General features: G+C 68.5%; 40 protein-coding genes (1 of these 40 running past the window's edge). 19 read left to right on the forward strand and 21 right to left on the reverse strand.

The genetic code is table 11. The features are described from left to right. Positions 1-44 precede the first annotated feature (44 nt). Positions 45-581 (reverse strand): peptide-methionine (S)-S-oxide reductase MsrA, encoded by a 537-nt coding sequence (gene msrA / locus BW41_RS15770; RefSeq protein WP_037535506.1) that lies wholly within the window; start codon positions 579-581, stop codon positions 45-47. A gap of 62 nt (positions 582-643) precedes the next feature. Here msrA and galE point away from each other — a divergent pair, with 62 nt between their 5' ends. Then, on the forward strand, positions 644-1654 hold the full coding sequence (galE, locus tag BW41_RS15775) for a UDP-glucose 4-epimerase GalE (RefSeq protein ID WP_037535508.1): 1011 nt from the start codon (positions 644-646) through the stop codon (positions 1652-1654). Positions 1655-2440: 786 nt separating this feature from the next. Here the strand turns inward: galE and BW41_RS15780 are convergent. Genes BW41_RS15780 through BW41_RS15800 form a run of 5 tightly spaced genes read right to left on the reverse strand, consistent with a single transcriptional unit; the run spans position 2441 to position 7180 of the window. Continuing rightward, positions 2441-3112 (reverse strand): phosphatase PAP2 family protein, encoded by a 672-nt coding sequence (locus tag BW41_RS15780; protein ID WP_051583545.1) that lies wholly within the window; start codon positions 3110-3112, stop codon positions 2441-2443. Between the two features lie 37 nt (positions 3113-3149). After that, positions 3150-4556, reverse strand: a complete 1407-nt coding sequence (locus BW41_RS15785; RefSeq protein WP_037535509.1) for an amino acid permease — start codon at positions 4554-4556, stop codon at positions 3150-3152. A 31-nt stretch (positions 4557-4587) separates the two neighbouring features. Next, positions 4588-5235, reverse strand: coding sequence for a GntR family transcriptional regulator (locus tag BW41_RS15790; protein WP_037535511.1), 648 nt, complete (start codon positions 5233-5235; stop codon positions 4588-4590). A 22-nt stretch (positions 5236-5257) separates the two neighbouring features. After that, positions 5258-6256 carry a 4-hydroxyproline epimerase gene (locus tag BW41_RS15795; protein WP_037535513.1) on the reverse strand — a complete coding sequence of 333 codons (999 nt, stop codon included), beginning with the start codon at positions 6254-6256 and terminating at the stop codon, positions 5258-5260. Positions 6257-6265: 9 nt separating this feature from the next. Next, a complete protein-coding gene (locus BW41_RS15800) occupies positions 6266-7180 on the reverse strand; it encodes a dihydrodipicolinate synthase family protein (RefSeq protein WP_037535515.1) in 915 nt (304 codons plus the stop codon). Positions 7181-7249: 69 nt separating this feature from the next. On the opposite strand from BW41_RS15800, the gene BW41_RS15805 reads away from it, so the two are divergent. Together BW41_RS15805 and BW41_RS15810 are read left to right on the forward strand one after the other, a co-directional pair. Next, entirely contained in the window at positions 7250-8482 is a 1233-nt protein-coding gene (locus BW41_RS15805; RefSeq protein WP_037535711.1) for an NAD(P)/FAD-dependent oxidoreductase, read from the forward strand. Beyond that, on the forward strand, positions 8479-9657 hold the full coding sequence (locus BW41_RS15810) for a M24 family metallopeptidase (protein ID WP_037535517.1): 1179 nt from the start codon (positions 8479-8481) through the stop codon (positions 9655-9657). The genes BW41_RS15805 and BW41_RS15810 overlap by 4 nt, the downstream gene beginning before the upstream one ends. A gap of 56 nt (positions 9658-9713) precedes the next feature. On the opposite strand, the gene BW41_RS15815 is transcribed toward BW41_RS15810, so the two are convergent. From BW41_RS15815 to BW41_RS15825, 3 genes are read right to left on the reverse strand one after another with little or no spacing between them, the layout of a single operon-like run. Further along, complete coding sequence (locus tag BW41_RS15815) at positions 9714-11468, reverse strand: DUF885 domain-containing protein (RefSeq protein ID WP_037535519.1); 1755 nt, start codon at positions 11466-11468, stop codon at positions 9714-9716. Beyond that, positions 11465-12466, reverse strand: coding sequence for an Ldh family oxidoreductase (locus BW41_RS15820; RefSeq protein WP_037535713.1), 1002 nt, complete (start codon positions 12464-12466; stop codon positions 11465-11467). Before BW41_RS15820 ends, BW41_RS15815 begins: the two co-directional genes overlap by 4 nt. A gap of 17 nt (positions 12467-12483) precedes the next feature. After that, the gene (locus BW41_RS15825) at positions 12484-14844 is read right to left on the reverse strand and encodes a glycoside hydrolase family 127 protein (RefSeq protein WP_037535520.1); all 2361 of its coding nucleotides are present in this window, start codon (positions 14842-14844) and stop codon (positions 12484-12486) included. Between the two features lie 141 nt (positions 14845-14985). Between BW41_RS15825 and BW41_RS15830 the strand changes: the two genes are divergently transcribed. Both BW41_RS15830 and BW41_RS15835 read left to right on the forward strand, forming a co-directional pair. Continuing rightward, on the forward strand, positions 14986-17958 hold the full coding sequence (locus BW41_RS15830) for a TonB-dependent receptor domain-containing protein (protein WP_051583547.1): 2973 nt from the start codon (positions 14986-14988) through the stop codon (positions 17956-17958). 14 nt (positions 17959-17972) lie between these two features. Next, positions 17973-20666 (forward strand): DUF5695 domain-containing protein, encoded by a 2694-nt coding sequence (locus BW41_RS15835; RefSeq protein ID WP_235199799.1) that lies wholly within the window; start codon positions 17973-17975, stop codon positions 20664-20666. Here the strand turns inward: BW41_RS15835 and BW41_RS15840 are convergent, their stop codons facing one another. Both BW41_RS15840 and BW41_RS15845 read right to left on the reverse strand, forming a co-directional pair. Next, entirely contained in the window at positions 20667-21662 is a 996-nt protein-coding gene (locus tag BW41_RS15840) for a cupin-like domain-containing protein (protein WP_037535524.1), read from the reverse strand. Further along, positions 21659-22345: a SapC family protein gene (locus tag BW41_RS15845; RefSeq protein ID WP_037535716.1), complete on the reverse strand. Its 687-nt coding sequence runs from the start codon at positions 22343-22345 to the stop codon at positions 21659-21661. The genes BW41_RS15840 and BW41_RS15845 overlap by 4 nt, the downstream gene beginning before the upstream one ends. Positions 22346-22574: 229 nt before the next feature. Here BW41_RS15845 and BW41_RS15850 point away from each other — a divergent pair, with 229 nt between their 5' ends. The 6 genes from BW41_RS15850 to BW41_RS15875 are packed head-to-tail and all read left to right on the forward strand — an operon-like array spanning position 22575 to position 34623. Continuing rightward, the gene (locus BW41_RS15850; RefSeq protein WP_037535526.1) at positions 22575-25640 is read left to right on the forward strand and encodes a TonB-dependent receptor; all 3066 of its coding nucleotides are present in this window, start codon (positions 22575-22577) and stop codon (positions 25638-25640) included. A gap of 60 nt (positions 25641-25700) precedes the next feature. Continuing rightward, positions 25701-27242 (forward strand): tryptophan halogenase family protein, encoded by a 1542-nt coding sequence (locus tag BW41_RS15855; RefSeq protein WP_037535529.1) that lies wholly within the window; start codon positions 25701-25703, stop codon positions 27240-27242. Positions 27243-27259: 17 nt separating this feature from the next. Beyond that, positions 27260-29203, forward strand: coding sequence for a sialate O-acetylesterase (locus BW41_RS15860; protein WP_037535531.1), 1944 nt, complete (start codon positions 27260-27262; stop codon positions 29201-29203). Positions 29204-29245: 42 nt separating this feature from the next. Next, entirely contained in the window at positions 29246-31918 is a 2673-nt protein-coding gene (locus tag BW41_RS15865; protein ID WP_037535717.1) for a glycoside hydrolase family 3 C-terminal domain-containing protein, read from the forward strand. After that, a complete protein-coding gene (locus BW41_RS15870) occupies positions 31915-33795 on the forward strand; it encodes an NPCBM/NEW2 domain-containing protein (RefSeq protein WP_037535533.1) in 1881 nt (626 codons plus the stop codon). The genes BW41_RS15865 and BW41_RS15870 overlap by 4 nt, the downstream gene beginning before the upstream one ends. A gap of 60 nt (positions 33796-33855) precedes the next feature. Continuing rightward, entirely contained in the window at positions 33856-34623 is a 768-nt protein-coding gene (locus BW41_RS15875; protein ID WP_037535535.1) for a FadR/GntR family transcriptional regulator, read from the forward strand. 6 nt (positions 34624-34629) lie between these two features. Here the strand turns inward: BW41_RS15875 and BW41_RS15880 are convergent, their stop codons facing one another. Genes BW41_RS15880 through BW41_RS15895 form a run of 4 tightly spaced genes read right to left on the reverse strand, consistent with a single transcriptional unit; the run spans position 34630 to position 39422 of the window. Further along, positions 34630-36192: a glycoside hydrolase family 43 protein gene (locus tag BW41_RS15880; RefSeq protein ID WP_037535536.1), complete on the reverse strand. Its 1563-nt coding sequence runs from the start codon at positions 36190-36192 to the stop codon at positions 34630-34632. After that, positions 36189-37247 (reverse strand): alpha/beta hydrolase, encoded by a 1059-nt coding sequence (locus BW41_RS15885; RefSeq protein ID WP_051583558.1) that lies wholly within the window; start codon positions 37245-37247, stop codon positions 36189-36191. Before BW41_RS15885 ends, BW41_RS15880 begins: the two co-directional genes overlap by 4 nt. Positions 37248-37267: 20 nt before the next feature. Next, positions 37268-38704: an arabinan endo-1,5-alpha-L-arabinosidase gene (locus BW41_RS15890; protein ID WP_037535540.1), complete on the reverse strand. Its 1437-nt coding sequence runs from the start codon at positions 38702-38704 to the stop codon at positions 37268-37270. 16 nt (positions 38705-38720) lie between these two features. Then, positions 38721-39422 (reverse strand): acetylxylan esterase, encoded by a 702-nt coding sequence (locus BW41_RS15895; RefSeq protein WP_200870448.1) that lies wholly within the window; start codon positions 39420-39422, stop codon positions 38721-38723. Positions 39423-39754: 332 nt separating this feature from the next. Here BW41_RS15895 and BW41_RS15900 point away from each other — a divergent pair, with 332 nt between their 5' ends. Beyond that, on the forward strand, positions 39755-41383 hold the full coding sequence (locus BW41_RS15900; protein ID WP_235199800.1) for a glycoside hydrolase family 43 protein: 1629 nt from the start codon (positions 39755-39757) through the stop codon (positions 41381-41383). A gap of 57 nt (positions 41384-41440) precedes the next feature. Here BW41_RS15900 and BW41_RS15905 read toward each other — a convergent pair whose 3' ends face one another. Both BW41_RS15905 and BW41_RS15910 read right to left on the reverse strand, forming a co-directional pair. Continuing rightward, positions 41441-42865, reverse strand: coding sequence for a sugar porter family MFS transporter (locus BW41_RS15905; protein ID WP_373276437.1), 1425 nt, complete (start codon positions 42863-42865; stop codon positions 41441-41443). A gap of 41 nt (positions 42866-42906) precedes the next feature. Beyond that, complete coding sequence (locus BW41_RS15910; protein ID WP_037535545.1) at positions 42907-44685, reverse strand: IlvD/Edd family dehydratase; 1779 nt, start codon at positions 44683-44685, stop codon at positions 42907-42909. A 337-nt stretch (positions 44686-45022) separates the two neighbouring features. On the opposite strand from BW41_RS15910, the gene BW41_RS15915 reads away from it, so the two are divergent. The 7 genes from BW41_RS15915 to BW41_RS15945 all read left to right on the forward strand — a co-directional run bounded on the left by BW41_RS15915 (position 45023) and on the right by BW41_RS15945 (position 52469). Further along, complete coding sequence (locus tag BW41_RS15915) at positions 45023-46078, forward strand: glycoside hydrolase family 43 protein (protein ID WP_152542380.1); 1056 nt, start codon at positions 45023-45025, stop codon at positions 46076-46078. A gap of 7 nt (positions 46079-46085) precedes the next feature. After that, positions 46086-47528, forward strand: coding sequence for a xylulokinase (gene xylB / locus BW41_RS15920; RefSeq protein WP_037535549.1), 1443 nt, complete (start codon positions 46086-46088; stop codon positions 47526-47528). Next, entirely contained in the window at positions 47528-48835 is a 1308-nt protein-coding gene (xylA, locus tag BW41_RS15925) for a xylose isomerase (RefSeq protein ID WP_037535551.1), read from the forward strand. Before xylB ends, xylA begins: the two co-directional genes overlap by 1 nt. Positions 48836-49039: 204 nt before the next feature. Then, complete coding sequence (locus tag BW41_RS15930) at positions 49040-49918, forward strand: alpha/beta hydrolase (RefSeq protein ID WP_037535721.1); 879 nt, start codon at positions 49040-49042, stop codon at positions 49916-49918. A gap of 24 nt (positions 49919-49942) precedes the next feature. Beyond that, positions 49943-50905: an alpha/beta hydrolase gene (locus BW41_RS15935; protein ID WP_037535552.1), complete on the forward strand. Its 963-nt coding sequence runs from the start codon at positions 49943-49945 to the stop codon at positions 50903-50905. A gap of 108 nt (positions 50906-51013) precedes the next feature. Then, positions 51014-52015, forward strand: coding sequence for a glycosyltransferase family 2 protein (locus BW41_RS20175; RefSeq protein WP_152542353.1), 1002 nt, complete (start codon positions 51014-51016; stop codon positions 52013-52015). Positions 52016-52061: 46 nt separating this feature from the next. Continuing rightward, positions 52062-52469, forward strand: a complete 408-nt coding sequence (locus tag BW41_RS15945; protein ID WP_037535554.1) for a hypothetical protein — start codon at positions 52062-52064, stop codon at positions 52467-52469. 148 nt (positions 52470-52617) lie between these two features. On the opposite strand, the gene BW41_RS15950 is transcribed toward BW41_RS15945, so the two are convergent. The 4 genes in view from BW41_RS15950 to BW41_RS15965 are tightly spaced (each overlapping or abutting the next) and all read right to left on the reverse strand, a layout consistent with a single transcriptional unit that may run on beyond the window. After that, entirely contained in the window at positions 52618-54471 is a 1854-nt protein-coding gene (locus BW41_RS15950) for a hypothetical protein (RefSeq protein WP_037535555.1), read from the reverse strand. Next, entirely contained in the window at positions 54468-55463 is a 996-nt protein-coding gene (locus BW41_RS15955) for an ATP-binding protein (protein ID WP_037535556.1), read from the reverse strand. The genes BW41_RS15950 and BW41_RS15955 overlap by 4 nt, the downstream gene beginning before the upstream one ends. Next, positions 55460-57667: a hypothetical protein gene (locus BW41_RS15960; RefSeq protein WP_037535557.1), complete on the reverse strand. Its 2208-nt coding sequence runs from the start codon at positions 57665-57667 to the stop codon at positions 55460-55462. Before BW41_RS15960 ends, BW41_RS15955 begins: the two co-directional genes overlap by 4 nt. Further along, positions 57668-57671 carry the end of a hypothetical protein gene (locus BW41_RS15965; RefSeq protein WP_037535558.1) on the reverse strand. The gene runs 1334 nt beyond the window's last position, so the window shows 4 of its 1338 coding nt (coding positions 1335-1338); its start codon lies off the right edge, out of view — the gene reads right to left on this strand; the stop codon is at positions 57668-57670.

The raw sequence follows: 57671 nt of genomic DNA on the forward strand, positions 1-57671 counted from the left end.
CGTCACCGCTGCGCGGCGCCCCCTCCCCGCCCCGGGGAGGAGATTTACGCCGCCGCCTTCGCCCGCGCCGCGAAGCTCTTGCGCAGCTTCTGCAACTTCGGCGGGATCACCGCCATGCAATAGGGGTTCGACCGGCCCGAGGTCTCCCAATAATCCTGGTGGTAATCCTCCGCCGGATACCAGGTCGACATCGGCTCGATCGTGGTGACGATCGGCTTGGCCGAGTCCGCCTGCGCGCGCTCGATCGCGGCACGCATCTCGCTCTCCTGCGTCTCGTCCGCCGGGAACATCGCCGAACGATATTGCGTGCCGACGTCATTGCCCTGACGGTTGAGCTGCGTCGGATCGTGCGTCGCGAAGAAGATGTCGAGCAGGTCGCCGAGCTGCAATTGCGCCGGATCATAGCCGATGCGGATCGCCTCGGCATGGCCGGTGTCGCCGCCGCACACCTGGCGATAGGTCGGATCGGGCACCGACCCGCCGATATAGCCGCTCTCGACGCTCTCGACGCCGATCACGTCCTTGAACACCGCCTCGGTACACCAGAAGCAGCCGCCGGCCAGCGTCACATAGTCTGTCATCACAGTCTCCTTTGCGCCGATGTAGGAACGCGGTAGGGCGCGCGGAAGACGGGAGACAGACGATGGCGTTGCAGAACGGGTTGAACGGCAAGGTGATGGTGACCGGCGGCGCCGGCTATATCGGCAGCCACGCGGTGCTGGCGCTGCTCGACGCGGGCTATGAGGTCGTCGTCGTCGACAATCTCGTCACCGGCTTCGACTGGGCGGTCGATCCGCGCGCCACCCTGGTCACCGCGGCGATCGAGGACGAGGCGGTCGTCCGCGCCACGATCCGCGATCATCAAGTGCGCGCGATCATGCACTTCGCCGGATCGGTGGTGGTGCCCGAATCGGTCAGCGACCCGCTCAAATATTATCGCAACAACACCGCCGCGACGCGCAGCCTGCTCGAAAGCGCGGTGGTCGAGGGTGTGCCGCACTTCATCTTCTCCTCGACCGCGGCGACCTATGGCACGCCGGTCAAGGTGCCGGTGCAGGAGAACGACCCGACCGTGCCGATCAACCCCTATGGCATGTCGAAGCTGATGACCGAGGCGATGCTGCGCGACGTCGCCGCGGCGCATCCGATCAACTATTGCGCCTTGCGCTATTTCAACGTCGCCGGGGCCGATCCGCAGGGGCGTAGCGGCCAGTCGACGGTCGGCGCGACGCACCTCATCAAGATCGCGGTCGAGGCGGCGACCGGCAAGCGCGCCGCGGTGTCGGTGTTCGGCACCGATTTCGACACGCCCGACGGCACCGGCGTGCGCGACTATATCCATGTCAGCGATCTGGCCGCGGCGCATGTCTCGGCGCTCGAACTGCTCGTCGCCGAGCCGAGCAAGAGCCACACGCTCAACGCCGGCTATAACCGCGGCTTCTCGGTCAACGAGGTGCTCGATGCGGTCGACCGCGTCACCAACATGACGATCGAGCGCCGCTACGAAGGCCGCCGCGCCGGCGACCCCGCCGCGCTCGTCGCCGACAACGCCGCGATCCTTGCCGCGCTGCCGTGGCGGCCCGAGCGCGACGATCTGGAGACGATCGTCAAGGACGCATTGGCCTGGGAACGCAAGCTGGCCGAACGGGGGTAAGACGCCCGCTACGGCTCGGGGCGGTTGCGGGCGGCGAGTGGTTCGCGCGCAAATCGGCTCGGTCGGAGTTTGGTTCGCGCGGAGGCGCGGAGGACGCAGAGGCGCGGAGATGTCGCGCCTGCGTCCGCCGCGGCCCGTCCCGACAGGCAGCCCTTTACACAAGCCTCCTCACCGCCCCGGCGAAGGCCGGGGCCCAGTTGGGCAAGCCGGTAAGTTATCACGAAGCTTCACCCAACTAGACCCCGGCCTCCGCCGGGGTGGTTCGTGAGGAGGCAAGGTGCTGGCCACCCCGGACGTTTGAAGACAGATCCTTCGGAATAGTCACTCCGACCATCCAAAGCACCAGTATTCCCGCGAAGGCGGAAATCCAGTGGCCAAGCAGAACAACCGCTTGCGGCTCAGAAAATTGACTGCCTCCCGGCGTCGCTGGAGCCGTGATCATCTGCGACAAAGACCTAACAACCGCGTCGAGACAGCGCACCCAAACCCCCTCCCGCGCACCATCTCTGCGTCCTCCGCGCCTCCGCGCGACCCCAAACACCCGTTCCACCTGCCGCACCGGCAAAGACAGCACGATCCCGACCCCGAATAGGACCACCCCCACCACAAGCCCCGCACAACAAACCGGAACCACACCCCCCTGTCCTACCCCGCCGGTATCCGGTAGCGACACGGCCGCAACACCCGCTCTGTCTCATCGTCGAAGCCAAAGAAACGGAAACGATCACCCCGGATCGTTTCCATCGAGGTGTTCACCTTGTCCATGTTGCCCCAATCCGGCCACAGTCACCGCTCGCCGCCGATCGCCACCCGTGCCTTCGCCGTCGCGGTCCACCAGCCGAGCGCCCACAAGGTGCCAAAGCTCCACCCCGCGATCACGTCGCTCGGCCAGTGGACGCCGAGATAGACGCGGCTGCACCCGATCGCGCCGACCAGCAGCACCGCGACGGCGAGCAGATAGCGGCGCGCGGCGCGGTCCGGCGTCACCTGCCCGGCGAGCGACGCCAGCGTCAGATAGACCACCGCGCTCGACGTCGCATGGCCGCTCGGGAAGCTGTAGCCGCTCGCATCGACCAGATGCGGCACCAGATCGGGGCGCGCGCGCAGCACCACGCCCTTGACCGCGTCGACCACCCAGCCGCCGGTCAGGCTGGCGAGCGCGGTGGCGAGCGCGGTCAGCCACAGCCGCTGGATCAGCAGGAAGCCCGCGACGATCACGACGATCACCGTCAGCACCACGCCGCCGCCGAGCGCGGTGATGTCGCCCGCCACCTTGGGCAGCCAGGCCGGGCCATGCCAGGCGCGCGCGCCGACGATGATCGCGCGATCGAAGGCGAAGGGATAGCGGCTGGTGGCGAAGGCGCCGATCAGCAGGATCAGCAGCCCGACCGCGATCAGCGCAAGACCGGCGAGCAGCGGCGGCAGGCGGCGGCCGCCCGAAGGATGAGGATCGGTCATAGACCGACCCGAACGTGCGATCGCGCGCGCGGTGCCGTCAAGCGGTGGCGGCGGCAAGCCCGTGGCGGCGGCCGTAGCCGAGATAGACGAGCAGGCCGATCGCATTCCAGCCGAGGAAGCGGACCAGCGTCGCCTGCGGCAGGCTGACGAGCAGATAGACGCAGCCGAGCACCGCCAGACTGCCGACGACGAACGGCGCCGGGCAGCGGAACAGCCGCGGCTGCGCCGGCGCGGTCCGCCGCAGCACCATCATGCACGCCGCCACCGCGATGAAGGCGAGCAGGGTGCCGGCATTGGCGAGCTCGGCGATCTCGTCGAGGCGGAAGAACCCCGCGACCAGCGCGATCGACACGCCGGTCAGCAGCGTGATCCGCGCCGGCGCGCCGGTCCGCGGGCTGAGCGTCGCGAGACTGCGGGGCAGCAGGCCGTCACGCGCCATGACGAAGAAGATGCGGCTCTGCCCGTACATCATCACCAGGATCACCGACGGCAGCGCGATTACCGCGGCGAGCGCGATCAGATGGGCGGCGAACGGCCGGTCGAGCGAGCGCAGCACCAGCGCCAGCGGCTCGCTCGAATGGGCGAGCGCGGTGAACGGCAGCGCCCCGACCGCGGCGACCGCGACCGCCATATAGATCAGCGTGCACGCGAGCATCGACCCGACGATGCCGATCGTCAGGTCCCGCCCCGGGTTCTTCGCCTCCTCGGCGGAGGTCGCGACCGCGTCGAACCCGTAGAAGGCGAAGAAGACGATCGCGGCGGCCGCCATCACCCCGCGCTTGGGGCCGCCGCTCTCCACCGAGGCGAAGCCATAGGGCATGAACGGGTGGAGGTGATCGGCGTTGAACGCGGGCAGCGCGAAGCCGACGAACACCGCCAGCGCGACCAGCTTGATCACCACCAGCAGGATGTTGAGCGTCGCGCTCTCGCGCGTGCCGAGCAGCAGCAGCCCCATCACGCCGAGCGCGACCAGCACCGCGGGCAGGTTGATCAGCCCGCCGCCATGCGGCCCGGCGAGGAGGAGCGCGGGAAGGTGCACTCTCGCCGATTCGATCCAGCCGACCAGATAGCCCGCCCAGCCGACCGCGACGGTCGAACAGGCGAGCGAATATTCGAGGATCAGGCTCCATCCGACCACCCAGGCCACCGTCTCGCCGAGCGCGGCATAGCTGAACGTATAGGCGCTGCCCGCCGCGGGGATCATCGTCGCCAGCTCGGCATAAGCGAGCGCGGCGCAGGCGCAGACCGCACCGGCGATCGCAAAGGCGAGGATCACCGCGGGTCCCGCGCGCTCCGCCCCGACGCCGGTCAGCGTATAGATGCCGGTGCCGACGATCGCCCCCACCCCCAGTGCGATGAGATGCGGCCACGACAGCGTCTTGGCGAGCGCCTGCCCCGCCTGCTGGCGGACGACGGCGTCGAGGGATTTGCGCGGGCCGAGCATGAGCGATCCTCTCCTGTTATGATGATGGCACCTAGCTGGCGCCGAATTGCTCCCGCAGGTCGGCGAGCGTCGCGCCGATATGCGCGGCGAGCAGGGCTTCGAGCCGCGCGCCGTCGCGGGCCAGGAACGCATCGAGCAGCGCGCGATGCTCCTGATGCGCGCGCGCGTCGCGCCCGGCGGGGGCGAGATGCGCGACGACATAGCGTTCGGCGAGGATCGACAGCCGCTCGACCAGTTGCGTGGTGAGCAGCCGGTCGCCCGGTCGCACCAGCGCGACGTGGAACTCGCGGTTGCGGATCGCCACCGCGGCGAGGTTGCTGCCCGCGGCGCAATCGAGCCGCTCGAACGCCTGCACCGCCGCGTCGCGCCCCGGCGGTCCGGCGACCTGCGCGGCATAGGCCGCGGCGGCGGGTTCGATCGCGAGGCGCAGCGCGTAGATCTCCTCCGCCTGCCCGGCGCAGAGGGCGCGCACCATATAGCCGCGATTGGCCTGGCTGGTCAGCAGCCCTTCCTGCTGCAACCGGCCGAGCGCCTCGCGCAGCGGGATCTTGCTGACGCCCAGCTCGGCGGCGAGCGCGTCCTGACGCAGCGGCGTCTCGGTCGGCAGCTCGCCGGTGATGATCCGTTCGCGGATGATCTCGAACACGCGTTCGGACAGGGTGCGGATGACGATGCTCATCGCGGCGCCGGCGGCAGCGCGATCATGTCACCTGGAAACCTGCCCAGAAGGTGTCGGCGCGGTCGATCCAGATCGTGTTGAAGCCGGTGGCGATCGCCGACCCCTCGATCGACGGGATGATCGCCGGCGTGTCGCCGAGCCGCGTCTCTGCCTCGACCCGCCCGGTAAAGCGGCTGCCGATATAGCTTTCGTGGACGAACCGGTCCCCGACGGCGAGCCGGCCGCCGGCATGGAGATGCGCGAGCCGCGCCGAGGTGCCGGTGCCGCACGGCGACCGGTCGATCGCCTTGTCGCCGTAGAAGACCGCGTTGCGCCCGTCGGCGCCCGCGCCGCGCGGTGCGTCCGCCCACAGCACGTGGCTGACGCCGCGGATCGTCGGATCGAGCGGATGGACCGGCTCGAACGCCTCCCGCACCGCCGCGCGCACCCGCCGGCTGAGCGCGATGATCCGGTCGGCGCCGAGGTCATCGAGCCCGGCATAGCCCCCCTGCGGCTCGACGATCGCATAATAATTGCCGCCATAGGCGACGTCGATCGACAGCGGCCCGATCCCCTCGACATCGATCTTGATGCCCTGCGCCGCGACATAGGAGGGCACGTTGGTGATGCGCACCGCGGTCACCTTCTCGCCCGCCGTCTCATAGGCGATGTCGATCACCCCGGCGGGCACCTCGACGCGCAGTCGCCCCGGCGTCGCCGGCTGGATCAGCCCGTGTTCGAGCCCGAAGGTGACGATGCCGATCGTGCCGTGACCACACATCGGCAGGCAGCCGCTCGTCTCGATGAACAGGATGCCGATATCGGCGTCGGGCAGCGTCGGCGGATAGAGGAAGCCGCCCGACATCATGTCGTGCCCGCGCGGTTCGAAGCACAGGCCGGTGCGGATCCAGTCGAAGCGCGCCAGGAAATCCTGGCGCCGCTCCGACATCGACTGCCCGCGCAGCAGCGGTGCACCGCCGGCGACGAGGCGGACGGGATTGCCCGCGGTGTGGCCGTCGATGCAAAAGAAGGTGTGGCGCACCGCTCCGGCTCAGGCCGCCGCGGCGACGTCGAGCGACGGCCGCGTCGCCGCCGCCTGTTCGACCATCGCGATCACCTCGGCCCGGCGCGCGCCTTCCAGCACGTAACGCGGCGGCAGCACGCGCTCCGACCCGCGGCCCATCACCTGCTCGGCAAGCTTGATCGACTGGACCAGATCATGTTCGGCATCGAGGTGGAGCAGCGGCATGAACCAGCGATAGATTTCCATCGCCTTGGCATGATCGCCGCGCTCGAACGCGCGCACCAGCTCGACCGATTCGCGCGGAAAGGCGTTGGTCAGGCCGGACACCCAGCCCTGCGCACCGAGATACAAGCCTTCGAGCGCGACGTCGTCGAGCCCGGCGAACAGCACGTAGCGGTCGCCGAATGCGTTGCGGAAGTCGGTGAAACGCCGCGTGTCGGGCGCGCTTTCCTTGACCGCGACGATGTTCTTGACCGGCACGAGGGCGCTCAGCACCGCTTGGTCGATCACCGTCCGATAGGCGGGCGGATTGTTGTAGAGCATGATCGGCAGGCCGGTCTGGTCGGCGACGCCCTTGAAATGGTTCACCAGCTCATGCGGCTTGGGAACATAGACCATCGGCGGCAGCAGCATCAGCCCGTCCGCCCCCGCCTTCTCGGCGGCCTGCGCGTAACGGACGGCGCGGCGGGTGTCGTATTCCGACACGCCGGTGACCACCGGAACGCGCCCCGCCACCGCTTCGACGATCGCGCTCAGCGTCGTCACCTTCTCGTCGAAATCGAGCGAGTTATTCTCTCCGACGGTACCCAGCGCGATCACCCCGGTCACGCCGTCCTTGACGAGATCGTCGACGACGCGCTGCGTATCGGCCAGATCGATCGAAAGGTCCTCGCGCACCTGAGTCGTCACCGCGGGGAAGACCCCTTTCCACCCGATCGTCATCTAACAGCGTCCTTTATCATTCGTGGAATATCGTATACCAAAGTTGCGGAGCGCGGCAAGGACAAGATGATGCAACGACAAGTCGCGGTGATCGGCGGGGGCGTGGTGGGGCTGGCGAGCGCGGTGCGGCTCGCCCGCGACGGTCATCGCGTCACCGTGTTCGATCATGATGATTCGCGACAAGCGCCGTCGTGGAACAACGCCGGCCATATCGCGATCGAGCAGGTCGAGCCGCTCGCCTCGCCCGCCTCGGTGCGCAGCGCGTGGCGGCGGCGTTTCGCGGCGGGCGGCGCGCTCGACCTGCCGCCGGCGATGGCGCGCGACTGGGTCGCCTTCCTGCCGCGCTATCTCGCCGCGAGCCGCCCGTCGCGCTTCCGCCACGGCAGCGCGGCGCTCGGCAGCCTGCTCGCCACCGCGATGCCGGCATGGCGACGGCTCGCCGCCTCGCTCGACACGCACGGCCTGCTGCGCGAGGACGGGCATCTCGTCGCCTGGTGCGATGCGCGCGCGGCGCAGGCCGGCGCCGCGGCGTGGCGACGGGCCGAAACCGGAGCGGTGACGGTCGCCGACGCCGGTGCCGAAGACCGCACCCGCATCGCCGCGGTCTGCGCGGTGCCGATCGCAGGCGCGGTCCGCTTCACCGGCAGCGGCCAGATCGCCGACCTCTCCACGCTCGCCGATGCGCTCGAAGCCGCGCTCGAAAGCGCCGGCGGACGGATCGTCCGCGCCGCCGCGAACGTCGCCGTCCGTGATGGCCGGGCGACGATCGTCGGCCATGACGCCGACCTGGTGCTGGTCGCGGCGGGGATCGGCAGCGCGCCGCTGCTCGCCGCCGCCGGCGAGCCGGCACCGCTGATCGCCGAGCGCGGCTATCATATCCGTGCCGCCGCCGATCACTGGCCCGCCGATTGTCCGCCGATCGTCTTCGAGGAACGCTCGATGATCGTCACCCGCTACGCCGATCGCGTCCAGGCGTCGGGCTTCGTCGAATTCGGCAATGCCGCCGCGCCGCCCGATCCGCGCAAATGGCAGCGGCTCGAAGCGCAGGTCCGGGCGCTCGGGCTGGCGATGGCACCGCCGTTCAGCCGCTGGATGGGCGCCCGCCCGACCCTGCCCGATTATCTGCCGGCGATCGGCCGTTCGAAGCGCGTCGCCAATCTGGTCTACGCCTTCGGCCACCAGCATCTCGGCTTGACGCTCGCCGCGACGACGGGCGAGATCGTCGCCGCGCTGATCGCGGATCGCCCCGCGCCGGTCGATTGCGCGCCCTTTTCCCTCGAACGTTTCGGAGCAAGACGATGACCATCGGCGGATCGACCGCAGCGGCGGAGCTCGCCACCCTTTCTGTCTGGTCCGATCCCGCGCCGGTGATCGGGGCGGGCGAGCGCAGCGATCGACTTGCCCGCGCCCGCGCGCTGACCGCCGAACAGGGCGCCGATGCGCTGCTCGTCACCGCCGGCGCCTCGCTGCGCTACTTCACCGGCGTCGGCTGGTCGCCGACCGAGCGGCTGGTCGCGCTGCTGCTGCCGGTCGACGGCGAACCGATCGTGATCTGCCCGGCGTTCGAACGCGGCTCGCTGCTCGCCGAGCTCGAGATCGCCGCCGATCTGCGGCTGTGGGAAGAGGATGAGGATCCGCACGCGCTGGTCGTCCAGGCCTTGCCGGCGGGCGCGACGCTCGCGCTCGACCCGCTGTTGCCGTATGCGGCGGCGCGGCGGCTCGGCACCCGGCTCGTGCTTCAGGACGGGGCGACGATCATCGATGCGTTGCGGATGATCAAATCGCCCGCCGAGCTCGCGCTGATGGCCCAGGCCAAGGCGATGACGCTCGAAGTCCAGCGCCGCGCCGCGCGCATCCTCGCCCCCGGCATCCGGGCCAGCGAAGTGAAGCGCTTCATCGACGACGCGCATCGCGCGCTCGGCGCGCCGGGATCGACCTTCTGTGCGGTGCAATTCGGCACCGCCACCGCCTTTCCGCATGGCCTGCCCGGCGATCAGCTGCTCGCCGAAGACCAATTGGTGCTGGTCGACACCGGCTGCGCGATCCACGGCTATCAGTCGGACATCACCCGCACCTATGCCTTCGGCCGCGTCGACGACGATATCCGCGCGACCTGGGCGCTGGAGAAGGAGGCGCAGGCCGCGGCCTTCGCCGCCGTGCGGCCCGGCGTGCCATGCGAGGCGGTCGACGCGGCGGCGCGGCGCGTGCTGGAGGGAGCGGGGCTCGGACCCGACTATCGCCTGCCCGGGCTGCCGCATCGCACCGGCCACGGCATCGGCCTGTCGATCCACGAACCCGCCTATCTGGTCCGCGGCGATACCACGCCGCTGGCACCCGGCATGTGCTTCTCCAACGAGCCGATGATCGTCGTGCCCGACCGCTACGGCATCCGCCTGGAGGATCATTTCCACGTCACCGCCGACGGTGCGGCGTGGTTCACCGAACCGCAGCCGTCGATCGACCGCCCGTTCGATTGAGATGACGGCGTGATCCTGCAACGCCGGGCAGGATCACGCCAGCCGTTCGACGGCTCTTATTTCTCCTCGTCGGGATACGGCCCCTTGCCGCCGGCCGCGATGAACGCGTCGATCCGCCGGTCGAGTTCGGGCATCGGCACCGACCCGAGCGCCAGCACCGTGTCGTGGAAGGCCCGGATGTTGAAGCGCGGACCGAGCGCCGTCTCCGCCCGCCGCCGCGCCGCCTGGATCGCCAGTTCGCCGGTATAATAGCTCAGCGCCTGCCCCGGCCAGGCGATGTAGCGATCGACCTCGGTCTCGATCTCATGGTCGGCGAGTGCGGTATTGTCGCGCAGATAGGCCTGCGCCCGCTCGCGGCTCCAGCCCATCGCGTGGATACCGGTATCGACGACCAGCCGCGCGGCGCGCCACGACTGGTAGCTCAGCATGCCGAACAGGTCATAGGGGGTCTCATACATCCCCATCTCCTCGCCCAGCGCCTCGCAATAGAGCGCCCAGCCCTCGCCATAGACGGACAGATAGGTGTCGCGGCGGAAGGCGGGCAGGTCATGGTTCTCCGCCGCCAGCGGCATCTGGAAGGCATGGCCGGGCGCGCTTTCGTGCAGCGTCAGCGCCGGCAACGCGTAGAGCGCGCGCGACGGCAGGTCGTAGGTATTGACCAGATAGACACCCGGCCCGCCGCGACCGCTGGTATAGAAAGGCGCCAGATCGGCCGGCACCGGCTTGATCGCGAAGCGGGCGCGCGGCAGCCGCCCGAAATAGCGCGCCGCCTTGCCGTCGAACGTCTTGGCGATCCACGCGGCGCGATCGAGCAACGCTTGCGGCGTCTTGGCATAGAAGCGCGGATCATGGCGCAGCATCGCAAGGAAGGCCGGCAGATCACCGGTGAAGCCGACCGTCGTCATCACCTGCTGCATCCGCGCCCGGATGCGCGCCACCTCGGCAAGGCCGATCGCGTGGACCTGCTCGGGCGTCTGGCCGAGCGTCGTATATTCGGCGACCTTCGACTGATAATAGGCCTTGCCGTCCGGCAGGTCGTAGGCGGCGAGCCCGATGCGCGCACGGGGAATGTAATCGTCGCGCAGGAACGCGAGCAGGCGCTGGTGCGCCGGCACCACCGCGTCGCGGATCACCTTCAACGCCTCGGCCCGCAACGCCGCCTGCTGCGCCGCGGGCATGGTCGCCGGCATCGTCCGGAACGGCGTGAAGAAGGGCGATCCCTCGCCGGCGCCCGCCGTCACGACCTGCGCGACGCCGATGTCGCGGCCGGTCAGCGTCACCCGCGGCGGCGTGAAGCCGCGCGCCAGTCCGGCGCGCATATTGGCGATATTCTGGTCAAAGTAGCGCGGCACGTCGCGCAGCATCGCCAGATAGCGCGTGTAATCCGCCGGCCGCGAAAAAGGCTCACGCGCCTGATCGGCAAGATCGCTCCAGAAGCTCGAGTCGGAGGTGAGCGGCTTCTCATAGTCACGGAAGCGCTGCTCGGCGAGCAAGGCGCGGATCTGCGCGGCATAGACACCATAGTCGAGCCGCGCCGCCGGCGACAGATCGTCACGCCGGATCGCCGCGAGCGCCGCCGCCGTCTGCGTCCAGCGGGCGAGTTTGGCCGCCTGCGCCGCCGGGCCGACGTCGGGGAGGCCGCGAACGCTGTCCTTGTCATCGTCCTCGCTCGGCGGCTGTTGCAGTTTCCGCCAATTATATTCCCCGGTGTAGAGCGCGCGTAGCCGGGCATCTGCGTTCCCGGCGGGCGCTGCTGGGGCCGGGGCAGGCGCGATGAGCAGCGCCGCGGCGAGGATCAGCGCCACCGTCATGCCGCCCCCCCGATCGCCATGATCTCGGCATGAAGCGCCGCGGGCACCACCACCCCCTCGGCCAGGCTGCGCGCCCGGGCGGCATAGCGGCGCGCCGAGGGCAGACGCGCGCCCTGCGCCTCGATCGCGGCGAACATCGCCTCGGCCCGGGCGAGATGCGCCGCGGTCTCCTCGCCGAGGAAGCCGGCGGGATCGATCGCGACGATCAGCTCGCCGCCGATCGGCGAACCGCCGCGGCCGCCGTCGCGCGCCAGCGATTCGCGGCTGGTCATATCGCCGATCAGAGGTCCGGCGAGCAGCTCGACCATCGCCGCCAGCGCCGACCCCTTGTGGCCGCCGAAGGTGCGCATCGCGCCGTCCAGCACCGCCTTGGCATCGGTGGTCGGCGCACCCTCGGCGTCATAGCCCCAATCCTCCGGTACCGGCAGCCCGGCGCGGCGGTGCAATTCGATTTCGCCACGCGCGACGACGCTGGTCGCGAAGTCGAAGACGAACGGCGCCTGCCCCGGTCGCGGCCAGCCGAAGGCGATCGGGTTGGTGCCGAACACCGGCTTGGTGCCGCCCGCCGGCGCCACCCAGGCGTGCGACGGCGTGACCGCAAGCGCGACGAGCCCCTGTTCCGCCAGCGCCTCGACCTCCGGCCACAGCGCCGCGAAATGCACGACATGGTTGAGCGCCAGCGCGGCGATACCATGCGTGCGCGCCGCCTCGACCAGCACCGGCAGCCCGTGTGCGAAGGCGAGCTGCGCGAAACCGCCGCCACCGTCGACGCGGACCAGCGCCTTGCCCGGACGGCTGACCACCGGCCGCGCGTCGGGCACGACGACGCCGGCGCGCACGCTCGCCGCGGCGACGAGCAGGCGGTAGATGCCGTGGCTGGCACAGCCGTCGCGTTCGCCCGCGACCATCGTCTCCGCCACCGCGTCGGCATGATCCGCGGCGAGACCGACCGCCTTGAGCTTCGCCTGCGCCAGCGCGCGCAGCGCGGCGAGCGTCATCGTGATTCCGGAGTCGGTCACAGCGTCTCTCCCGGCTTGGCGGTGTAGATGCGCAGGCCGAATACCGGCCCCGCACTGCTGCCGTTATGCGGCACGACGCGGATGCGGACCTTGCTCTTGCCGCGGGTCAGCGGTTCGGGAAGCGGATAGACGACGTCGAAGAAGCGCCCCGGATGATCGTTGGCGAGATGCTGTGTCGCCACCCTGACATTGTCGACGAGCAGGTCGAAGTCGCGCGGCCGTTCGTCGCCCCAATAAGTCGCCTGGAGCAGCAGCGGCCCCGGCCGCACCGCCATCGTGCATTCGAACCAGCCGCCCGAGCGGGCATCGCGCCCCGCCCGGCCGCGGTAGGTGAGCGGATAGGAGAGTTCGCTGGTCAGGCCGTGGTCGCGCTCGGGCTGCATCTCGCCAAGGTGCATGACGTCGACCGACCGTGCGGCGATATCGCGCAGCCGCGCCTGTTCGGCGGTGAACGCCGCCTCCTCGCGCCGCCATTCGGCATCGTCGAAGCGCCGGAAATAGACGGCGCTGCGGCGACGATATTGGCGGTAGAAGGGGACGATGTCGCGGTCCCCCGGTCGCAAAATGCCGCGCGTCGCGTAGCGCGCCGCCGTAGCATCGGTGGCGACGATGCCGGCGAGCAGATCGCTGCCGACCAACGCCGGGTCCGCCTGCGCCCACGGCGTCGTCGCCGGGCCGAGGTCGGCGGCAAGCACAAGCGGCCCTCGCACCAGCGCGACGGTGCGCGGATCGCCCGGCGCCGGCTCGAGCCGCAGGGCGAGCGGGAGTTCGATCGCGATCCGGTCGCCCGCGCGCCAGTGCCGCGTCACGATCGCATAGCCGCGGGCGCGGACGGGCGTTACCGCGGCGCCGTTGACGGTGACGCGCGCGCCCTCCCCCGCCCAGGCCGGGATGCGCAGCGCCACCGGGAAGCGCCCGGCGCGCAGCTTGGCGAAGGTCAGCGTCGCTTCGCCCTCGAACGGATAGCGCGTCGCCAGCGACACGGTCGCGCCGCGCGCCGCCCAGTCGGCATCGGCGGCGGTGTAGAGGTTGACGTAGAAGGTGCCGTCCGTCCCCTCCCAGAAGACGGAATCGCCATGTTTCGCGTGGCTCTCCATCCCCGATCCGACGCAGCACCAGAAGGCATCGTCGGCGGTGGTCGAATAGTCACGCGCCACGCCGCTCATCAGCGGCGTCATATAGGTGAAGCCACCCGTCGCCGGGTCCTGCTGCGCAAGCACATGATTGAGGTGCGCACGCTCGTAATAATCGAACAGGGCGCCGTCCGGCTGCCACGACCATAGCTGCCGAGTCAGCTTGAGCATGTTGTACGTGTTGCAATGTTCGCACGTCTGTTCGGTGATGTGATCGGCGATGGTGTCCGGCGCGGTGAAATATTCGCGGTCGGCGTTGCCGCCGATGACATAGGAATGATGCGCGGTCACCGCGTTCCAGAAGGTGCGCGCCGCAGCCGCCGCGGCGGGATCGCCCGCCACCTCGTACAGCCGGGCGAGGCCGATCAGCTTGGGCACCTGCGTATTGGCATGGAGGTTGGCGAGCCGATCCTCTCCGCGCGCGAGCGGATCGAGCACCGTGTCGTCATGGATCAGCCGCGCCATGCGCAGCCAGCGGGCATCGCCGGTGCGCGCATGGAGCTCGGCATAGCTTTCGTTGAGGCCGCCATATTCGCAGCCGAGCACCGTCTGCACCTGCGCCGGGGTCAGTGCCGCGAAGACGCCGGCGATATAGCCGGCGAGCCCCTCCGCCACGCCGAGTGCGCGCGGATCCCCCCAGGTCTGATGGACGTCGAGCAGCCCGGCGAGCCACTTATGGACGGTGTACAGCGGTGACCAGGAGCCGTTGAGATCGAACCCGCCCGAGGTGATCTCGCCACGCCGGATCTCGGCGAAGATCACTTCGCCATCGACGATCGTGCCGTCCTTGGTCTTGCGGCCGAGCGCGCCGACATAGCCGGTGCCGCGCGTCGCCTGTGCCAGCGCCAGCTCGCCGACGATATAGTCGGCGCGGCGGTGCAGCTCGGCATCGTGCGTCTGCTGCCAGGTGAGCGCCAGCGCGCTGAGATAATGGCCGAGCGTATGGCCGGCGATCGTATCGCTCTCCCAGCCGCCGTAGATCGCCGCCTTCGGTGGCAGTCCCGCATAGAGCCGCACGTTGTGCAACAGCCGGTCGGGGTCGAGCCGCAGCAGATAGCGGTGATTGACCGCCACCGCCGTCGCCTGATCCGACGGATGCAGGCGGATCGCGGCCAGCGGCAAAGGGCGGGCCTGCGCCATGGGGGTCGGCATCGCCGCGGCGAACGTCCTGCCGGCGAACGACAGTGCCGCGGTCCCCATCATCACCTCACGCCGCGACACCATCGCCCGCTCCTTCCGACTTATCGTATACGATGGATATAGGAAATTTGCCAGCGACGCCAGACGGATATTGTATACCTTATTATTGACATGTATCGCTTGCTCGAATCAGCGACAGAAAGTTGCGATGAAAGGGGCGTCAGAATGACTAAATTGCCTACCGCATTACGTGTGTCCGCGGGTCTTGCCGCGCTCGCCTGCGCGCTCGTCAGCCACGCGGCGTCTGCGCAGATCGCCCCGGTACCGCAGGCCGATACCGGCGCCGCGACGCTGACCGACAAGCCCGATGCGGAGGCGAGCGAAGAGGTGGTGGTGACCGGCACCCGCATCCGCCGCCCCGATCTGATCAGCAACAGCCCGCTGACCACCGTCAACGCCCAGGAGCTCGCGCTGCAGGGCGCGACCAATGTCGAAAACGTCCTCAACCGGTTGCCGCAGTTCACCGCCGACGCCAACGAGAACGTCTCGAACGGGTCCGACGGCACTGCGAACGTCAACCTCCGCAATCTTGGCGCGAGCCGCGTGCTGACGCTGATCAACGGCCAGCGCATGCTGCCGACCCAGGCGATCGACATCAATTTCGTCCCCTCGGCGGTCGTCGAGCGCATCGACGTCGCGACCGGCGGCGCCTCCGCGGTCTACGGCTCCGACGCGCTGTCGGGCGTGGTCAATTTCATCCTGCGCGACAAACTCGACGGCGTCCGCCTCGACGTCCAGTCGAGCGTCGCCGATCACACCAACGACAACAGCTTCCTGCGCTCGATCATCGGCGCGCGCGGCTATAGCAACGCGCCCGAACATGTCCGCGACGGCGGCAAGCAGGACGTCAACGCCGCGGTCGGCAAGACCTTCCTCGACGGGCGGCTCAACATCACCGCTTATGCGGGCTATCGCCATACCGATCCGGTGCTGCAATCGACCCGCGACGTGTCGGCCTGTGCGCTCAACAGCGCATCCACCACCTTCACCTGCGGCGGGTCGAGCAACACGCCTTATGGCACCTTCACCCCGCTCGCCGGTCCGGCCGCGGGACAGAAGCTGACCAACAGCATCGACGGCAGCCGCACCTGGGTTCCCTATGTCAGCTCCGTCTATGCCTATAATTACGCGCCGCTGAACTATATCCAGCGCGCCGACGACCGCTACAATGCCGGCGCCTTCCTGCACCTCAAGATCGCCCCCGCCGCGGAAATCTACGGCAGCTTCATGTATATGAAGGACAAGAGCTTCTCGCAGGTCGCTCCCTCGGCGCTCTATTTCGGGCAGACCTATACGGTCACCTGCAACAACCCGCTGCTCAGCGCCAGCCAGGCGCAGACGCTGTGCGGCACTGCCGCCGGCACAGCGGCGACGCAGAACACGCTGATCGGCTACCGGCTCAGCGGCACCGGCGCGCTGCCACGGCGCGACAGCCTGCAACATGAGGATTTCCGGTCGATGGTCGGCGTCCGCGGCGATCTCGGCAGCGGGTTCCATTATGACGCCAGCGTACTGCGCTCGGTCGCGCATTACGACGAGACCTATCTGAACGACGTCAGCGTCGCCAAGGCGCAGCGCGCGCTGCTCGCCGTGCCCGACGGCAAGGGCGGTGCCGTCTGCCAGTCGGTGCTCGACGGAACGGATACGGCATGCGTTCCGGTCAACGTCTTCCAGGCCAATGCGATCACCAGCGCCGCGGCCAATTACCTCTACGCCCCCAAGTCGACGCAGGGCCGCTATGCGCTCAGCGTCATCTCGGGCAGCGTCACCGGCGATCTCGGCGAATTCGGTATCACCAGTCCGTTCGCGCATGACGGCGTCGGCATCGTCCTCGGCGGCGAGCACCGTCGCGAGACCTTGCTGTTCACCGGAGACGAACTGGCGTTGGCGGCCGGCACGCAGAATTCGGACGGCATCATCGCGGTCAACGAAGGCTTCGGCGAAATCGAATTGCCGCTGGTGCAGGACAAGCCGTTCATCCGCGGCCTGACGCTCAACGGCGGCTTCCGCTACTCGTCCTATAAGAACCGGCAGGATTCCACCGGCTTCCGGTCGAGCTACAACGCCTTCACCTACAAGGGCGAACTCAGCTGGCAGGTGGTCGAGCCGCTGCGCCTGCGCGCCAGCTACAACCGCGCGATCCGCGCCCCCAATATCACCGAATTGTTCTCCAACCTGTCGCTCGGCAATGCCAATGCCACCGATCCCTGCGCCGGCGCGGCCCCGACCGCCTCGCTCGCCGCGTGCCAGCTCACCGGCGTCACCGCGGCGCAGTACAACAATCGCCTCGTCATCGAATGTCCGGCCGATCAGTGCACCGGCCAGTTCGGCGGCAACCGCAACCTGAAGCCCGAAAAGGCCGACACCTATACCGCCGGCGCCGTCTTCGCGCCGAACGGCGGCCGGACCCTGTCGGTCTCGCTCGATTATTATCACATCAAGGTGGAGGACTATATCGGCAGCATCGATCTCAACACGACGATCGGCCAATGCTTCTCGACCGGCAATCCCTTCTATTGCGGGCTGTTCCATCGCGACCCGCTGACCGGCTCGATCTTCGGCACCGGCTATGTCGTGTCGACGACGCTCAACACCGGCTATCTGCAGACCTCGGGCCTCGACGTCACCGGGACGGTCGTCATCCGCCTCGGCAAGTTCGGCAAGATCGCCACCGATTTCGTCGGCACCTATCTGCTCCAGCAGATCACGCAGCCGCTGCCCGGCGGCGGCACCTATGACTGCAAGGGGCTGTTCGGCTATTCGTGCGGCCAGCCCAATCCGACCTGGCGGCACAATCTGCGCGTCACCTGGAGCCCCGACGACACGGTCAGCCTGTCGGCCAACTGGCGCTACCTCGACGCCACCCGCCTGTCGTCGACGTCGAGCAACAGCTTCCTGACCGGTGATGCCGACCCGATCGACGCGCGCATCCCCGCCTACAGCTATTTCGATCTTACCGCGGCGGTCGCGATCAACGACAATCTGTCGCTGCGGCTGGGCGCGAACAATCTGCTCGACAAGAGCCCGCCGGCGCTGGCGTCGGGCGTGCTCAATCTCTTCGGCAACGGCAATACCTATCCCGGCGTCTATGATGTGCTGGGTCGGCGGATCTTCGCCGGCGCGACCATACGGTTCTAGGACGAAGGGCCCGGATGTCGATCACCCGCCTGCCCGCGCTCGGCGCGCTGTTCCTCCTCGCCGGGGCGGCACCGGCGGTGCCGGTCACGCCATTCGCGATCGGCGCGCTGCACGGTACGCTGCGCGCCGACACGCAGACGCTGGCGCAGCTCTCCCCCGCCGGCGAGCCGGCCTTCAGCTTCGTGCCGACCGCGCGCGAGGCGGAGCGGTCGGGGGATGGCTATAATCACGTCGGGGATCTCGACCTGCGGCTGCGCGTCGCGGGCGGGACGTGGCGCGACTTCGGCTCGGCGCATCGCCGCCGGCCGATCGTCGCGCTGCCGACGCCGCGCGGCACGATCGCCGCGGCGGACATCACCGCGACGATGGGCGACGGCATGCCGCTCCTCGTCGAGCGCCGCTGGCAGATCGATCGCGGCGCGCTCGCCCTGCGCTTCCGGCTGACCAACCGCAGCGCGGCCGCGGTCGAGATCGGCGGGCTCGGCATGCCGATGGCCTTCGACAATATCATCACCGGACGCGACCTCGATCAGGCGCATGCGCAGGCGAGCTTCGCCGATCCCTATATCGGCCGCGACGCCGGTTATCTCCAGGTGACCCGGCTCAACGGCCAGGGTCCGGCGCTGCTCGTCCTGCCCGGCCGCGATACGCCGTTCGAGGCCTATGCCCCGCTCGCCGATGCCGCGCATGCGCCGGCGGACGCGGTGTTCACCGAAAAGACGCGCCGCGAACAGACGTTCGAGGGCTTTTACGACTGGCTCGTCCACTCGCGCGGGTTCGCCGAGCGCGAATGGCGCAACGCCGGTGGGCAATGGAATGCGCCGACCAGCCGCCTGCTCGCGCCGGGTGCGTCGCTGGAGGTCGGCGTCCGCTTCGTCGCCGCGCCGACGATCCGCGGCATCGAACCGACGCTGATCGCGCAGCGCCGCCCGGTCGCGATCGGCCTGCCCGGCTATGTCGTGCCGACCGAACAGAGCGCCAGCCTGTTCGTCCGCGCGCCGTCGCGCCTCACCGGCTTCGACAGCAGCCCGGCGGACGCGCTCGCCGTCCGGCGCGCGGGCAGCATCCACGGCTGGACGCGGCTGGCGATCCGCAGCCATGGCTATGGCCCGGCGCGGCTGACGCTCCATTATGCCGACGGGCAGCAGCAGACGGTCAGCTATTACGTCACCCGGCCGCTCGACACGACGATGGCGGCGCTCGGCCGGTTTGCGACGACGCGGCAATGGTATGAGGGCAAAGGCGATCCGTTCGGCCGCTCGCCCGCGATCCTCACCTATGACCACGAGGCGCAGCGGATCGTCGATGTCGAACCGCGCGTGTGGATCGCCGGGATGAGCGACGAGGGCGGCGCGGGCAGCTGGGTCGCGGCGATGATGAAGCAGCTCGATCATCCCGATGCGGCCGAGGTCGCCAAGCTCGAGCGGCTCGTCGACGAAACAGTGGTCGGCCGCTTGCAGGTCGCCGACGGGCCGCATCGCGGCGGCGTGCGCAAGAGCCTGTTCTATTACGATCCCGCCCGCTTCCCGACGCTGTATCGCGATCCGGCGGCGTGGAAGAGCTGGACGGCGTGGGATGCCAAACAGGCCGGCGATCTCGGCCGATCGTACAATTATCCGCATGTCGCGATCGGCCATTGGGTGCTCTACCGGCTGGCGCGCAACCATGTCGGCCTCGTCACGCGGCATGACTGGCGCTGGTATCTCGACTGGGCGCAGACGACGATCGTCGCGATGATGCGCGACGCGCCCTATTATACGCAATTCGGCCAGATGGAGGGCAACGTCTTCCTCGACATCCTCGCCGATCTGCGCCGCGAGGGGATGACCGCCGAAGCCGATCGGATCGAGGCGCTGATGCGCGCGCGAACCGACCATTGGGCAGGCCTGCGCTATCCGTTCGGCAGCGAGATGGCGTGGGATTCGACCGGCCAGCCCGAGGTTTACGACTGGCTGCGCCATTTCGGCTATGAGCGGCAGGCGGTGCAGACGCGTGAGGTGATCCTCGGCTATGATCCGACTCTGCCGAGCTGGGGCTATAACGGCAATGCGCGCCGCTATTGGGACTTCCTCTACGGCGGCAAGACGGCGCGGATCGAGCGGCAGATCCACCATTACGGTTCGACCAACAATGCGCTGCCGCTGTTCGATTCATTCCGCCGCGATCCCACCGATCTGCATCTGCTGCGCGTCGCCTACGGCGGGCTGATGGGTGGGGTCACCAACATCGATCGCGATGGTTTTGCCTCCGCCGCCTTCCATGCCTGGCCCGACCGGATGCAATGGGATGCGTATAGCGGCGACTATGGCATGGGCTATTTCGCGCATGCCTATGCGGTGGCGAGCTATCTGGTCGACGACCCGACCTTCGGCTGGCTCGGCTTCGGCGGCGAGGTGACACAGGCCGCCGGCAGCGTGACGATCCGGCCGCGCGACGGCGCCCGCACGCGGCTCTTCATCGCCCCCGCCGGCCAGTGGATCACGCTCGCCGCCGGTCGGATCGCCGCGGCGCGCTACGCGCCGAAGACGGGAGCGATCACGCTGACGCTCGATCCCGCCGATGCCGCCACGCCCGCCGCGCGGCTGTTCGTCGCGCGCACCACGCCGGCCGGGCGGGACTATGCCGTCGCCGGCGGCACGGCGGAACGCGGCGGCGTCACGCTGCCGCTCGCAACGACGCCGGTCGAGGTGACGCTGCGCCCGCGCTGATCAACCGCCACGCAGCAACCGCATCACCAGATCGCGGATGCGGCTGCGGCTGGCCGGCTGACCATCGAGGATGCCATGTTTGGCAGGGGGCAGGAAATGCAGCGGATGCCGCTCCGGCCGGAAGACATAATGGTCGAACCATGCCCGCCACGCCGCCCGCTCCGCCGCGGGGCGTTCGGCGATCGCGAGCATCGCCAGCAGCATCGTCGTATAAGGCGCTTCGGGACCATCGGCGAAACCGTCCCACCAGTAATTGACCAGCACGTTGACCGGATCGGTCGCCTCGACCTGATGCCACCACAATTTGGGGACATAGAGTGCATCCCCGGGTTCGAGATCGACCAGCTCGGCGCGATCCCGCCAGCGCTCGAAACGCGGGAAGCGGGTATTGCCGGGCGGGCTGCCGACCGCGAGGCCGACCGGCTGGCCGGCCATCGTATGGTCTATTGGTCCGACATATAGATCGCCGATCGCTTCCGGCGGATAGAGCGTGAAGCGGCGGCGGCCCGCTGCGACGCAGGCGACATTGTCCATCGCATCGTAATGACAGGCGACGCTGGAGGCATGCCCGATCCAAACCCGCGGCGAGACGTCGGCCGGTACGAACGGCAGCCGCACCGCCGCCGCGATCCCCGGCAGATAGGTCTCGGCCGGCAAGGATCCCATGTACAGGCTCGGCCGGTCGGCCGCCTCGGCGGTCGCGACGATGCGGGTCAGCGCGTCGCGGAACGGCACCATCTCGCGCGTGAAGTTGAACCCGGCGAGCGCCTCGTCATAGAAATAGCGCGCGCCGATCGCCGGGCGGCCGATGAACATTTCCGCCGACTGGCCGGCATCCGCCGCCGACAGTGCCGCGATCACCGCCTCTCGCCCGCCGGCGAGCATCGGCCAATGGCGTGCGACGCCGCGCAGCACGACCGGCGCCCCCGCCGCGACGACCTGCGACCGGAAGGCGGCGGGATCGGCGAGCGCCGCCGCCGGCGCCTCGGCGATCATCGCGCCGCCGCCGCGAGCCGATCGTTGTGGATCCGCCCGAGCGTGCGCAGATGCCGCACCGAAGTGGTCTGCGCATAAGCGAGTTGCAGGTCGCCCGCCCGGAACAGCGCCAGCGCCGCCTCGTCGGGCAGCGCGTGCAGCGCATCGAGGCTGATGGTGTAGAGGCCGTCGAGTTGCACGCTCTGGCCATTGTCGAACTGCATCGCGACGTCGATCGGTTCGAGCAGCCAGTGATCGAGCAGCCGCCGGATGAAGGCGTCGGTCGCGGCAAGACCCTGGTCGAGCGTGTGCAGCGCCTGCTGGACGCGCTTGAGCGCAGGCGTCGCCTCGCCGGTCGCTTCGAACAGCGCGGCGCCCTCGTCCTTTGCGAACGCGGCATGCTCGCGATCGATCACGACCTGCCCCTCGGCGATGAAGAACCCCTGTCGCTCGAGGTCCGCCGGCCGATAGTCGCGGAGCGCGCCATCCGCGCTCAGCAGATTGCGCCCAGGCTCCAGCCCCATCACCACACCGGCATAAAAGGCGCCGGTCTCGGGGTGTTTGGTGAACAGGATCGGATAATAAGGCGCCGCCTTGAGGAATTCGTCCGCGACGATCTGGGCGAAGTGGCGCGGGGTGTCGATCCGGCGCGACAGGCGCAGCGCGGCATGATCCGCGCGGTTCAACATCTGCCAGTCCGGCATCGGCCCCTCCATCACCTTGCTTTTGGTAGCGCTGCAATTCGCACGATCCGTCGCCGATGCAAAGCGACGATCACTCTTACAAATGCTTGCAAATCCACACCGGCCCATTATTGTGAGCGCTACCGTTCGAGATGGTTCCTGGCGTCGTGCCGGCGAATCGCGAAAGAAATGAACACGCGCCCACGCCCCCGCCAGAAGGGGTCATGCGCATCAGAAGAGGGGATGCCTAATGTCTACGTCTACGCGCGCCCGTTGTGGAGCCCGCGGGTTCCGCCGGCTTCACGTTCTTGCCTGCGCCACCAGCCTCGCCGGTTTCGGCTGGGCTTCGCCCGCGCTGGCGCAGGACGGCAATCTGCAGAACAGCACGACCAGCCAGCCCGCCGCGCCGCAGCCTGCGGTGCCGTCGACCGCCAACACGACCACCGCGTCGGAGGCGGGCCAGCCTCAGGATGCCGCCACCGCGCAGGACGTGTCGCAGGGCAATAGCGCGGAAGGTCCCGGCGAGGATATCGTCGTCGTCGGTCTGCGCGGGTCGCTCCAGCGCAACCTCGACCTCAAGCGTACCTCGTCGGGCGTCGTCGACGTCATCTCCGCCGAGGACATCGGCAAATTCCCCGATTCGAACGTCGCCGCCTCGCTTCAGCGCCTGCCCGGCGTGTCGATCCAGCGCAACGGATCGCGCGGCGAGCCGACCGGCATCACCGTCCGCGGCTTCGGCGGCGACTTCAACACCACGCTGTACGACGGCCGCCGCATCTCGACCGCGACCGGCGGTCGCCAGATCGACTTCTCGACCGTCGGCGTCGATTTCATCGGCCAGCTCAGTGTGCTTAAGACTCCCGACGTCTCGCTCGCATCGAGCTCGATCGGCGCGACCGTCGACATCGCCTTCCCCAAGCCGTTCGACCATCCCGGCTTCCGCGTCGCCGCGACCGGTTCGGGATCGATCCAGGATCGTTCGGGCAAGATCGTGCCGACCGGCGGCCTGCTGATCAGCAGCACCAACAAGGACGAGACGTTCGGCGTCCTCGCCGACGTCATCTACACCAAGCGTGATACCGATACCAATCGTGTCTATGTGTCGGGTTGGCCCGGCGGCAACTACGCGCCCTGCCAGCTCGCCGGCTTCACCGGCACCTGCACGCCGACCGCGGACACCAATTCGGCCGCCTACGCCACCGCGAGCAACCGACAGAATCTTCCGGGCTGGTTCCCGCAGCAATATGGCGCCGAGCAGCAGCGCGTGCAGGACGAGCGCGTCGATGCGCGCATCGCGCTGCAATATCATCCTTCCGATGATCTGATGCTGACGATCGACAACAACTTCTCGCGCCAGAAGATCACGCAGGAGAATTACGCGTTCGGCGTCTGGTTCAGCCAGGGCTCGCTGCGCAACGTCACGCTCGATTCGAACGGCACCGCGACCGATTTTACCCAGACCGGCACGCCGACCGATTTCACCGCCGCGCTCAACAAGCAGATCCTGCAGACCAACCAGACCGGCCTCAACGTCAAATATGACGCGACCAGCAACCTGACGCTGGAAGGCGACGTCGCTTACGCCAAGAGCTGGCTCAACCCCGGCAACGTCATCGGCAGCGCCAATGGCGACATCGGGTACGGCAATGCGCTGAGCAACAATTTGCGCTTCAGCGTGCTCGGCGACAGCAAGGATGCCTTCCCGACGATCAGCGGCTACGGTCCGGCGGGCAACTCTGCCGGCTGGGCGGATCAGTCACTGATCGGCAGCCACGTTACCGTCAACCAGACGCAGCACAATACCGACGAGCTCGTCCAGTTCCGCGGCAACGCCACCTGGAAGCAGGACAACGTCACCCTGAAGGCCGGCGGCCAATATTATCAGGACACGTTCAACTTCCGCAATCAGAGCACCTTCACCAACAACTTCTGGCAGGCTTATGCCGGCTATGGTGCGCCGTCGGGCAGCACGACGGGCATCTCGCCGCTGCCGTCGAGCCTCTATCAGGGCTCGGTCAGCCTCAACAACTTCATCCCGGGCTTCAAGGGCAGCCTGCCGCCGTCGGTGTTCGTGTTCAGCCCGATCGCCTATCAGAATTACCTGACCAGCCTCGGCAACCCGTCGGCGACGACGGTGCCGGGCTTCAACTACGGCAGTGTCAACGGCTTCACGGGCACATTCGACGAGGCAGTCGATCCGGGCAGTGTGCTGCGCGTCCGCGAGCGGACGTGGTCGCTGTATTTCAGCGCCAACTTCAAGACCGAGATCGGCAGCCTGCCGTTCACATTCAATGCAGGGTTACGCAACGAGGTGACAAACCTCGTGTCGACCGGTCAGGGCCGACTGCCGATCTACTTCCAAACAAGCATCGCCGACCCGACGCTGCTGTCTATTCCTGCCGGCGGCAACGGCGTGCCTCCTGGCTACACCGCAGTACAAGCCAACACGGTAAGGAATTCCTACTCGTACCTCCTGCCAAGCGTGGATGCGAAGCTGGAACTGACCGACAATCTGATCCTGCGTATCGATGCATCGCGCACGCTGACCCGTCCGTCACTCAGCCTGCTCAATCCGGTGCTCAACGTCGGCAGCGGTCAGCGCGTCGGCGCGCTGTCGGCGAGCGGCGGCAACGCCACATTGAAACCCTATCTTGCCGATAATTTTGATCTTGGCGCTGAATGGTATTACCGTCGCAACTCCTATCTGGCGGTCAATTTCTTCCTCAAGAACGTCAGCAACTTCATCGTCGGCGGCGTGACGCGGCAGGCGATCAACGGCGTGATCGACCCGACGACCGGCACGTTGGCGAGCTTCGCCGTGTCGCAGCAGGTCAATGGCCCCGACGCCACCGTGCGCGGCGTCGAATTGGCGCTGCAACAGGTGTTCGGCGATACCGGCTTCGGCTTCCAGGCCAATGCCACCTTCGTCAACACCAACCGGCCCTATGACAGCACCAACATCAGCCAGACCGGCTTCGCCGTCACCGGCCTCGCCAATTCGGCCAACTTCGTCGGCTTCTATGACAAGGGCGGTTTCCAGTTCCGCACCGCGGTCAACTGGCGCGACAAATATCTGCTCCAGTTCGGCCAAAACCAGAACACCGGTTCGTTCGGGTCGGAGCCGACCTTCGTCAACCAGAGCTTCCAGATCGATCTGACGACGAGCTACGACATCAGCAAGAACTTCAGCGTCTTTGGTGAGGCGCTTAACGTCAACAACAATCAACAGAGCACGCACGGCCGCTATTCCAACCAGCTGCTCGACGTGTTCGACTATGGCCGCCGCTATACGGTCGGCGCACGCTACCGGTTCTGATCCTCTCCCCTGGGCGGGGCGCAACTTGCGCTCCGCCCGTTTTTTGCGAACATCAGGGCCATGCATCCGATCAGGAACATCGTCATCGTCGGCGGCGGCACCGCCGGGTGGCTCACCGCCGGGGTGATTGCGGCGCGTCATCAGGGCCAGCGGCCGCACGGCTTTACCGTCACGCTGGTCGAATCGCCGAACGTCCCGATCATCGGCGTCGGCGAAGGCACCTGGCCGACGCTGCGCACCACGCTCAAACGCATGGGCGTCTCCGAAACCGAATTCTTCCGCCAGTGCGACGCGTCGTTCAAACAGGGCGCGCGCTTCAACCGCTGGACGACCGGCGCCGTCGACGACGGCTATTACCATCCGCTGATGCTGCCGCAGCAATTCGGCAGCGTGAATCTTGCGCCGCACTGGCTCGCTGCGGGCGGGGACGACAGCTTCTGCGACATGGTCACGCCGCAGGGCCGGCTGTGCGACGAGGGCCTCGCCCCCAAGACGATGGCGACGCCCGAATATGAGGGGCAGGCGAATTATGCCTATCACCTCGACGCCGGCAAATTCTCCGCGTTTCTCCAGCGCCATTGCTGCGACACGCTCGGCGTCCGCCACGTCCTCGCCGACGTTACCGAGGTGCTCAAGGACGAGGGCGGCGACATCACGGGCCTGCGCACCGAACAGGGGATCGCCGTCGACGGGGATCTGTTCGTCGACTGCACCGGCTTTGCCGCATTGCTGATCGGCAAGGCGATGGACGTACCCTTCCGCAGCTGCGCCGACACCCTGTTCTGCGACACCGCGCTGGCGATCCAGGTCCCCTATGCACAGGCGGACGATCCGATCGCCAGCCACACCCTCTCGACCGCGCAATCCGCCGGCTGGATCTGGGACATCGGCCTGCCGACGCGGCGCGGCGTCGGCCATGTCTTCTCGAGCAGCCATATCGACGTCGATGCCGCCGAGCGTGAGCTGCGCGCCTATCTCGGCCCCGCCGGCGCCGATCTGCCGGTGCGCAGGCTGGCGATCCGTGCCGGTCATCGCGAACGGTTCTGGGAGCGCAACTGCGTCGCGGTCGGGCTGGCGGCGGGTTTCCTCGAACCGCTCGAAGCCTCGGCGATCGTGCTGATCGAATTGTCGGCGAAGATGATCGCCGAGCAACTGCCGCCGTGCCGCGAGGTGATGGACGTGGTCGCGCGCCGCTTCAACGAGACGACCCATTACCGCTGGGGCCGGATCATCGACTTCCTCAAGCTGCATTACGCCCTGACCCGGCGCACCGATACTGACTTCTGGCGCGACAATGCCCGGCCCGAGACGATCCCGGACCGGCTGCGCGGGCTGATGGAGCTGTGGCAGCATCAGTCGCCGTGGCTGCACGACGAATTCGACCGCGCCGAAGAGGTGTTCCCCTCGGCGAGCTATCAATATGTCCTCTACGGCATGGGCGCGCGCAGCGCGGTGCTGCCCGGCACGATCGAGGGTGAGGCGGAGCTGGCACGGCGCGCGCGGCGCGAGAATGCCATGCAGACGCAGCGCATGGTCGCCAGCCTGCCGCGCCACCGTGAGCTGATCGAGCGGATCGTCCGTCACGGCCTGCAACCCATCTGACCCCCGAAAGGCCCGCCATGCGTCTTCTCGCCTCCGCCTCGTGCCTGATGCTCGCGCTCGGTCTGGCCACTACTGCCGCCGCGGCACCGCGGCTCGACGGGGTGCTCGCCGACCATGCGGTGATCCAACGCGATCAGCCGATCGACCTCAGCGGCGATGCCGGCGCGGGCGAGACGGTGATGATCTCGCTCGCCGGCCATACCGTCACCGCCAAGGCGACGCGCGACGGGCGGTTCACCGCGCAGCTGCCGGCGCTGCCCGCCGGCGGCCCCTATGAACTGACCATCGCCGCGGCGAGCGGCGCGGCGGTGATCCGCGACATCCTGATCGGGGACGTCTACCTCTGCTCGGGCCAGAGCAACATGGAGCTCGCGGTTACCGATGCGCAGAAGCTGATCCCGGACGCGCATCCGCCGCTCGACGACCAGTTGCGGCTGCTCACCATCGCCAAGGTCGCCGCGCCCGCGCCGCTCGCCCGCCTGTCGCAGCCGCCGCGCTGGGTCGCCGCGGACAACACCAGCGCGCAGGGCTTTTCGGCGGCCTGTTTCTATATGGCGCAGGCGCTGCGCCGCACCGCCAAGGTGCCGATCGGTGCGATCCATTCGAGCTGGGGCGGATCGCGGATCAGCGCCTGGATGAGCGCGCCGGCCTTGCGCAGCGCCGGCATGGGCGCGGAGGCGGATCTGCTCGCGCTCTATGCCCGCGACCCCGCTGCCGCCGAACGTCGCGCCTCGGGCATCTGGGAGGATTGGTGGCGCGCCGGTTCGGGCGACGCGCGCGGCCGCGAACCGTGGCAGGCCGATGCCGCGCTCGACTGGCAGCCGGTGCCGGCGATGACCAATTTCGAAACCTGGGGCATTCCTGCGCTCGCCGACTATAACGGCATGATCTGGTATCAGCGCACGATCGACGTCACCGCCGAACAGGCGCGCGGGGCGGCGACGCTGGTGCTCGGCATGGTCGACGATGCCGATCGGACCTGGGTCAACGGCGTCGGAGTCGGCGGCAGCAGCCTCGCCGCGCAGTCACGCGTCTATGCGCTGCCCGCCGGCACGTTGAAGGCGGGGCGCAACGTCATCACCGTCAATGACGACGACGTCTATGCCTATGGCGGCATGACCGGCCCCGCGGACACGATGCGCGTCACCTTCGCCGATGGCTCCAGCGTGCCGATCGGCAGCGGCTGGCGCTATGCGATCGCCAAGCGTCTGCCCGGTGCCGCGCCGCGCGTGCCGTGGGACGACATCAATGGCGCCGGCACGCTGTACAATGCGATGATCGCGCCGCTGTCGCCGATGCATATCGCCGGCATCGCTTGGTATCAGGGCGAGTCCGACACCGGCATTCCCGGCTATGACCGGCGTCTCTCCGCGCTGATCGCCGACTGGCGCCGTCGCTTCGCCAGCCCGCGCGCCGCCGCGGGCATCGTCCAGCTCGCCTCCTACGGCACGCCGGAGATCGCGCCGTCCGACAGCGGCTGGGGCATCGTCCGCGATGCGCAGCGCCGCGTCGCCGCCGCCGACCCGCTTGCCGGCATCGCGGTGGCGCTCGACATCGGCGACGTGCTCGACATCCATCCCGGCGAAAAGCACGAGGTCGGCCAGCGGCTCGCGCGGGTGATGCGTGCGGCCGTCTATAAGGAAAGCATAGCCGCCTCCGGTCCGACGATCGCCGGGGCCCATGCGGCCGCGGGTGGCGGCGTCGCGCTACAATTCGCGGGCGTAACCGGTGCGCTGCACGCGCGGGGCGCCGATCGCGCGATCGGCTTCCAGCTGTGCGACGCGGCGCCCGGCAGCTGCCGCTATGCGAGCGGCACCGTGGCGGAGACGACGGTGACGCTGCCGGGGGACGGCAAGCCGGTGACGCGCGTCCGCTACGCCTGGGCCGATTCGCCGGCGACCAACCTCGCCGACGAGGCGCAATTGCCGGTCGGCACCTTCGAGGTGCCGGTAACACGATAAGCGGCAAATGCCGCGACGGGAGAGACAATGAAGGCGATCACCATGCGAGCGACGGCCCTAGCCACGGCGGGCGTCGCGCTCGCCCTCACCCCGGCGCTGGCCCGCGAATCCACGACGCCCGCCCAGACGCCGGCGCCGGCCGCGGCGCAAGGCGACGAGGCGATCCGCCTCGCCACCGCGACGGTCGCGCGCATGACGATCGCCGAGAAGCTGCCGCAATTGCTCAACGTCGCGCCGGCGATCCCGCGGCTGCGCATCCCCGCCTATAATTGGTGGACGGAATCGCTCCACGGCGCACTCGGCGCGCGCAACACCACCAACTTTCCCGAACCGATCGGCCTTGCCGCCAGCTTCGACGCGCCGCTCGTCCATGATGTCGCCGGCGCGATCTCGACCGAGGTGCGCGGCCTCCATACGCTCGCGCGCGAGACCGGCCGGGTCGGGCGGATCGGCAACGGACTCGACACCTGGTCGCCCAACATCAACATCTTTCGCGATCCGCGCTGGGGGCGTGGACAGGAGACCTATGGCGAGGACCCGTTCCTCACCGCGACGATGGGCGTCGCCTTCGTCCGCGGCATGCAGGGGCCGAACCCCGATCGCCCGCAGGTGATCGCCACGCCCAAGCATTTCGCGGTACACAGCGGTCCCGAGGGCACGCGGCACGAGGCCAACGTCTTCGTGTCGCCGCACGATCTTGAGGACACCTATCTGCCCGCCTTCCGTGCCGCGATCGTCGACGGGCGTGCCGGATCGGTGATGTGCGCGTACAACCGTATCGATGGCCAGCCCGCCTGCGCGAGCGACCTGCTGCTCAAGGAGCATCTGCGCGGCGCCTGGGGTTTCACCGGCTATGTCGTCTCCGACTGCGACGCGGTGAAGGACATCGCCGACAATCACAAATACGCCCCCGACAGCGCCACCGCGGTCGCCGCGGCGCTGCGCACCGGTGTCGACAGCGAGTGCAACAACGCCTCGACCGCCGATACCGCCGGTCTGGAGACCCGCTATCGCGAGGCGCTCGACCGCGGCCTGATCAGCGAGGGGGATGTCGATCAGGCGCTGATCCGCCTATTCGCCGCGCGCTACCGCAACGGCGATCTGCCCGGCCTGGCCGGCGCCCCCGCCGCGATCCCGACCGGCGCGATCGGCAGCCCTGCGCATCGCGCGCTCGCGCTCGCCGCCGCGGAACGATCGATGGTGCTGCTCAAGAACGACGGCGTGCTGCCGCTGCGCAGCGGCGTCAAGGTGGCGGTGGTCGGGCCGCTCGGCGATGCGACGCGCGTGCTGCGCGGCAATTATTCGTCGGGCCTGTCCGGGCCGCCGGTCTCGGTGCTCGAAGGCCTGCGCACCACGCTCGGCGCGAGCCAGGTGACGCTGGTGCCTTTCGGCGAGTCGATGACCGACGGTGACCGCGTGCCGACCAGCGCGTTGCGCACCCCCGACGGCAAGCCCGGCGTACTCGCCCGTTACTACAATCCGGCGACGCCGCTGCCGGCGCTGTTCGCCCCCGGGACGCGCGAGAAGACGATCGCCGCGGTCCGCTATCAGGCCAAGCCGGTGGTGACGCGGATCGAACCCGATGTCGGTGACCGCAACCTCGACCTCGCGCGCGTCGCCGACGTCCATCGCACGGTGTTCACCGGCTTCCTCGTCCCGCCTGCGACCGGCCGCTACCGCGTCGGCCTGTCGGGGTCGGGCGGGACGCTCGAGCTCGACGGGCGGATCGTCTCGGATCGGACCAAGGCGCGCTGGAACGATCTGCCCGGCATGACCACGATCGAGCTGACCGCGGGCAAGCGCTATCCGTTCACTGTCACCGGCGGCGGCGGCGACCTCGTCTGGAAGCGCGTCTCGGCGACGCCCGACGCCGATCTCAAGCGCGCCGCCGCCGCAGCCGACGTGCTCGTCGCGGTGGTCGGCCTGACCTCGGACCTCGAAGCGGAAGAGACCGGGGTGACGATGCCGGGCTTCTCCGGCGGCGACAAGACGACGCTCGACCTGCCTGCCGACCAGCTGGCGATGCTCGACCAGGCGCGCGCCACCGGCAAGCCGATCGTCCTCGTCGCGATGAACGGCAGCCCGATCAACCTCGCCTGGGCGAAGGATCATGCCGCCGCGGTGCTGGAGGCCTGGTATCCCGGCGAGGCGGGGGGGCTTGCCGCCGCCAATATCCTGACCGGCCGCACCAATCCATCGGGCCGGCTGCCGCTGACCTTCTACCGCAGCGTCGCCGACCTGCCGCCGTTCGGCGATTATGCGATGACCGGCCGGACCTATCGCTATTTCAAGGGCACGCCGGTCTATCCCTTCGGCCACGGCCTCAGCTACACGCGCTTCGCCTTCGCGCCGCTCACCGTCACCCCCGCGCCGGGCGGGGCCGAGACCGGCCTCAGCGTCGCCACCCGCATCACCAACAGCGGCGAGCGCTCCGGGGAAGAGGTGGCGCAACTCTACCTCGACTTCCCGGATGCGCCCGGCGTGCCGCGCGTTGCGCTGCGCGGCTTCCAGCGCGTCGCGCTGCGCCCGGGCGAGGCGAAGGACGTGCGGTTCGACCTGTCGCCGCGCGATCTCAGCGCGGTGACGCCCGATGGCCGGCGGATGGTGATGGCGGGGCGCTACCGTGTCACCGTCGGCGCCAGCCAGCCGGGGACCGGCGTTCCCGGCCAGTCGGCCGCCTTCACCGCCCGTCAGTCCGCGGAGCTGCCGAAATGATCCGCCGCCTCCTGCTCGCCGGCGCCGCGCTGGGGCTGTTCGCGACTCCGGCTCTCGCCGCCGATCCGCTCGCCGCCACCGGCCGATGGAGCGCCAATACCGACGGCAGCGCCCCGACGCCGCCGATGGGCTGGAACAGCTGGAATGCCTTCAACAGCGATGTCGACGAGGAGAAGGTGCTCGCCTCGGCCCAGGCGCTGCTCGACACCGGCCTCGTCAAGCTCGGCTATCGCTACGTCAACATCGACGACGGCTGGTGGCTCAAGCGTCGTCAGCCCGACGGGCGGATGCTGATCCGCACCGATCACTTCCCCTCCGCCGCGACGGGTCGCGACCCGAGCTTCCGCCCCTTCACCGACCGGCTGCACGCCATGGGGCTGAAGGCCGGCATCTATTCGGACATCGGCCGCAACAGCTGCGGCCAGATCTACACGCCCGATTTCAAGAACCAGCCCGAGGGCACCGTCGCCGAACGGGAGATCGGCCTGTACGGCCATATCGACCAGGACATCGCACTCTACTTCCGCGACTGGAACTTCGACTTCATCAAGGTCGATGCCTGCGGTATCCGCGGCCTGCCCGCCGATGCGCCGCGCGTCCGATCGGGCCTGTACCGGGCTCTGCCGCCGCTGGTCGACATGCAGTCGCTCGGCGGCTCCGACATCGCCGGCATCCGCGGCCTGTACCAGCAGGTCGGCGGCGCGATCCGCCGTTATGCGGGGGACCGGCCCTATGTCTTCTCGCTATGCCTTTGGGGTGCGGGCGACGTGCGCGCCTGGGGCAAGGACGTCGGCAACAGCTCGCGGACCAGCGACGATATCCAGCCGATCTGGACGCGGATGCTGACCAATTTCGACACGGTGACGCATCGCGCGCTATACGCGCACCCCGGTTCGTGGAATGATCCCGACATGCTGTTCGTCGGCACCGGCGACTTCGATACGGCGCATCCGGTCGAGGCACGCTCGCACTTCTCGCTCTGGGCGATGCTCAACGCGCCGCTGATCATCGGCTATGACCTGCGCAAGCTGACCCCCGAGCTGCTGACGATCTTCGGCAATGCCGATCTCGTCGCGCTCAACCAGGATGCGGCGGGCAATCAGGCGGTACTCGCCTATGATTCCGACGACGTGCAGATCTTCGCCAAGACGCTGGCGGACGGCAGCAAGGGCGTCGCGATCTTCAACCGCACCGCCGCCCCGACCAGGGCGGTGCTCACCGCCGACCACCTCAAGCTGCTCCCCTCGGCCGACGTGCGGCTGCATGACCTGTGGAGCAAGGCCGACAGCCGCTTCCGCGGCGAGACGACGCTGACGCTCGCCCCGCACGAGACGCGCGTGTTCCGCGCCAGCGGCACGCGGCGGCTGGCGAACGGCCTCTATCTTTCCGAACAGACCGGCCGGGTCAATCCGGCGGTCGACGGCGTGGCGACGCCACAGGCCGATCCCACCATCCATCATTCGCCGACGCCCTGGGGTGGCACCCGCGGCACCGGCGACCATCCGCAATATGGCGGCTGGGGCGGTGCCGAGGCGGATCGTGCGCCTTATGGCAAGCTGATGCGCGTCGCCGGGCGGGAGTATGACACCGGCATCGGCATCCTTGCCAATTCGCGGCTGGAGGTCCGCAACCAGGGCTTCACCCGCTTCAGCGCGCAGGTCGGCGTCAACGACTCCGGACAGAAGGCCGGCAAGGTCACGTTCGAGATATGGGGTGACGGGCGGTTGCTCGGCCGCTCGCCGGCGATGGCGTTCGGCACGCCGGCCGCTCCCATGCAGGCCGACGTGCGCGGCGTGGCGATCGTCGAGCTGGTCGCGCGCGCCAGCGATGGCGCGATCCAGCCGGCAACCTGGGCCGAGGCCGCACTGTCCCGCTAAGCACTATGCCAATACCTTCCGCTTATTGACTTATCCTGTGATCCGCGCCTTGTCTGTCGGGTGGCCAGCGAAGATGAGACCGACGGGGCAGCCGTGCCCGCACCCGATCCGCGGACGCGGCGACCGGGCCGGCGTCTGCGCGGCGCGGTCGCCAACAAGCTCGGCATCGCCATCCTGTCGGGCGAGTATCGCCCCGGCGACGTGCTGACCGGCGAAATCGCCGCGGCGGAGGCGCTCGACGTCTCCCGCGGCGCCTATCGCGAGGCGGTGCAGGTGCTGACCGCTAAGGGGCTGGTCGAAAGCCGCCCCAAGACCGGCACGCACGTGCTGCCGCGCGAACGGTGGAACCTGCTCGACCCCGATGTGCTCGCCTGGGCCTTTGCCGGCGAGCCCGATCCACGGCTGATCCGCAGCCTGTTCGAACTGCGGCTGGTGGTCGAGCCCGCCGCCGCCGCGCTGGCCGCCGATCGCCGCACGCGCGCGGATCTCAGCCGGATGGGCGAGGCGCTCAAGGGCATGCGCCGCCACACGCTGGCGACTCCGGAGGGCCGCGCCGCGGATCGCGACTTCCATGATGCGCTGCTGCACGCGACCGGCAATGATGCGATGATCGTGCTCGGCGCGTCGATCGGCGCGGCGGTGGCGTGGACGACGCAGTTCAAGCAGCGCACCCGCGCGCTGCCGCGCGACCCCATCCCCGACCATGCGCGTGTCTATGACGCGGTCGCGGCCCGCGATATCGCCGGCGCGACCGCGGCGATGCAGGCGCTCGTCGACCTCGCGCTCAACGACACGCGCAGCGCGATGCCCGCCGAAACGCGGGTCTGACGGTCGCTAGGGGCGCACCGGCCCGGCCGGCGCCAGCTTCGACAGGGTGAAGCCGTCGACGTCGATCCAGCCCCGGCTCGGCGCGGCGTTATAGCAGAACAGCGCATATTGCTCGCCCTGGAAGGTGCCCGTCCGCCACGCGAAGGCGAGCGGCACGTCACCGCCGAGCGCGGTCCAGCGCCGCCCGTCGAGGCTGTAGGCGAAGCGGCTGCGATCGGTGGTGAAGTCCATGTCGGTGCGCAGCCACAGCGCCTCGCTGCGCGGCAGAGCGGCGCTCGCCTGTGTCGTCGTGACCGCGCCCTCGACGCGATCCTCCGTGGTTTCCGCCAGCAATGTGGTCCGGCCGGCGGCATCGCGCGTCACCGTCAGATTGCCGCTATACTGGCCGAGCGTCCCGAAGCCGCAGCGGTCGCCCGCGGCGAGATGGCGGATGTCGAGCTTGACCTCGCCACGGCTTGCCGGCCCCTGCCCCTTCTGGGTCAGCGTGTTGCGCGCCGACCAGAAGCGCGGCGCCAGCGTCGGGCGCAGCCGCAGCCAGCCCGGCCGCTCGGTCAGCGACCAGCGCGCGGGATCGGGATTGTGGTTCCACTGCCATTGCAGCCCGAGCCGCGGGGCGGTGAACGTATCTGAGGTGCCGGGCTCGGCGAAGCGGCCGCCGGGAATCGGCTTGGCGGCGCGGCGCGGCACGCGGCCGGGCGCGGATGGCGTGCCCCAGACGGGCCAGCCGTCCTGCCAGAACACCGGGCTCATGTTGGTCATCCGCCCGATCGCGCCGCTGTCTTCCATGACGAAGCCGAACCAGCGCCCGTCGGGCAGATCGACCAGCGCACCCTGATGGCCGCCGGTCTTGTCGTCGATCTGGTCGCGCGTCTCCCACGGCCCGAACAGGCTGCGCGACCGCGACACGCTGAGCGCGAGCCGCGGCGGCAGCGCATTGAACAGATAATAATAGTCGCCGCGGCGGATGATCTTCGACCCTTCCGCCCCCTTGATATAGTGGATTCGCCGCGCGTCGGTGACATGCGCCAGCGCCGCATCGAGCGTCAGCAGCGTGATCGTGCCGTCGGCGGTGGAGGCGGTGGCGAGATAGGCGCGGCCGTCGGGCTCGATGAACAGGCCGGGATCGAACGCCTCGCGCTCCAGCTCGTGATAGCGCCACGGCCCGCGCACGTCCTTGGCATACCAGATGCGCGTCTTCTGCCCGACCGGCGTGTTGGCGAGATAATAGGTGCCGGCATGATAGCGCAGGCTCGAGGCGAAGAGCCCCTTGCGATAGGCGTTGCCGCCCTGAAGATCGTATTGCGGCAGGCCTTCCAGCCGATCGACGAGATGCGAGACGATCGTCCAGTTGATCAGGTCGCGGCTGTGCAGGATGGTGATCCCCGGCACGTTGGCGAAGGTGGTGCTCGCCATATAATAATCGGAGCCGACGCGGATCACGTCGGGATCGGGATAGTCCGCGTAAAGCACCGGGTTGCGGAAGCTGCCGTCGCCCTGATCCGAACGCCACACCTGCGCCGACGCCGCGCCGGCGATCAGCAGCGCCGCACCCAGCAGGCCGAGCCTCATCGGCCGAACGCCAGCGCCCGGCCGAAGAAGGGCAGCATCGCCCCCTGCACCCGCCCGGCGACGCCGCTGACGTGATCGCCCGGATAGACGGTGAAGCTGTTGGCGATACCGTAGCGGTCGAGCCCGTCGTGCAGCCGCGCGGCATCGTCCTTCAACCCGTCACGATCGCCGACGTCGATCCCGATCGCGGCATACCGTTTGAGATTGCCGGCATATTGGTCGAGCATCGCGAGCGGCGCATTCGCCGCCCAGCGGGCCAGCACGTCGGGCTGCGAGACGCCGTCCTTGACCGGCAGGTCGAGGAACAACGGCGGCGCCTTGGGATCGGGCGACCAGGCCGCCGCGGTGGCGAGCTGTGCCCGCAGCCCCCACGGCAGGCTCGCGCTGTCGGCGGGCGAGCGCAGCGCACGGATCGTCGCCTCGGCCGCCGCATCGGTCTGGCCGAGCGCGCGGGTGGAGAGACAGCACGGGCTCATCATGTAGAGCGCGCCGAACGTCTCGGGATGCTTCATCCCGATCCGGGCGGTGCCGTATCCGCCCATCGAATGACCGGCGAGCCCGCGGCTGCGCCGGTCGGCGAGGGTGCGGTAATGGCCGTCGATATAGGCGACGAGATCGCGGGCGACGAACGTCTCGAAATCGCCGACCGTCACCGAACTCGAATAGAAGGAGCCGTTGTGCATCGTCTTGCTGTCGGGCAGCACGACGATCATCTCGCGCGTGCCTTGCGCAAAGGCGCCCTCGATCGTCTGCGGCACATGGATCTCCTTGACCCATTGCTCGACGCCGATCGAATAGCCGTGCAGCGCATAGACGACCGGATAGCGCTGCTTGGGATGGCTGCGATAGCCGGGCGGCAGCACCACCAGCACCGCGCGATCGGCGCTGTTGCCCTCCAGATTGCCTTCGACGCTGGGCGCATGGACGGTGATCCGCTCGACCGTCACCGGCTTGGCGCCAGCAACCGGCGGGGGCGCGGGCGTCGCGACCTGCGCCGGGGCGGAGGCAGCGCCGAACAGCGCAAGCGCGGCGGCGAGCAGGGGAAGTCGGATCATGCGAAGTCCTCGATTTGCGCTCATGGCCGTCGGAAGGTCCAGCGCCCGGCCGGGCTCGCCGGATCGAAGGCGGCGAGCGACGGCGTGCTCGCGCCGATCGCGACCAGCGCCAGGTCGCGGCGGCCGCCCGGCACCGTCTTGGGCTTGATGCGATAGCTGCCGTCGGTCAGCTGGTCGATCTGCCACAATTGCTCGGCCGCGCCGGTGAAGACGGGCACCGCCTCCACCTCGCCCGCGGCGGTCGCGGCCAGCGCCCGCGTCGTGCCGGCGATGGTCAGCTTGTAATAGGGCGCGCCGAACCAGCCGCCCGCCCCGGCGACCGGCGTGACCGTCCAGAGCTGATGCGGCCGGACCATATAATCGGCGAGGTCGACGCGGACCCGCCCCTGCGGCCAGCCGGCGCTGTCCTGCGCGAGGCTCTGGTCGGGCAGCGGCGCGACGGGATCGCTCGGCTTGGCCATGAAGCTCGCCCGCGCGTCGAACGGGATGCGGACGAAGTCGGTCGCGAGGCCGAGCGCATAGCCGCTGCGCTCCGAGGCGATCTCATAGGTGCCGGGCACGACATTCTCGCCCGCCACCGGCCAGCCGTCGCGCCACAGCAGCGGCTGGATGCCGAGCACGCTGCGCCCGCTGCGATCCATGTCCGCTTCGTAATGCATCGAGAATTTCTCGACCCCGCCGTCGAGCTGGATGCGGCCGAAATGCCCCGGTCCGATCGACCGGCCGCGCGCGCTCACCACCAGCTTGCCGCCGCCGCGCAGCAACGGCACGCCCATATGATCGAGATACGGCCCGAGCGGACTGCGCGCCCGGCCGACGCGGATATGATAGGTGGAGTTCGGCCCGTCGCAGCAGGTGCCGTGCGTGCCGAGCAGGTAATACCAGCCGTCGCGATACATCATCGCGGTCGCTTCCATGTCGATCGCGACATCGACCGGTTGGTTGCCGGCGACGCGCAGCCCGGTCTTCGGATCGAGCTCGACGATGCGGATCGGCCCGAAATAGGTGCCGTAGGTCAGCCACAGCCGCCCGTCGACGAGCAGGAAATCGGGATCGATCGCGTCCGCGGTCTCGACCCCGTCGCTCGACGCGACGACGCCGACGTCGTGATAGCCGAAGCGCGGCGATTTGGGGTCGAGCGACAGCGTCCACATGATCTTGACCTGGCTGGCGTGCCCCCCCGACATGCCGCCGCCGCCGACCGCATAGGCGACGTAATAGCGCTCGCCGATCTTGATGACGTCGGGCGCGACGCCGCCGCCGGGGCGGACGGGCCCGCCATGCCACGTCCAGCCGTCGTCGGAGACGAGCCCGCCCTGCCGCGTCCCGAAGGTATACCAGCGGCCGTCCGACAGCGTGACGGTGGAAGGATCGTGGATGAACGGCTCGCCCGCCAGCTGCGCGGCGGCCGGAGTGGCAGATGCGAGCGCGAGCAGCAGGGCGGCGGAACGGATCATGGCGTCTCTCCCCGGATCAGCGCAGCACGGTGGACAAAGCGGTGATCGGCTTGCCGTCCGCATCGAGGAAGCGGAGGCAGAAGTCGCTCAGCCCCGGGCCGTTGATCACCGCGCCACGGATGACGTTGCGGCCCTTGCGCAGCGTCAGCCGGTCCGACAGCACGTCGTCCATCACCATCCTCCGGTCGTTGAACAGGCCGACCGCCTCCTTGCCGTTGAGCCACCAGATCGACGCGGCGTTGGACCCCACCGCCATCCGCACGTCGCGCATCTCGCGCGGGGAATCGACCACGGTATAGGCCCAGAAGATCACGCCATAGGTCGGCTTGCCGAGCCCCTGGGCGAGGTTGAACAGCTTGATGTCGAAGCTGTTCGAATCAAGCGCATGCCAGCGCAGCGGTTCGGCGGCGCGCACCGTATCGCCGTCGTGCGGCGTTGCGGTGAACTGGCCGGGGAAATAGTCGGTGGTGAGCGCGGTACGCACATAGCTGGCGGTGAAGCCGGCGTTGCTGCGATTGGGCTTGGTGATCGGTTCGAGCAACAGCCAGCGGCGCAGGAAGCCGTCACCGTCCGGCGTCGCGGGGGCCGCGGCGGCGGGCGTGAAATAGGGTGCGATCCCGGCTGCCGGAGCCGCCTGTTGCCCGGCGGATGCAGGCGTCGCACCGATCAGCAGCGCCGCCGTCGCTGTCGTCAGCCAATGCGGCAGCGACGCACGCATCTGCGATCCGCGAAGGGACAAGAATCGCCAGCGGAAGCGGCGATTACTCCGAGCGTCACGGTCGATGGGCATCGCGGTCATCCCCTCCTGTCGTCACGCGGGCTGCAGTCTGCGATCGTCCGATCGCGCCGCCTCTGTCGTCCTGTGCGTGACGCGGAACCTATGCTGGTCACGCTATCGTGTCTATCGGCTGCGACGCTATTTCTTGGAGTAATAGCCTTTTACCCCGACGCACTCGCTGGCGCGCGGCTTTGGTAGCGGTATAACTCGGGCAACGGCCGACGCATCCGGCGTCAGGACGATCGGGAGAGACGAGGATGGCAAGACGAGCCATGGTTTTGGCGCTGGCGCTGGCCGGCAGCAGCGCGGCGATGGCAAGCGAGGCGCCGCGCTTCAGCCGTTTCACCTATCAGGGGCAATCGCAGGAGCAGGCGACACCGGCGGCAGGCGAATATCGCAACCCGATCCTGTCCGGCTATTATCCCGATCCATCGGTGACGCGCGTCGGCGACGATTATTATCTGGTCAATTCATCCTTCGCGCACTTCCCCGGCCTGCCGGTCTTCCACTCGAAGGATCTCGTCCACTGGACGCAGATCGGCAACGCGATCGACCGCCCCGGCCAGCTCGACTTCACCGGCCGCCGCACCTCGGAAGCCGTCTTCGCGCCCGACATCACCTATCACGCCGGTACCTTCTACATCGTCAACACCTGCGTGTCGTGCAAAGGCAATTTCGTCATCACCGCGAAGAACCCGGCGGGGCCGTGGTCCGACCCGATCTGGCTGCCGTTCGAGGGGATCGATCCGTCGATCTATTGGGAGGGCGACCGCGCCTATATCGTCAACAACCGCGCCCCCGCCGAACCGCCGCGCTACGAAGGCCATCGCGCCATCTGGGTGCAGGAATATGACTGGCGCGCCGGCAAGATGGTCGGCGAGAGCACGCAGCTGATCAACGGCGGCGTCGACATAGCCAAGAAGCCGGTGTGGATCGAAGGGCCGCACATCTTCCGCAAGGACGGCTATTATTATCTCACCGCGGCGGAGGGCGGCACCAGCGTCAACCATTCGCAGGTCGTGTTCCGCTCGCGCGCATTGCGCGGTCCGTATCAGCCGTTCGCGGGCAACCCGATCCTGACGCAGCGCGATCTCGATCCGGCCCGCCCCAATCCGATCACCTCGGCCGGTCATGCCGAGCTGGTGCAGACGCAGACCGGCGACTGGTGGGCGACCTTCCTCGCGGTGCGGCCCTATCAGGGCAATTACTATAATATCGGGCGCGAGACCTTCCTGCTGCCGGTGACGTGGCGCGATGGCTGGCCGATCATCCTGCCGCACGGCCAGACGATCCCCTTCACCGCCGCCGCACCCCGGCTGCCGCAGCAGCGCCCGCCGGCGCTGCCGACCAGCGGCGACTTCGCCTATACCGACACCTTCGCCGGACCGAAGCTGGCGATGCAGTGGATCGGCGTGCGCACGCCGCAGACGCCGGTCTATCATATCGACCGTCACGAACTGGTGCTCGACCGCGGCGCGGCGATGGGCGACCTCACCGGCGTGCCCGCCTTCGTCGCGCGCCGTCAGCAGCATCATAACGCGACGATCAGCACCACCGTCCGCTTCACCCCGGATGCCGATGGCGAACGCGCCGGCCTCGCGGCGATGCAGAGCGACCAGAACTTCCTGTTCTTCGGCATCACTCGCCTCGCCGGCAAGCCGATGGTCGCGCTCTATACCAGCGACAAGGGCGCCGAACGGCTCGTCGCCTCCGCCCCGCTCGCCGCGGCAGGCCCGGTGACGCTGACGATCCGCGCCACCGGCGGCACGATGGCCTTCGCCTATCAGGCGGGCGGCGCGACGCGGACGCTCGCCAGCGACGTCGACGCGCGCTTCCTCAGCACCGAAGCGGCGGGCGGGTTCGTCGGCACGCTGATCGGCCCCTACGCCTTCCGGCGCTGAAACGAAGGGGGGCGGCCCCGCAGGACCGCCCCCCCGTTCGTTGCGATGACCGGCGGATCAGCCCGCCATGTCCTCCAGTTCGCGACCCGCGGTTTCGTTGACCATCTTGCGGACGAAGAAGAACGACGCCGCCGCGAAGAAGGCGTAGCCGAAATAGGTCACCGACAGGCCCGGCGACACGGCCAGCGCCGGGAAGCTGACCGAGATCGCCGCATTGGCGATCCACTGCGCGAAGCCCGACACCGCAAGACCCGAGCCGCGGATCTGGTTCGGGAACATCTCGCCGAGCATCACCCACATCACCGGGCCCCAGCTGCCGTTGAAGAAGATGACGTAGAGGTTGGCGGCGATCAGCGCGATCATGCCGTTATGCCCCGGCAGCGAGACGGCGCCCGCCGCATCGGTGACCGCGGTCGAGAAGGCCCAGGCGACCACCGCCAGCGTCACCGCCATGCCCGCCGACCCGACGAGAAGCAGCGGCTTGCGGCCGATCTTGTCGACGGTCGCGATCGTGAACAGACACGCCGCGATCGACAGCACGCCCGACAGGATGTTGATCTGCAACGCATTGTCTTCGGTGAAGCCGACAGCTTCCCACAGCACCGCGCCATAATAGAAGACGACGTTGATGCCGACGAGCTGCTGGAAGATGGCAAGGCCGATGCCCGCCCACAGGATGGGACGGATCTTGCCGGTGCGCTTGTCGCGCAGGTCCGACAGCTTGGGCTTGTGGTGATCGGCGGCGAGCGAGTTGCGGATCTCGCCGACCTTGCGATCGGCCTCGGCCTTGCCGAACAGGCGGGTGAGCACGGTATGCGCCGCCTCTTCACGTCCCTTGGCCATCAGGAAGCGCGGGCTTTCCGGGATGACGAACAGCGCGACGAGATAGATCGCCGCCGGGATCGCCTGCAGCCAGAACATCCAGCGCCACGCCGGATAGCCGAGCCAGAACGGCGCGGTCGAACCGCCGGCATAGCGGGCGAGGACGAAATTGGCGACGAACGCGCCGGTCAGGCCGGTGATGATCATCACCTGCTGCACGCTGGTCAGCCGGCCGCGGATCGAGGCGGGGGTGACTTCCGAGATGTAGACGGGCGAGATGACGCTCGCCGCACCGACGCCGAGGCCGCCGATGATGCGCGCGAAGATGAAGATTTCCGACCCGCTCGCCGCGCCGGCAAGCAGCGCGCTGACCAGGAACAGCAGGGCGGCGAGCATCATCACGTTGCGGCGGCCGATCGCATCGGCCATCCGCCCGGCGCCGAACGCGCCGATCGCCGAGCCGACCAGGATCGCGCCGACGTTGACGCCGATGCCGAGCCGGCCGAGCGCGAACGCTGCCTCCAGCCCCTTCTGGGTGCCGTTGATCACCCCCGAATCATAGCCGAACATGAAGCCGCCGATCGTCGCCACCGCGACGATCGCGGCGATGAAGCCGTGATTCGTGGCGGTCCCCCCCGCCCCCCTTGCCATATCCGTCATCGTCTCTCCTGTGCCGGTCACCGCCGGCGAATGAATGGACCTTAGTGGTTATGCCGTGGCGTACGCGCGGCGATACCCCGATATTTGAGTGCGAAGTCGAGGACGCCGCCCTGCCCGAGCTGGCCGGTCTTTTCCCGATACAGTTCCTCCCACGGCGTGTGGCTTTCGGCAATGGGGGGCGCATCACCGCCGCGCCGGATCGCGATCTCGGCCGCGTCGACCAGGGCGTCGCACCGTCCCGTATTGAGATCGACGCGGATCCTGTCGCCGGTCCGCAGCCAGGCGAGCCCGCTGCCGACCGCGCTTTCGGGGCTGGCGTTGAGGATCGACGGGCTGTCCGACGTGCCCGACTGCCGCCCGTCGCCGAGCGTCGGCAGCGTCAGGATACCGCGCTGGATGAGGTGATCGGGCGGCTGCATGTTCACCACCTCCGCCGATCCCGGCCAGCCGATCGGGCCGGCGCCTCGGATGACCAGCATCGAATTCTCGTCGATCCCGAGCGCGGGATCGTTGATGCGATGGTGGTAATCGTCCGATCCCTCGAACACCACCGCCTTCGCCTCGAAGACGTTCTCGCGCCCCGGCACGGTGAGATAGCGGTCGCGGAAGGCGGGGGAGATCACGCTGGTCTTCATGATCGCGAAGTCGAACAGATTGCCGGTCAGCACCAGGAACCCCGCCTGCTCCTTGAGCGGCTGGTCATAGGGCCGGATCACCTCGCGGTCGCTGGCGACGCGGCCGGCGCAATTCTCCGCGACGCTGCGGCCGGTGACGGTCAGGCAGTCGCCGTCGAGCTTGCCCGCGGCGAGCAGCTCGCTCATCACCGCCGGCACGCCGCCGGCGCGGTGGAAGCGTTCGCCGAGGAACCGCCCCGCCGGCTGGACGTCGACGATCAGCGGCAGGTCGTAGCCATGATCCATCCAGTCGCTGGCGCGCACCTCGATCCCGGCATGCGCCGCCATCGCCTGGATATGCGGCTGCGCGTTGGACGATCCGCCGATCGCGGTGACCAGGCGGATCGCGTTGAGGAAGCTTTCACGGCTGAGGATGCGCGACGGGCGCAGATCCTCATAGGCCATGTCGACGATGCGACGGCCGGTCTCATAGGCGATCTGGCCGCGCTCGCGATACGGGGCGGGAATCGCGGCGCAGCCGGGCAGCGACAGGCCGAGCACCTCGGCGACCGCATTCATCGTCGAGGCGGTGCCCATCGTGTTGCAATGGCCCGCCGAGGGCGCGCTGTCGGTGGCACGCTGGAGGAACTCCTCCTCGTCGATCTCGCCCGCGGCGAGCTTCCGGCGCGAGCGCCAGATGACGGTGCCCGAACCGACCAGCTCGCCTTCATGCCAGCCGTCGAGCATCGGCCCGCCCGACAGGACAATCGCCGGAATGTCGACGGTGGCGGCGGCCATGATCCCCGACGGCGTCGTCTTGTCGCATCCGGTGGTCAGCACCACCGCGTCGATCGGATAGCCGTACAGCGTCTCGACCAGACCGAGATAGGCGAGGTTGCGGTCGAGCGCCGCGGTCGGCCGACGGCAGTTTTCGAAGATCGGATGGACCGGAAATTCGAGCGGGATGCCGCCCGCGTCGCGGATGCCGTCGCGCACCCGCCGCGCCAGGTCGAGGTGGATGCGGTTGCATGGGGAAAGGTCGCTGCCCGACTGGGCGATGCCGATGATCGGCCGGCCCGAGCGCAGTTCCGCCGGCGTCAGGCCATAATTCATGAAGCGTTCGAGGTAGAGCGCGGTCATGTCGGCGCGGGCCGGGTCGGCGAACCAGTCGCGCGAGCGGAAGGGACGGACCGGTTGGCGTGACACGCTATACTCTCCACCTGGGCGATGCACTCGCTCACCCCTGTTGGTATCGCTATCAGGCCAAGCCCGCACGTCAAGGCCGCAAACGGTCGTACCCGAGACGCCGACCTCCCCGCAACCGGCGCAATCCCGTTTCGATACGATCGATCGACGATCGATGCGCGGGCACCGCCTCCGACATCGAAATCCCCGGCCCGAACCGCTTGCGGAAAATCGATCGCCTGCATATGGTAGCGCTATCCCGCACTCGCGGCAGCTGCAGGCCTCGTCAGAAGGCCGTCATTAGGAAGGATCATCCGCCATGAGGCTTCGCCTCGCACTCTGCCTGACCGCCGCGACGATGGGCGCGACCGCCACGCTCGCCCTCGCGCAGGTCGCCAAGCCCGCCGCCAGCGAGCCGCGCAGCCCGGACGGCAAGCGCTATACCGCACAGCCGCTGGTCAAGAACCTCTATTTCGCCGATCCGTCAGCGCACGTCTTCAACGGCAAGCTCTACGTCTATCCCAGCCATGACGTCGACGCGGGCATCCCGGACGACGATCTCGGCACGCAATATGCCATGCACGATTATCGCATCCTCAGCATGGATCGCCCCGGCGGTCCGGTGACGGTGCATCCGGTGGCGATCGACGTGAAGGACATCCCCTGGGCGTCGAAGCAGACCTGGGCGCCCGACGCGGCCTATAAGAACGGCACCTATTATCTGTACATCCCGGCGCGCGACAAGGACGGCGTGTTCCGCATCGGCGTCGCCACCGGCAAGTCGCCGACCGGCCCGTTCAAGGCCGAGCCGCAGCCGATCAAGGGCAGCTTCTCGATCGACCCGGCGGTGTTCACCGACAGCGACGGCCAGAGCTATATGTATTTCGGCGGCATCTGGGGCGGCCAGTTGCAGCGCTGGACCACCGGCCGGTTCGACCCCAATGCCGGCGACACCGACCTCAAGCAGGACGACAAGCCCGCGCTGTCGCCCAAGATCGCGCGCCTGACCCCCGACATGAAGCAGTTCGCCGAGGCGCCGCGCGACGTCGTCATCACCGACGAGACCGGCAAGCCGGTGCTCGGCGGCGACCATGATCGCCGCTTCTTCGAGGCGTCGTGGACGTTCAAGCGCGGCGGCAAATATTATTTCACCTATTCGACCGGCGACACCCATTACCTCAATTACGCGATCGGCACGTCGCCCTACGGCCCGTTCCGCTATACCGGTCATTTCCTGATGCCGGTGCAGGGCTGGACCTCGCACCATTCGATCGTCGAGTTCAAGGGCAAGTGGTGGCTGTTCTATCACGACACGCAATTGTCGAATAAGAACTACCTCCGCTCGGCCAAGATGACCGAGCTGACGTTCAATAGCGACGGTACGATCCGTCCGATCAACCCGTTCAAGGACTAAGACCGGCATGTTCCTCGGCATCGATATCGGCACGTCCGGCGTCAAGGCGGTGGTGCTCGATACGCACGGCAGCGTCGTCGGTCAGGGTACTGCCGCGCTGACCGTGCAGCGGCCGCAGCCGCTCTGGTCCGAACAGGATCCGGACGCCTGGTGGCAGGCGACCACCGCCGCGGTCCAGGCGATCGACCCGGACGTGCGGCGCGCGGTACGCGGCATCGGCCTCGCCGGGCAGATGCACGGCGCGACGCTGCTCGACGCGGACGACCAGCCGCTGCGCCCGGCGATCCTGTGGAACGATGGCCGCTCCTTCGCCGAATGCGCCGAGCTCGAGGCGGCGACGCCCGATTTCCACACGGTGGGCGGCAACCTCGTCATGCCGGGCTTCACCGCGCCCAAGCTGCAATGGGTCCGCCATCACGAGCCCGAGCTGTTCGATTCCGTCGCCACCGTGCTGCTGCCCAAGGACTATGTCCGGTTGCAGATGACCGGCGACAAGGTCTCGGACCTGTCCGATTCGGCGGGCACTCTGTGGCTCGACGTCGCCGGGCGGCGCTGGAGCGAGACGCTGCTCGCCGCCACCGGCCTGACCGAGGCGCAGATGCCGACGCTGGTCGAGGGCAGCGCGGCGACCGGCCGGCTGCGGCCCGAGATCGCCGAGCTGTGGGGCATGGCCGCGGTGCCGGTCGCCGGCGGCGGCGGCGACAATGCCGCGGGCGCGGCGGGCGTCGGCGCGGTGCGCGACGGCGATGCGTTGCTGTCGCTCGGCACGTCGGGCGTGATCTTCGTCGCCACCGATCGCTTCCGCCCCAATGTCGCGGGCGCGGTCCATGCCTTCTGCCACTGCCTGCCCGACATGTGGCACCAGATGGCCGTTCACCTGTCCGCCGCCTCGTGCATCGACTGGGTTGCCAGAATCACCGGCGCGGCGGGCGCCGCGGACCTGTTCGCGCGTGCCGAGCGCGCGGGGCCGGGTGCCGGACCGGAGCTGTTCCTCCCCTATCTCTCCGGTGAGCGCACCCCGCACAATGACGCGCAGGTCCGCGGCGCCTTCCTCCGGCTCGACAATGACACCGGTCCCGACCGGCTCGCGCAGGCGGTGCTGGAAGGCGTCGGCTTCGCGCTCGCCGACGGCCTGCGCGTGCTGCGCGACGCCGGCACGACGATCGAGCGCCTGTCGGTGATCGGCGGCGGCGCCCGCTCGCGCTACTGGGGCGAGACGCTCGCCGCGGCGATGGACGTCGAGCTCGTCTACCTCCAGGGTGGCGAGGTCGGGCCGGCACTCGGCGCCGCGCGCCTCGCCCAGCTCGCCGTCGACGGCGGCAATCCTGCCGAGGTCTGCGCCGCGCCGCCCGTCTCGCACGTCATCACGCCCGATCCGGCGCTCGTCGAGCGCCTTGCTCCCAAAGCCGCCGCCTTCCGCGACGCATACACCCGCATAAGGACCCTCTAATGGCCGACTTTTTCGCCGACATCCCGCAGATCCGGTACGAAGGACCGGACAGCGACAATGAACTCGCCTACCGCTTCTACGACAAGAACCGCGTCGTGCTCGGCAAGACGATGGAAGAGCATCTGCGCTTCGCCGCCTGCTTCTGGCACACCTTCTGCTGGCCGGGTTCCGACGTGTTCGGCGGCGGCACCTTCAACCGCCCGTGGCACCGTGGCGCCAACGACAGCGCCGCCGCGGCGGAGAAGCGCGAGGTCGCGTTCGACTTCTTCCAGAAGCTCGACGTGCCCTTCTATTGCTTCCACGACGTCGACGTGATGGCCGATGCCGCCAATGTCGGCGAGCATCGCCGCTATTTCGCCGAAGCGGTCGACCACCTCGAAAAGCTCCAGGCCTCGTCGGGCCGCAAGCTGCTCTGGGGCACCGCCAATCTGTTCAGCCACCCGCGCTTCGCCGCCGGCGGCGCGACCAACCCCGATCCCGAAGTCTATGCCTTCGGCGCGATGCAGGTGCGCGACGCGCTCGAAGCGACGCATCGCCTCGGCGGCCAGAACTACGTCCTGTGGGGCGGCCGCGAGGGCTATGAGACGCTGCTCAACACCGACATGAAGCGCGAGCTCGACAATTTCGGCCGCTTCCTCAGCCTCGTCGTCGAGCACAAGCACAAGATCGGCTTCACCGGCACGATCCTGATCGAACCGAAGCCGCACGAGCCGACCAAGCATCAGTATGACTTCGACACCGCGACGGTCTACGGCTTCCTCAAGCGCTACGGCCTCGAGAACGAGGTGCGCGTCAACATCGAGGCGAACCACGCGACGCTGTCGGGCCACACCTTCGAGCATGAGATCGCCACCGCCGGCGCGCTCGGCATCTTCGGGTCGATCGACGCCAACCGCGGCGATCCGCAGAACGGCTGGGACACCGATCAATTCCCCAATTCGGTCGACGAGCTGACGCTGGCGATGATCGAGATCATCCGGGCGGGCGGCTTCACCACCGGCGGGTTCAACTTCGACGCCAAGGTGCGCCGCCAGTCGATCGACGCCGTCGATCTGTTCCACGGCCATGTCGGCGGCATCGACGTCGTCGCCAAGGGCCTGCTCAACGCCGCGGCGCTGATCGAGGACGGTCGTCTCGATGCCGCCAAGGAAGAGCGCTATGCCGGCTGGACGGGTGAGTTCGGCAACAAGATCGCCGGCCTCGACCTCGCCGGCATCGCCGATCTCGCGGTCGAGCAGAACATCGATCCGCAGCCGCGCTCGGGTCGTCAGGAGCGGCTGGAGAATCTGATCAACCGCTTCCGCTAAGAGAAGGGGGCGGGGCGTTCGTCGCCCTGCCCGCGCCGCTTGCCCGTCAGGCCGGCCATGCCGCGCCTGACGGGCAAGCGCACCGAGGTCGCCGCCACGCCGATCAGCGGCGCACGCCCGCGGGACCGCATACCGACACCGGCGCCCCCAAGGGTCGCCATCCGGGACGCCGCAGACGGTGACCGGCGATTTGGGAGGATGACGATGCGCCGAGCCTTTGCCCTCGCCGCGCTGCTCGCGACCGCGCCGCTACCGGCGCAGGATCCCGCGCCGCAGCCGCCGCCGCACTATACCACGATCCCGCTCTGGCCGGACGGTGCCCCCGGTGTCACCACGCGTCGCCGCGAGCCGGAGGTCGGCCGCGACTATTGGGTGCGCAACATCCACGATCCCTCGCTGATCGCCTTTCCTGCCGATGCGAAGAAGCGCAACGGCGCGGCGATCGTCATCATGCCCGGCGGCGGCCATAAATTGCTCGTCTGGACCAACGAGGGCACCAAGGTCGCCACCGCGCTCAACCGCATGGGCATCACCGCCTTCGTGCTCAAATACCGGCTCGCCAACGAACCGGGCTCGACCTATTCGGTCGAGGGCGACGCCGCCGACGATGCGCGCCGCGCGATCCGCTGGGTCCGCGCGCATGCCGCCGATTACGGCATCGACCCGGCTCGAGTCGGCGCGATGGGCTTTTCCGCGGGCGGCGAGCTCGTCTCGCAGATCGCCGACAATCCCGAGCCCGCCGGTCGCCCGGTGCGCGACGCGATCGACCGGCTGCCCGCGCGGCCCGACTTCCAGGTGCTCGTCTTCCCGGGACCGCGCGGCATTCCCGCCAAAGCGATCGCCGCCGCGCCGCCCGCCTTCCTCGTCGCCGGCAGCCGCGATGCCTGCTGCGCCGCGCCGTCGGTCGCGCTGTACGAGCAGTTGCGCAAGGCCGGCGTCTCTGCCGAGCTGCACATGTACGCCGACAGCGATCACGCCTTCAATCTCGACGAGTCGGACCGGATCTCGATCCTGCACTGGCCCGACCGGTTGAACGACTGGCTTGCCGACAGTGGCTGGCTGTCGCCACGCACCGCCAAATAATCTAAATCATCGGGAGAGAGACGCATGACGAAACGACTCCACGCCTTCGCCATCGCGCAATTGCTGCGCCCCCTCGCCATCGCCGGCACCGCGTGCGCGGCCGCGACGCTGCTCGCCGCGCCCGCGGCGGCGCAGGACGACAAGATGGTGCCGATCGCCATTCCGGCGCAGCCCAACGCGATCACGCTCGCCACCGGCAAGCTGCCCGGCAATCCCGCGCCCGAGGCATGGCATCGCCAATATGGCAGCGTCTTCGCGCGCAACGTCACCGTCGCGACGCTCACCCCCTTCCTGCCCGATCCCGGCAAGGCGAGCGGGGCGGCGGTGATCGTCGCGCCCGGCGGCGGCTTCCGCACGCTGTCGATGGAGAATGAGGGCTGGGACGTGGCGCGCGCGCTCGCCGCCAAGGGCGTCGCCGCCTTTGTGCTCAAATACCGGCTCAACCCGACGCCGGCTGACATGCCCGGCTTCGAACGGTCGATGACGGCGATGTTCACCCCCGGCGCCCGCCCGCCGCGGCCCAACGCCGGCGCGATGGCGGCGACCCTCGCGCCGCAGATCGCCGATGCGCGCGCCGCCTTCGCGCTGGTCCGCCAGCGGGCCGGTGAGTGGCATGTCGATGCCGACCGGATCGGCATGATCGGCTTTTCCGCCGGCGCGATGCTGACGATGGCGACGACGCTCGACGGCGGCGACGCCAAGCCCGCCTTCATCGGCAACATCTACGGCCCGCTCGCCGCGGTCACCGTGCCCGCCGACGCGCCGCCGATGTTCGTCGCGCTCGCCGCCGACGATCCCTTCTTCGGCAACGGCGGCTTCGGCCTGATCGACAGCTGGCGCACCGCCAAGCGGCCGGTCGAATTCCATCTGTTCGAACAGGGCGGCCACGGCTTCGGCATGTATCCCAAGACGACGACGAGCACCGGCTGGTTCGACGAATTCGCCCGCTGGATGGATATGCACGGCTGGCTCAAGCCGCGCGGCTGAACGACGGCGGGGCGGATCGCATCCGCCCCGCCGGGCTGCAACGAAGACCCGCGACGGCCGGATAAAAGATGGTTAAGGATGCGCCCTTCGTGACGAGAGGGATCGCGGGTGCAGACCGGTGCAGTGTCCGTCGCCATGGCGACCTTCAATGGCGAGCGGTTCCTCGCCGAGCAATTGCGCTCGCTGGCGCAGCAGGATCACCTTCCCGCCGAACTCGTCATCTGTGACGATCAGTCGACCGATCGCACCGCGGCGATCATCGCGGACTTTGCGCGCACCGCCCCCTTCCCCGTCCGCTTCCATCGCAACGAGACGCGGCTGCGCTTCTCCGACAATTTCATGAAGGCGATCGCGCTGTGCGAGAGCGACCATATCGCCTTCTGCGATCAGGACGACGTCTGGCTGCCGGGCAAGATCGCCCGGTCGCTGGCAGCGATGACGGCGACGGGCGCGCTGATGTGCTCGCATCGCGTCGAGCTGATCGACGAGGCGGGCGCGCGGATCGGCACCTCGACCAACCTTTCGCGCCGTGCGCTGCTGGAGGGTGCGGGCTTCGAGCCGTGGGGCGTCTTCCTCGGCTTCACCTGCACGATCGATCGCCGGTTGCTGCATCTGATCGATCCGGCGATGCGGCCGCACGACCTGATCGAATATGAGCGGCCGATGTCGCACGATCGCTGGTTCTACCTCGTCGCCGGCCTGTTCGGCAGCCTCTGCTATATCGACGAGCCGCTCGCGCTCTATCGCCAGCATGGCGCCAATGTCTTCGGCCGCACCCGCACGACGAAACTCCATGGCCTCGCCAAGGCAGTGCGCAAATATCCGGCCTATATCCGGCAACGGGGGCGCATCGCCGCCGAGACCGCCAGCCTGCTGGCGCGGGTGCGCGATGCGATCGCCTCGCCCGAGTTCGACGGCGCGGCGGAGCGCTGGTCGGGCGTCGCCGAATTCTATGCCGTGCGCGAGGCGGTCTTCAGCCAGCGGGCCCCGCTCACGCGGCTGCGGCGGCTGTTCGCCGCCTATCGGCGCCAGCTCTACAGCCGCGGCTGGGGACGCGGCGGGCGGTCGCTGATCGTGCAGGATGCCATCGCCGCGATCATCGCGCGTTAGCCCCGCCGGGTGGACGCGCCGAGCCGGGCACCCTAGGGGCGCGGCCATGACAGGCTTCTCCCAGGCGCGCCTCGCGCCGATCACGCGGCTGCTGTTCTGGGCCGCCCTCGTCTTCGCGCTGGTCATGGCGCTGTCGCCGAAGCCGCCGATCACCGTCACGATGGTCGACAAATGGCAGCATATGTCGGCCTTCGGCACGCTGACGGTCTTCGCCTGCGCCGGCTGGCCGCAGGCGCGGCTGCTGCGCATCGCCGAGCGGCTGAGCTTCCTCGGCGCGATGATCGAACTGGTCCAGTCAATCCCGATACTGCACCGCGACTGCGACATCATGGACTGGATCGCCGATACGGCGATCATCCTCGGCGTGGTCGCGGTGGTGGCGCTGGCGCGGCGCGGGCAGGCGCGGATTTTGTCACTGCGGCAAGATAGCTTTGTCACACAGGCCGTTCCGTGACCTGAGCGACTAAGACGTCGGCGAACATTGTTCGTCTCGTTCGCTTGCGCAATCTCGCGTGGTATCGGCGCGCGACGAGATCGACGAGATCTCAGGTTCGTCGATGCTGCCATGAGCAGCCCTGAAGATCTCAAAAAGAACGGTCGGCTCAGGTCTCTTCGTAGACGACGGGGTCCACGAGATCGCGTTCCAGAAGGGATTGGCGGCTCCACCCCCCTCGGCACGTCGGGAGTCCGGACCGGCTCAGGACCGCAAGCGCGTAGCCGGCCGCCCACTCGTTTCTGGCGGCCACTTCGCCGAGGAAGGCGACCGTTGCCGCCAGCGAACGCAGCGCGCCGCGGTCGACGCGGTCGCCGCGCCCACCTCTGCTTTGCACGAACTCGTGCCCCCCCAGGGCATGTACCGTGGTGGCGAAACGAGTCCCGAGCACGTCCTGGGCGTCACGGAGTGAGACGTGCTGGAGGCGCAGTGGGTCTGAGGACATGTCTGGAAACGGTATGCGAAGTCTCGGCAGCCGGCGGGGGTCCACCCATGCATCTCTCAACGACATGCTTTCGGAAAGATGGAACGGGAGTGAACCATTCAGCACCAGCTCCACGACAGGACCCCAGGGCCTCTCGCCGGCACGGCGGGCGAAGAGCTTGCGCAGCTTCACGTAATCCGACGGCACCCTCGTGGAGGACGCGGCTGCCTGCAAGGCCGCCTGGAGGCGGTTCAGGGACGACCGCTCTATCTGCCTTCCCCGAAGGACGCTCACTCCGACGGCCTCCTCCACGACCAGTCGGTCCGCGCGTGCAAGCTGCCCTATCGCGTAGACCGGGACGTCGAGACGGCTCGCCACGGTTCCGACGGGCATTGTGCCGTCGAGCCTTGCACGAAGGGCATCGACGTCTTCCGCGTCGTAGCGCGCTCGCACCCGCATGCGGCTCGGCAGGATCTCGCACCGAACCGCCTGCCTCTCGCGAAGCATCGTGAGCTGGGCCGACGACGTCAGAAGACGCCTGTTCGCTTCCGCCGTGGTGTAGTATCGCCACTTTCCGGCGCAAACGTGCACGGTCCGGCCGTCCAGATCGGGCAGCGCGTGTTCAAGGAGCCTGCCGGCCTCGCTTCCGGGAACGCCTCCCACCCAGCGCATTGCCCGTCGAAGGAACGCATAGGCATCCGGGTCGTCCGTCATCGCCTGCGCTCGTTCCTGAAAGCGGGCCTGGATGGCCTCCGGCCAACCGGACAGAAGGCGCATTCCCTCGCAGACGATCTCGGCGATCCGCTGCGGCTCCCCCTTCAAGGGAACTTCGAGCGGCCTCGCGTGACTGGTCGTCGTCAGGCAGGTCGCGGCTCGGGTCGCGACCGCGACGAGCGCGGTCCGCGAGAACCCGCGCAGGAACGGAGGCAGCGCAGCAACGGCCGTCGCCGCGACGGCACGGTTTCGAGCCATGAGCGCCGCGAACCTTCGGTAGTCCGAAGCCTTGGCGATGGGCAGCCCTGGTTCGCTGGATGGCGGCACGGGCTCTCCGCACGTCTCGCACGCTCCGATCCCTCGGGTGTGCCGCCAACCGAGCGGCCCGCACGTGGGACATGCCTCGACCAGCCGTTCCAGGCTTTCCGGACAATAGGGAAGCATCGTATTCAGCCAGGCGCTGCGGTGATACGCTTTGTCCCGCAGCGCCAGCGGCCCGATACGTCGGATCCGCCAGTTGAAGGATCCGCGCGGCATGATGAGGTTGGTATCGACACCCACGCTGCGTCCGTCGGATGTCATGACTAGCGAAGCTAGCCTCGCAACGTCCGTGCGCATGACGGTCGCGAGCCGCTCCAGCGTCTCCGAGGAGGCCACTTGAATGTCTCCGGGTCTCGTCATCCGCAGTCCGGCGCCCTCCAGCCCGCTGACGACGTGACGGAGGCGGGTTTCCCGGCATGCCGCCGCGAAGGCTCCGACGAGGCTCTCGTCGCTTTCGGGATGGTAGGGGAAGCGCAGACGCTTGAGCGCAGCTTCCTTTTTCATCGCATCCTCCTTGAGAAGGGATCGCGGGCAATCCACCCGAGGCCGATGGCGTAGTCGCGGGTGGCGACGCTGAGATCGTGTGGCTCGATCACAGGGGAGCCTCGCCGAAGCGCGTGCTGCGCCGCTTCGCCAACCAGACGGCACACGCGTCCGACGTGTCCGCCGCTGACTTGCGCTAGGGGAGTCCTTATTCCCGGTCTGCCTAGGCCGCTTACCCGGTCCATGATGCCGGACGCCGCCAGGACCGTGTCCAGCGCGTCGCAGAATTTAAGGAACAGCTTCTGGTCGGTTCCCGGCCGCGCGAAATCCAGCGGCTTCAGGGCCAGCGGCGTTCCAAGCCTCACCGCGAACGTCGGGTTCTTGGCGAAGAAGCTCTTGGCCTTTTCGTCCCCGATGAGGATGAGCGGGAGGACGCCGCGGTTGAGGAAGGTCTTCAGCCGGTCGGTGACCTGGTCCGCGTTCGTCGTCTTCCGATCGAGATGCTGGGCTTCGTCGCCGACGAGCGCCTCCACGCCGAGCCGGCGCGACAGGGTGACGATGCGATCCTCGAGATCGTCCGTCGTGGAGCGCGTGTCGTTCCAATGCTCATCCTTCAGCTTGAAGAGGACCTGGCGGTAGAACGAGGCGATGGTGGTCGTCTTGTCGAGCTCGACGCAGACGATCTGGTAGGGGTTGGGCGACTGTCCCGCGTCCCGCCGCCTCGTCGCGGCCGTCTCGACGAGACGCTCGATCATTCGGGACTTGCCGGCCCCGGAATGCTCCGAAAGACCACGTCCGTCGATCGGCCTCCCGAGCAGCGGAAGCATTGACAGGCTGTAGTCGAGAAGCTGATCGATCACGTCGCGTTGCGGCGCGTGCTCGATGTAGTTGCTCTTGAGGAACGGAGTGACCGCGGCGGCTCGGACGGCGCGCGTCCGATCGCCGAAGACCGGTCGCGGATCGCCATGTCGGGGCGTCGGCGGGACACCATAGGGATCGGGGGAGGATTTCATCGGCCGTCTCCTTCGGAAGGTGCGTCTTCGTCCCAGTCGATGCCGTCGTCGGGGTCGTCAGCCTGATCGGCGATGAGTTCGTCGAGCCGCGTCCGCGGGTCGGGGCCCAGATCTGCGACCGGGCCGAAGCCGTCCGAGGCGGGGGCGGATGCGGCGTCCCCCGCGTCATCGACGTCTGCCGGCGTGCGCCGCTGCGACGGACCTCGGGGAACGTCCAGCCGGTCGTGGCCGGCAGGCTCCGAATAGCCGAGGAGGGCTTCGAAGTCGGTCAGGTCGGGATCGTCGGTCCTGATCGAGCCGGTGCGGGTCTCCACGGCGGCGAGCACGGCGGCGGCGCGCTTGGCGACGCCGTAGGAGCGGTTGTGGAGGTTCTCCCACTCCTTCTGGAGGGAGCGGCCACGTCGCAGTGCGCGCTCCTCGGCCGTCTGTGCGCCCGTCTCGCCCGACACTCTGCAGGACTGGTGGAACTTGTGCTCGTAGCGCGTGAGGAACTCGGTGTATTCGGGATCGTCGGACCAGAGCGTGACGAAGGCGTTGTTCGCCTGGTCGAAGACCTCGATGAAGTCGAGGTTCCAGTCGTACACGCGCAGCGAGACGGCTATTTTGGCCGTTCCCTGGAGGCGGGACGCAAAGGCCTGCGACGCCAGGTTTTCGGAAAGCAGTTTCGTGATGCCGGCGCGGTTCCACCTATAGCGGACGTTGTCGTACGTCACGCCGTCGGTGGTCAGGTGGCCGTCCACCGTCCGCGCGAGCTGTCGCTGGACGTCGGCCCTTCGCATTCGCCGAACGTACTCCGCGTCGATGAACTCGGCCATGATCTGGTTGGGGGTGCGGTCGCCGAGCGCTCCGTGGGCGGTATCGTTCCACAGGAGCCGTCGCTGCTCGTACTTCCGGGCGAAGCTCGCGCGGGTCATCGAGGCTTCCGCCAGGGGATCGCGCCTGATCGAGCGCTTCCTGCTCCGAGGAGAGAGCACCGTGCCCGGCTCGTTGTCGAACTGACCCTTCATCCACTTCCAGAATCCCTCCACTGGCGACTTGTCGTTCGGGGAGAATTTCCTGGCGAGTTCGACGCGGCGCATGACGTTCGCCAGATTGCCGAGCGCCGAGGGCGGCAGCAGGGCCTTGTCGTTGTCCCCCTTGAGGACGCCGATCCGTCCGAAGTTGAGGACGAGCTCGGGGTTCTCCGCCAAGGTGGCCTCGTCCAGGGTCGGCGGCAGAAGGGCGCCCATGAGCGCGTTCATCGACATCTCAGCGCGATAGGGCCCGGCGAAGGGACTGTTCGGAAAGGCGTAGAGCGAGCAGCCGTCGATCAGTCCGACTGCCTTCAGCTTCGCGCTCGGGATCCTGACGTCCGAGGAGTAGTGGACGACCTGCTCGAACTCGGTGCCGTCCAGGAAGACCATCTCGAACGGTCTGCTGACCGTGATGGTCTCGCCCGAGGCGACGAACGTCCTCTTGGCGTCGTGCCGCCCGAACTTGGAGGTCGTCGTCGCGAGGTTCTCGTTCGCGTTGATGCGGTTGACGATCGTCGTCTTGGAGGGCGGCGCCTCGCCCAGGCCCCTCACTCCCCGTTCCTTGAGGTCGGTCCAGGCGGCGACGACGAGCCCGACGGTCCCCATCTTCTTGAGCGAGGTGTCCGCGTAGAAGAGGGCCATCCCCTGCTGGACGAGACGATCGGCGACCGGCGCGAGAGGCGACCAGCCCTTCGGCCGACCGCTCCGGTTGCACATCGCGCCGATGCGCCCGTCGTTGAGTTCGAGATTGTTCATCCATCGGATGACGGAGCGCCCGGAAGGCGCTCCGACGTCGTCCGGAACGAGCTTGCTGGCGAAGTCGCGAAGCCTGTCGGCGTTGCGCGGCATGCCCTCGATCAGAGCGCGCAGGGCGATGTCGTATTTGAGGACGCTCATGGGCTGCCTCGCGAGGCATGCGGCCTTGTCCAGGCCGAGGAAGCGGCCGGCCCACTCCGAGATCGTCTCCTGACCGGTCGCGCAGTCGACGAGCCGTCCGGCGAGGGATTCGACCAGGACCCACTGCACCGTCGGGCGGACGCGGACGCCGTTCGCGAGGACGACGTGGAACTCCTCGTCGCTGCCTTCCACCAGGAAGCGGAGAACGAAGCCGTCGATCTCCTCGACGAACGCGATCCGCACGCCACCGTGCTCGAAGACGGAGCCGACGGGCAGCCTGAGGTTGCTTGCCATCTAC

Origin of the sequence: Sphingomonas sp. RIT328 (genome assembly GCF_000632225.1) — a bacterium.
GTDB lineage: Bacteria > Pseudomonadota > Alphaproteobacteria > Sphingomonadales > Sphingomonadaceae > Sphingomonas > Sphingomonas kyungheensis.

Bases quoted from the DNA above. Each gene is read 5' to 3' on its own strand.
- msrA (WP_037535506.1), bottom strand. From the start codon at position 581: ATGACAGACTATGTGACGCTGGCCGGCGGCTGCTTCTGGTGTACCGAG.
- galE (WP_037535508.1), top strand. From the start codon at position 644: ATGGCGTTGCAGAACGGGTTGAACGGCAAGGTGATGGTGACCGGCGGC.
- BW41_RS15780 (WP_051583545.1), bottom strand. From the start codon at position 3,112: ATGACCGATCCTCATCCTTCGGGCGGCCGCCGCCTGCCGCCGCTGCTC.
- BW41_RS15785 (WP_037535509.1), bottom strand. From the start codon at position 4,556: ATGCTCGGCCCGCGCAAATCCCTCGACGCCGTCGTCCGCCAGCAGGCG.
- BW41_RS15790 (WP_037535511.1), bottom strand. From the start codon at position 5,235: ATGAGCATCGTCATCCGCACCCTGTCCGAACGCGTGTTCGAGATCATC.
- BW41_RS15800 (WP_037535515.1), bottom strand. From the start codon at position 7,180: ATGACGATCGGGTGGAAAGGGGTCTTCCCCGCGGTGACGACTCAGGTG.
- BW41_RS15805 (WP_037535711.1), top strand. From the start codon at position 7,250: ATGCAACGACAAGTCGCGGTGATCGGCGGGGGCGTGGTGGGGCTGGCG.
- BW41_RS15810 (WP_037535517.1), top strand. From the start codon at position 8,479: ATGACCATCGGCGGATCGACCGCAGCGGCGGAGCTCGCCACCCTTTCT.
- BW41_RS15815 (WP_037535519.1), bottom strand. From the start codon at position 11,468: ATGACGGTGGCGCTGATCCTCGCCGCGGCGCTGCTCATCGCGCCTGCC.
- BW41_RS15820 (WP_037535713.1), bottom strand. From the start codon at position 12,466: ATGACGCTCGCCGCGCTGCGCGCGCTGGCGCAGGCGAAGCTCAAGGCG.
- BW41_RS15825 (WP_037535520.1), bottom strand. From the start codon at position 14,844: ATGGTGTCGCGGCGTGAGGTGATGATGGGGACCGCGGCACTGTCGTTC.
- BW41_RS15830 (WP_051583547.1), top strand. From the start codon at position 14,986: ATGACTAAATTGCCTACCGCATTACGTGTGTCCGCGGGTCTTGCCGCG.
- BW41_RS15835 (WP_235199799.1), top strand. From the start codon at position 17,973: ATGTCGATCACCCGCCTGCCCGCGCTCGGCGCGCTGTTCCTCCTCGCC.
- BW41_RS15840 (WP_037535524.1), bottom strand. From the start codon at position 21,662: ATGATCGCCGAGGCGCCGGCGGCGGCGCTCGCCGATCCCGCCGCCTTC.
- BW41_RS15845 (WP_037535716.1), bottom strand. From the start codon at position 22,345: ATGCCGGACTGGCAGATGTTGAACCGCGCGGATCATGCCGCGCTGCGC.
- BW41_RS15850 (WP_037535526.1), top strand. From the start codon at position 22,575: ATGTCTACGTCTACGCGCGCCCGTTGTGGAGCCCGCGGGTTCCGCCGG.
- BW41_RS15855 (WP_037535529.1), top strand. From the start codon at position 25,701: ATGCATCCGATCAGGAACATCGTCATCGTCGGCGGCGGCACCGCCGGG.
- BW41_RS15860 (WP_037535531.1), top strand. From the start codon at position 27,260: ATGCGTCTTCTCGCCTCCGCCTCGTGCCTGATGCTCGCGCTCGGTCTG.
- BW41_RS15865 (WP_037535717.1), top strand. From the start codon at position 29,246: ATGCGAGCGACGGCCCTAGCCACGGCGGGCGTCGCGCTCGCCCTCACC.
- BW41_RS15870 (WP_037535533.1), top strand. From the start codon at position 31,915: ATGATCCGCCGCCTCCTGCTCGCCGGCGCCGCGCTGGGGCTGTTCGCG.
- BW41_RS15880 (WP_037535536.1), bottom strand. From the start codon at position 36,192: ATGAGGCTCGGCCTGCTGGGTGCGGCGCTGCTGATCGCCGGCGCGGCG.
- BW41_RS15885 (WP_051583558.1), bottom strand. From the start codon at position 37,247: ATGATCCGACTTCCCCTGCTCGCCGCCGCGCTTGCGCTGTTCGGCGCT.
- BW41_RS15890 (WP_037535540.1), bottom strand. From the start codon at position 38,704: ATGATCCGTTCCGCCGCCCTGCTGCTCGCGCTCGCATCTGCCACTCCG.
- BW41_RS15895 (WP_200870448.1), bottom strand. From the start codon at position 39,422: ATGCGTGCGTCGCTGCCGCATTGGCTGACGACAGCGACGGCGGCGCTG.
- BW41_RS15900 (WP_235199800.1), top strand. From the start codon at position 39,755: ATGGTTTTGGCGCTGGCGCTGGCCGGCAGCAGCGCGGCGATGGCAAGC.
- BW41_RS15905 (WP_373276437.1), bottom strand. From the start codon at position 42,865: ATGACGGATATGGCAAGGGGGGCGGGGGGGACCGCCACGAATCACGGC.
- BW41_RS15915 (WP_152542380.1), top strand. From the start codon at position 45,023: ATGGGCGCGACCGCCACGCTCGCCCTCGCGCAGGTCGCCAAGCCCGCC.
- xylB (WP_037535549.1), top strand. From the start codon at position 46,086: ATGTTCCTCGGCATCGATATCGGCACGTCCGGCGTCAAGGCGGTGGTG.
- xylA (WP_037535551.1), top strand. From the start codon at position 47,528: ATGGCCGACTTTTTCGCCGACATCCCGCAGATCCGGTACGAAGGACCG.
- BW41_RS15930 (WP_037535721.1), top strand. From the start codon at position 49,040: ATGCGCCGAGCCTTTGCCCTCGCCGCGCTGCTCGCGACCGCGCCGCTA.
- BW41_RS15935 (WP_037535552.1), top strand. From the start codon at position 49,943: ATGACGAAACGACTCCACGCCTTCGCCATCGCGCAATTGCTGCGCCCC.
- BW41_RS15945 (WP_037535554.1), top strand. From the start codon at position 52,062: ATGACAGGCTTCTCCCAGGCGCGCCTCGCGCCGATCACGCGGCTGCTG.
- BW41_RS15950 (WP_037535555.1), bottom strand. From the start codon at position 54,471: ATGAAAAAGGAAGCTGCGCTCAAGCGTCTGCGCTTCCCCTACCATCCC.
- BW41_RS15955 (WP_037535556.1), bottom strand. From the start codon at position 55,463: ATGAAATCCTCCCCCGATCCCTATGGTGTCCCGCCGACGCCCCGACAT.
- BW41_RS15960 (WP_037535557.1), bottom strand. From the start codon at position 57,667: ATGGCAAGCAACCTCAGGCTGCCCGTCGGCTCCGTCTTCGAGCACGGT.